The organism is Acinetobacter sp. SK-43 (assembly GCF_015351505.1).
GTDB lineage: Bacteria > Pseudomonadota > Gammaproteobacteria > Pseudomonadales > Moraxellaceae > Acinetobacter > Acinetobacter junii.
Genome location: NZ_JADKPY010000073.1, coordinates 1 through 54,365, shown reverse-complemented (window position 1 = coordinate 54,365; position 54,365 = coordinate 1). Strand labels below are relative to the sequence as shown.

Genomic DNA, 54,365 nt, shown 5'->3' with positions numbered 1-54,365 from the left:
TTTTAAAAGCCCACTTCCGCGGGCTTTAAAACATCTAAATTCTAACGACTATTACGACTACGTCCGCGTGGAGCTTTGGTATTTGGTTGTGTTGTACCATTGGTCTTGCGACGTGGTTTCTCACTTTCATCCATTTGCCAAATACGCTTAGTACCAGACTTTTTCTTATTTGGGTCTTTTTTATCGCCTTCTTTCTTTTTCTGATGCATTGGTTTTCCACCAGTGCCGCCTGGTTTTTTCACGTATGAGCGAGAACGATAAGGCTTATCTTCAGGAAGATCTTTAAAATCAGGATAAAGTAAAGGTTCGATCTCTTTTTGTTCACCAGGTTGTAAACCTAAACGTACAAGGTCGATGGCACCAATCTTGGTACGAATTAAACGTAATGTCGGAAAACCAACAGCAGCTGTCATACGACGAACTTGACGGTTACGACCTTCACAAATCTGAAGTTCAATCCAACTCGTTGGGATGTTGGCACGGAAGCGAACAGGTGGATCACGATCCCACAACCACTCAGGTTGATCAACCTTAATTGCTTTTGCAGGAAGTGTCATACCATCAGCAAGCTCAACACCTTTACGTAGCTGTTCTAGCGCTTCTTCTGTGACATCGCCATCAACTTGTGCGAGATAAGTTTTAAATTTTTTATTGGTTGGATTGGTGATGTACTGGTTTAAACCGCCGTGATCAGTCAGGAACATGAGGCCTTCAGAATCGAGGTCAAGGCGACCCGCAAGACGTAAATCAGGATCGTGGATAAAATGTGACAGCGTTAAATGCGCCTCATCCTCACGAAACTGTGACAACACGTCAAAAGGTTTATTAAATACAACTATTTTCATATGAATATACTACTTTGGCTTTAAGTGGCACCATGACATAAAGCTTTTTATTTAAGAGAGAAATGTTTGTATTTCTCCTATAAATCTCAAAAACCTTGCTTATGGATTAAACTGTTTCATGTAATAACAACGAAAGTATGCCATAGAAGGCATACATTTACTCGCAAGATACACATGAGGGAGAACCTGTAAAATGGGTTATCAGAAGATCGTGGTTCCTGCTGACGGTGACAAAATCACAGTAAACGCAGACCTGTCACTGAATGTTCCAAATCATCCAATCATTCCTTTTATAGAAGGTGATGGTATTGGTGTGGATATTACACCAGCTATGAAGGCAGTAGTAGATGCTGCTGTTCTAAAAGCGTATGGTGGTAAACGTTCAATTGAGTGGATGGAAGTATATTGCGGCGAAAAAGCAGATAAAATATATGGCACCTATATGCCAGAAGAGACTTTTGAAGCATTACGTGAATTTATTGTTTCAATCAAAGGTCCTTTAACCACTCCTGTTGGTGGCGGTATCCGTTCATTAAATGTTGCGCTCAGACAAGAGCTTGATTTGTATGTCTGTGTTCGACCAGTGCGTTGGTTTGAAGGCGTACCATCACCTGTGCAACATCCTGAATTAACAGACATGGTTATTTTCCGTGAGAACTCTGAAGATATTTATGCAGGGATTGAATGGAAAGCAGATTCGGATGAAGCTAAAAAAGTTATCAAATTTCTAAAAGAAGAAATGGGCGTAACAAAAATTCGTTTTGATGAAGGTTGTGGTATTGGGATTAAACCTGTTTCAAAAGAGGGTACTCAACGTCTTGTCCGTAAAGCCATTCAGTTTGCAATTGATAATGATAAACCTTCAGTGACGCTTGTCCATAAAGGCAATATCATGAAGTACACCGAAGGTGCCTTCAAAGAGTGGGGCTATGAGCTAGCAATGGAGCGTTTTAGTGGCGAACTATTAGATGGTGGTCCTTGGGTTAAAATTAAAAATCCAAAAACAGGCAAAGACATCATTATTAAAGATGTAATTGCAGATGCATTTTTACAGCAAATTCTTATGCGTCCAGCGGATTATTCAGTTATTGCCACGCTTAATTTAAATGGTGACTATATTTCTGATGCACTTGCAGCAGAAGTTGGTGGTATTGGTATTGCGCCAGGTGCAAATATTGGTGGTGCGATTGCGGTGTATGAAGCGACTCACGGTACAGCGCCGAAATATGCGGGACAAGATAAAGTAAATCCAGGCTCGATTATCCTTTCTGCTGAAATGATGCTGCGTGATATGGGATGGATTGAAGCTGCTGATCTGATTATTAAAGGTGTATCAGGTGCGATTGAAGCAAAAACAGTGACCTATGATTTCGAGCGTTTAATGCCTGGTGCAACCTTGGTACGTTGCTCTGAATTTGGTCAAGCCATTATTGAGCACATGGGTGATTAATCTATTTATGATTTTAAAAGAGCGGTTAAATCGCTCTTTTTTTATGTTCTAAATATTTAATATTAATTCTGTGTTGAGCTTTTTAGTTGTATCGTAAATTTTAAAAAAACTGTATCTAGTATTTTTAGATCATTTGTTCAAAATAGGCTGAAAATTATGAAGAGTTTGCTGTTATGAAAATGTATCAAGTGGATGCTTTTACTAAAGAATTATTCAAGGGCAATCCTGCAGCGGTTATAGTTTTGGATACTTGGTTAGATGAGCATTTAATGCAAAATATCGCATTAGAAAATAATCTTTCAGAAACAGCTTTTGTCCGAAAAATAGATGATGCTAATTACGAAATACGCTGGTTTTCACCGACAGATGAGGTTGCCTTTTGTGGACATGCAACTTTAGCTAGTGCTTATGTTTTATTTAAAGATTTTACAGAAGCGAAGACCATACAGTTTCATGTCCGTCAACTTGGAATTTTTGTAGTTACTCAAGACGTTGATGGGAAAATCAAAATGAATTTTCCAATTCGTAAAGCTGAACAGGTTTCTGATTATCCACAAGCTTTACGTGATGGCTTAACCAAGCCATTTAAGGCAGTTTATTTAAATGCTCAAGCTTATATTGTTGAATATGAGTCTGTCCAAGATGTATTGGATGAGCAACCGAACCTAGAGAAATTAAAACAATTAGGACAGGTACGTACAGCAATTACTGCATCTCAACCTGATATTGCAATAACTGCAAAGGGTGAGGATGGAAAGTTCGATTGCGTGTCACGTTATTTTGCTCCTGCGATTGGGATAGACGAAGATCCTGTAACAGGTTCGATTCATACGGCAATTGTTCCACTTTGGGCAGAAAAACTGAACAAACAACGATTAGTTGCATATCAAGCATCAGCACGTGGTGGCATTTTGGAATGCTTCATTGAGTCAGCAGAGCGTATTGAAATTTCAGGATATGCAAAGTTATATATGCAGGCTGAACTATCTATTTAGCTTGTAACAAAAAACGAATAAAAACAATGAAAAAAGCTGTTTAAGTGAACAGCTTTTTTCAAAATATAACTATTAAAAAACTATGCTGTTTACTAGTATGGACGCTTGTATTTATTTAAATCATCAAAAATATTCGGATAATCTATGTTAATGCGGTTTAAGCAACTTACACTCTCTCTTTGTTTACTTGGGGTGAGCGCAGCTTCATGGTCTCAGGCTGTACTCGTAAAAACTGAAAAAAATATCGAAGAATATAAATTAGACAACGGCTTTAGAGTTATTCTCGCCCCAAATGAAAAAGAAAATAAAGTCTTTGTAAATACAGTTTATATGACAGGTTCTTTGAATGATCCAAAGGGCAAAGGTGGTTTGGCTCACTTGCTTGAACATTTGGCTTTTAAAGGAACACAAAATGTAAAAGGTGAGGAATTTCAACGTCGCCTTGATCAATATACCTTAATGACAAATGCAAGCACGGATTATTACTCAACTAAATATTTGAATATTGTTCGTCCAGAGAAAAATGCGCTCAATGAGATTCTGTATTTAGAATCTGAACGTATGGATAAATTGGTGCTTCAGGAGAAATTTGTTCCATCAGAAATTGAAATTGTGAAACGCGAACGTGAAATCCGTATGGATCAGCCATTTGCGGTATTGATGGATCAAATGTGGAAAGCTGCCTACGGAAATCAATACTTAGGGCGTTTGCCGATTGGTGATTTACCTGAATTGAAATCGATCAAAATGAATGAGCTGAACCAGTTTTATAAAACTTGGTATGCACCTAATAATGCGGTCATGGTGATCTCTGGTAAATTCGATAAAACAGAAGTTTTACAGAAAATTGATCAATATTTTAGCCCTATTCCAGCACGTAAAATTCCAAGCCCAGTACAAGTCCCTGTTTTAGATTCAAGTAAAATTGAACAACGCCAGTTTACGGTACAAAAGGGAAGTGATCTTGCCAAGTTTAATATTTATATGAATGGCAAGAATGAAAAATTACAGCCAGCATTAGCGCTCGCTCCAGCATTATTTACGATGCAACCGAGTGGAACTTTATATAAAAGTATGGTTGAAACAGGTATTAGTACAGCAGTGCAATCAACCACTTGGTTAGACCAAGACTTTAATGTCGTATTCATGGGGGCGATTTACGCACCTAATCATGATGCGAAGAAAGTGGGTGATGCTCTAGTTGATGGGGTTGAAAATAGCAAAACTTTTACTGATGCAGAATTACAACGTATAAAAAATATTACTCAAAATACAGCCGATACGATTGCAAATGATGCAGTCGCTTTAGGCTCACGTTTGAGTGATTATGCTGTGTCTTCACACGGTCAGTGGGATGAATACTTTAGAGACTTAGAGGCGATTCAGAACTTAAAACTTGAAGATGCTAATCAAACTTTAAAACAATTTTTAGTCGCTTCACATCGAATTTCTGGGGATATTTTACCTACTCCAGAAGATCAGAAAAAAGCGATGACTTTAAAAGCTGAAGATAAACCAAAAACCTTAGATCAAAACACTGAGCAAGCTGAACCGCTGAAAGATCCAAGTGTTTATCAGCAAGAGGTGAAACAGTTCATCGAACAATCTGCCCAGCAGTTACAAAAGAATGAAAAGAAGATTCAACGAGGCGAATTAAAGAATGGCATTCGTTATGCTTTATTCCCAACCCCAACACGTGATGATAAAACCTATGCCACGATTAGTTTAGATTTTGGTAATGAGAAATCTTTATTCGGCAAAGGTGTTACTTTAGATCTAACCAGTTATTTGATGCTACGTGGTTCAGAAAAACATACTTTACAAGAAATTACCGATAAAGCAATTGCTGCAAGTGGGGGAGCATCGGTGAGTTCGAATGGTAATGGAATGACCATTGTGGTTCAGGCTAAAAAAGACAAATTTGAAGACTTTTTAAGTTTTATCATTGATGTCATTAAACAACCTAAGTTTTCTCAGTCTGAATTCGATTTGGCTAAAAATCAGAGTTTATCTGCTTTAGATCGTCCTTATACAGAACCAGCGATCGTATCATCAATGACTTTAGCAAGACTACTTGAAACCTATCAACCAGGTGACTTGCGTTATCATTTTGAACCTGAGTTGGCTAAACAACAGCTTAAAGATGCCACTCAGTCAGAGGTTAAGCAATTTTATGATCAATTCTTCATGACTAATCATGCGCAAATTGCAGTGACTGGTGATTTTGATGCTATAGAAATGCAGGAAACTTTAGAAAATGCATTTGGAAAATGGAAGACGAAACAGCCATATCAAAAGATAGTCACTCCATTTGTAGCATTTAAAGCTCAAAAAGTTCATGCCTTATCTGAGCAACGTGAGTTTGGAAGTTATCAAAGTGTGCTCACAATTCCAGTAGGTGCTTATCATCCAGATGCTGCTGCATTGATGATTTTAAGTCACATTATGGGGAACTCTCAGCTTTCGTCTCGTTTAGCACAAGAGCTAAGAGAGAAAAATGCATTGGTTTATGGATTTGGTAGTAGTGTAGATTTAGATTCAGATACAGAAAGTGGTTCACTGAGTATTTCAGCAAATTATACAGCTGGCCGCTCAGATCAAGTCTCACAGTCTGTGCATAAAGTGTTGAATGATTTACTTGATAAAGGTGTTACTCAGCAAGAAGTTGAAGCTGCAAAAGCTGACATTATGAAGAAACGCGTGACTTCATTAGAAGATGAACGTTCGATTCATGGCATGTTGACGGGTCAACTTGAGCGCAATAAAACACTGCTGGATCGAGCAAAACGTGATCAGGAAATTGCTAAACTAACGAAATCTGACATTGATACCGTGATTAAGAAATATATTAAGCTTGATCAGTTCGTTGAGGTTATGGCAGATCAGTATGGAAAAGCGCAACAATAATTGGCATCAATAGTTTCGGACTAAGCTAATTTTTAGTCATCAATAAAATAATACTTAAGTGCTTTATTTTCTTCGCATGAAATGAGATTTTATGATTCATAAATCTCATTTCAAACTAAAGTGCGGGGAATAATATGCTTTTAGCTTTAATAGCTGTTCTTGCTGGAATTGTTTTATTGGTATGGAGTGCTGATAAGTTTATTGATGGTGCTTCTGCAACTGCTCATCATCTAGGAATGCCTTCATTATTGGTTGGTATGATCGTGGTTGGATTTGGTACATCTGCTCCTGAACTTGTTGTCTCGGTCATGGCTGCACTAGATGGTAATCCTGGTATTGCGTTAGGTAATGCTTATGGTTCAAACATTGTTAATATTGCATTAATACTAGGGCTGACGGCTATCATTCACCCTATCGTGGTGCATTCAACAATAGTTCGTAAGGAGTTACCTCTTTTATTAGCCGTGACAGTGGTAGCGATCATTCAAATCATGGATGGCGAACTGAGTCGGAATGATGCATTGTTACTGTTCTTGCTTTTATTTGTTTATATGGGATGGACAATTTGGCAAGGTATGCGCAGTAAAAGTGATGTTTTAAGCCATGAATTTGATTTTGAATTACAAACACATCAAATGCCTCTTAAAAAGGCTATTCCACTACTAATATTTGGGTTAATTGTATTAGTTATAAGCTCACGTCTATTGGTGTGGGGAGCTGTAGAGATTGCTCAATCCTTTGGTGTAAGTGAATTAATTATTGGTTTAACTGTTGTAGCTATTGGAACTTCATTACCAGAGTTAGCCTCATCCATCGCTGCTGCTAGAAAGGGTGAACTTGATATCGCGATAGGAAATGTAATTGGTTCAAATATGTTCAATACTTTGGCAGTGGTTGGACTTGCTGGAATGATTCATCCTACTACAGTACCCCAAGAGGTTTTACAGCGTGATATGGTGGTAATGGGCGTACTCACCTTGAGTCTACTTTTTTTCACTATCAGCTTGAAAGGGCACGGACGTATCGGGCGTTTAAAAGGTGGAATTTGGTTATTCAGTTTTATCGCTTATACAGCTTATCTAATTAATACAGCTTTTTAATTTATTGAATCAGAACAAGGCATTAAACTAATGAATGCCTTGTTCTGATGAAGATAAATATTTAATCTCGAAAGACTAATTTACTCATCAATGATCATGTTTATGAGCATGAAAATCTTCATTTTTACGGAATCGTAAATAGTTTTCAAACTGCTCGCAATATTCGTCAAAATTATCTTCGAGCATCATTTGAAATTGTTGAAGCAAATAAGTCATCACTTGCTCTTTGGCATCACGCATTTCATTGCCATCTTTAAAGTTATTTGCAGCGACCCAAGTATTAAAACGAGCAGTCGCAAATAGCATAGCAGCGCTCACTTGTCCGCGTAATTCCTCTGGTTTTGCTGGTTGACCTTTCGGTGGGCGGCAATACTCATTGGCGAGTTTGATGAATTCATCTGCACGCTCAAAAAACACCGCATTTAACGCTTCTTCTTCCGTCACATCGGTGGCGTTGATTTTTTGAGACATGATCATTTTCCAACAAAAATAAGACGTCTTATTATAGTCAAAGCCTTGTCGAAACTAAACCTTTGCCTTAATCTAAAATAGCCTAAGCAAATCGAATTATCATCATGCAAGATGCTATCGCCATTCAAAGCTTAAAAACAGATATCGCTTTACTTCGTCAACATATTTATCCACCTCAATATTTGGAACATGTTGAAGGTTTACCGATTTATTATGGTCTAAAAGATCAGGTCGATGAGTATTATCGTCAATGGCAACCATTGATTGAAAGGGCGCAGGAACTTTGTCAGCCTTTTATGGAAGATGAGCCTGTGGATGCGATTCATTTACCCAGTCATCTGAATCTGCCATTGTTTTTCTTTTACGTCGATCGTATTCGAATCAATAAAACTCGCGCTAAAGAGTCTAAAACTTTTCGTGGTGTTGCGGCATTGGTCGAAAAGTGTGGGCAATTTGACACAGATCAGATTTTTGCGATGCAAGAATGGTTAGGGAGTGATGACACTGCTGCTTTGGTTGCTCATCGTGAGTTTATAGATTTGCGTACTTATGTGTTTCAGCATGGGCAAAGTGAATATACACGAACCCGTTTTTATATGAATGGTGTGATTTTAAGCGTCGAACCACATTTTAAATTGGTGGATGCACGGGATAAACCACGTAAGCAACGTAATGATAGTTATAGTGATCCGATTGCGGATAATGGCACGTGGAAGATTTTTGGGAAGTATCGGTAAATGATTTTAAGTGGAATAAATAGTTTAACACTCTAATTTTCATTAAAAAATAATAGCACACCCACAAGTGTTATATAAAGTTTGGATGTTCTCGCGTAGGCGATTTCCTACTTTGTTTTCGGACAAAGTAGGCAAAGCCATTGTCATCAGCAAAACCTGTTTATTTCTTGGATTTATTAAAATGTATCGCAGAAACATTACTTTGCTTATATCACGCAGGTTGCTGATGACGTTTCAGAGTATCCGCTTTTTTTGTTAAAATTTAGATTATTTGTGGCGGCATCCATGCCACCAGCACGATAACAGAGTGAGGTGATTTTCCCTTGCGGAGTAATCAATCCTCATCCCAAAAAATGTCTTTGATCGATAAATCCTCTAGTTTCTTTGCAGCCTTCTTAGCAACATGTGGTTGTTGTGCTTTTACCCAACCTAAAGCAAATAAAAATTGTGGGTGCTCTGTAGCTTGTTCCTCGAAAATATGTTCAGCGACAAACAAATCATTATAAAAACCTAAATATTCCTGAATTGGCTGTAATTTATCTAGGAATTGTTGAACATCTTTCTCAGGATAAAGATCAGAAATAAAGTCGATGCAATAACGCAATTGTTTTACTCGTTTGCGGGTTCGATGCTCTTCTTCTACAGCAAGTGATGAAAAATGTTCTGCATCCTTGAGGATTTTTTGATAGAGCTTGGTTAAACTTTTTGCAGCTTGTTTAGTGACTTTAGGCTTTGATTCAGATTCACGATAGCTAAAGTTGAGTAGTGATAAAAATAGCTCAGTAGTTTGAGTCCGACTGAAAATCTGAGCAATATTAGTTGCGTCAGAGGCTGTAAGCTTGAATTCAAAATCACACACTTTCTGAATTAAAGGAATGACCGAATCTTGGATTGCATCATTGTCACGCGAATCACCCAAAGCTCTAAAAATTTCAGCTAACTGACTTTCCCAAGACTCATCAACTTGAGTTGACCAGTTTGAGAAATGTTTTAAGGCAGATCGCAAACGTCGTATTCCCACCCGTGCTTGATGAATATGATCCGCTTCTGCAACACCATCAGCAATCGCTGCTGCGTTAGGTAAAATATGATTTAACGTATTTTCGACAATTTGTTTGATTGCTTGATCAGCACTAATATCAGATTCTAATTTGAGTGTTTTTGCTTTAGTAGCAGCAGAGACACGTTTAGCTACGGCAAGCAAATTACCACGTTCAGCCTTACTGCGAACATCTAGCCATAATTGATATTTCTTCACCCATGTATGTGCGAATGTAATTAGGTCTTGGGGTGAGCCTTGTTTCTGTTCAAATTCAACTTCACATATTTGGGCTTGATCGTTAGGTGTACGAATTTCACCATCATCTAAACAAACTTCAATTAGCGAATTTCCAAATTCAAAAACATGAAATGTACGTTGCACATCTGTTTGGAACTGAAGTAGTAGTTCAGTAGGCGAGTCACCAAATACATCACGTAGTACACTTTGAACGGTTTGATTATGTTTATAAAGTGTAAGATCCAATTCAGGTTCTTGTTCGCATTTACCTAAATAGATGTCTTCTTCAATACGTTGCAAATGATTTTTAGTCGCAGCTTTAAAGGTTTGTACCCAATGATCACCCTCTTGACGCAGACGAATAGCCACATAATTTTTTGCTAATAGACGATCAGCAGTATCATAGTATTTTGCTTGCAAACGAATTTTCTGAGCTGATTGTTTATTTAAAAATTGCAGGACACTTTTTTTCTTAGATTCAGGTAGCTGAAATTTAAGCTCTATTTCCATGATGTTATAACTCCTGACCATTTTTGATAAATATTCTAAAATTAGTATAACGTGTTGATCTCAAAAATTATTGTAAAGATCTTTTAAGTCTCGTTGAGGATGGCTCACAATGACTTTATTTTGAACAAAAAATACTTTAAGTTGTGGGGAGTTTAAAGATTAGGATGATCCACATGAATCCACCAGCGAAGATCGATAAGCCAGTAGAATTCACATTGCCAATTAAAGACTATAATGAATTTTACCGCTTTTATTTAACTGAACATCGTAGTATTGCGAGCCGACGTTTGCATGTAGCAGGCAGTACACTGGGTTTGTATTTTTGGAGTAAAGCAATTCGCCAGCGTAAAGCAAAGTATTTGGCTTATGGTTTATTGTCTGGTTATGCGTGTGCATGGGTTGGACACTTTTTCTTTGAACACAATAAGCCAGCGAGTTTTAAACAACCACTTTATAGTTTTATTTCAGATTGGCGTATGTTGTCTGATGTAGTTCGTGGTCGTCTAAGTTTAATTGACCGTCAGTTCGATAAAATTGAATCTTAAACAAGATATTAAAATTAGAAATGTCTAAAGCTGCGTCATAGCAGCTTTTTTGTTCTAAGATTTATTTTTAGTAATGTAAATGTGTACACTCTCTTTAATTTTTAAATAAGAAAATATACTCTGAAACCAACGTTTTTTTAGTGAAATTTTCATGCGCGGTTTATACCTCATCACCAATGATGATCCCATTCAACTTCTTTTAGAAAAGTTAGAGGCTGCACTAGCTACTGGTCATATAGCTATTTTGCAATATCGTCGAAAAAAAATAGAAAAAATAAATCAACCATCTGAAGTGGAGTTGATCAAAGTCCTTTGTGAAAAATATCAAGTCCCTTTTGTCATTAATGATGATTTGGCGTTAGCAGAACAATTTGGTTTAGGTGTGCATCTAGGGCAGTCCGATGGTGAAATTACTGATGCGATTAAGCGTTTACCCCAAGGAGTAATTATCGGACGTACTTGCTTAAACTCATTAGACTTGGCAGCAAAAGCAATTTCTGAAGGCGCGACTTATGTAGCATTTGGTGCTGTTTATGCGACATCAACTAAACCAGAAGCGGGCAATGTGGGAATCGAAGTTATCAAACAGGCTCAACAAAAATATGATGTGCCAATTTGTGCGATTGGAGGTTTAACTGTTGAAAATTCTCAAGTCGTGATAGAGGCTGGAGCAAGCCTTTGTGCAGTAATTAGTGATATATTAGGGCGATCAACAGCCGAAATTCCTGCTCGTGTCAGCGCATGGGCGAAATTATTTGCATAATTCTGTGTGTTCACAAGTTGGGACTTTAGTCACTCCCCATTATTTCGATTTAGGTTGAGCCTCATATGAGTTTATCTCCAAAGCAAGAACAGTTATTTAAACAGGCGAATAAACATATTCCAGGTGGCGTAAATTCACCTGTACGAGCATTTAACGGTGTAGGCGGTACGCCAGTTTTTATTGAGAAAGCGAAAGGTGCGTATCTGTGGGATGTTGATGGCAAACGATATATTGACTATGTAGGTTCATGGGGACCGATGATCTTAGGTCATGCACATCCTGATATTATTAAAGCGGTGCAAATCGCAGCTGAGGATGGTTTAAGTTTTGGTGCGCCAACCGTACATGAAACCACTTTGGCAGACACAATTTGTGAAATTATGCCTTCGATCGAAATGGTTCGTATGACCAGTTCAGGAACTGAAGCGACGATGACCGCAATTCGCTTGGCGCGTGGTTATACAGGTCGTGACAAGATTGTGAAATTCGAGGGCTGTTATCATGGTCACTCTGATTCATTATTAGTTAAAGCAGGTTCCGGTTTACTTACTTTGGGTGAGGGAGAGCCGACTTCTAAAGGTGTACCTGTTGATTTTGCAAAACATACTTTAACTTTGCCGTATAACAATATTGAAGCATTGAACGAGTGTTTTAGTAAGTTTGGTCATGAGATTGCAGGTGTAATCATTGAGCCTGTAGCAGGCAACATGAATTTAGTAACGCCGATTGAAGGATTCTTGCAAGCCATTCGTGATGTTTGTGATGAATATCAATCAGTCTTCATTATTGATGAAGTAATGACAGGTTTTCGTGTTGCTCTTGGTGGTGCGCAATCAGTCTATAAGGTAAAACCAGATTTAACGACTTTAGGTAAAATCATTGGTGCAGGATTACCAGTGGGTGCTTTTGGTGGTAAACGTGAAATCATGGAGTGTATCGCACCGCTAGGCGGCGTGTATCAAGCAGGGACATTGTCAGGAAATCCTTTGGCAATGCGTGCGGGTATTGCGATGTTTAAGCATCTACGTGAACCTGAATTCTATGACAAATTAGCTGCACAATTAGAAAAACTGCTTGCTGGTTTACAAGTTGCAGCAGATGAAGCTGGTATTCCATTCAAAACTCAGCAAATAGGTGGAATGTTTGGTTTGTATTTCACAGATCAAGATGACATCACAAGTTTTGATTCCATGTTAGCCTGTGATGTGGGTGCGTTTAAGAAATTCTTCCATGGTATGCTTAAACGCGGTGTTTACCTTGCACCTTCAGCATTTGAGGCTGGTTTTATTTCTTCAGTACACTCTGATCAAGATATTGCAGAAACGATTCAAGCTGCAAAAGAAACATTTGCTGAAATGAAAGCTTCTGCTTAATTTCAGATACCAGGAAACACCATGACTATTGTTGTGGTGTTTTTTTAGATATGGAATAAAAAATTAGAATTAAATCGATTTTTTCATTGTATTTCTAGTCTAAGCTTTTTATGATTGCCCGCTTGTTTTCATCGAGTCGTTGGAAGGCTACCTTGAGTGATTTTCTAAGTGAACATTTGATTCATCGTGATGAAGATTTTATGGTCATCCATAAACCCGCAGGGCTACTCACCGTACCTGGAAAAACACCTGATTTGCAAGATTGTTTAATCAATCGCTTATTAAAACTAGAGCCAAAAACTTTACTGATTCACCGTTTAGATCGGGACACTTCAGGAATACTCGTTTTTGGTTTATCTAAATTTGGGCAGAGTCATATTTCTCGCCAATTCCAAGATCGTCAAACCTCAAAAATTTACCAAGCTTTGGTTGCTGGACATCTCGAAGGTGAAGGTATCGTCGATATACCAGTGATTTATGATCCAAGTCGTCCGCCATTGCATATCGTTGATGCATCGCATCACAAACCAGCATTAACAGAATGGCAAGTCATCGAACATTTAGAAATTAAAGGACATCCTGTAACCCGAGTTCAACTCGTTCCGATTACAGGTCGTTCGCATCAGCTTCGTGTGCATATGCAGTATTTAGGTCACCCGATCTTAGGTGATACTTTGTACGCTACGCCAGAACAACAACAGCTTTATGATCGTTTGTGTTTACATGCGACAGAACTAAGCTTCACTCATCCTAAAACAGCTCAGCAGTTGACATTCAATTGTCCTGTACCGTTTTAGCCCAAAACTTTTTTATGAAACATGATGTGATGCGCGCTATTTGAACGCGCTTTGTGTCAAAATACATATCGTTGAAAACTACATAAAATGCATTAATTCTTCGTTGAATTAAGCACTACAATATGTAGGCTAACTTGAGATAAAGGTGGAAAAATTGCAGCAGTTTGCTATTGGTCAACGTTGGTTATCAGATACAGAAACTGAACTAGGTTTAGGCGTTCTTATTGATGTGGATGAACGTTCTATCAGCATTTTATTCCCCAAAAGTGATGAAACACGTGTGTATGCACGTAACAATGCACCTTTATCTCGTATCATTTTCAATGTAAACGATGAAGTGCAAGATCAAGAAGGCACCAAGTGGATTGTTGAAGCAATCGAAGATCGTCATGGAGTCCTGCGCTACGATGTTGTTCGTACTTTAGAAAATGGCGAGCAAGAACGTAAATCGTTGAATGAAACACGTATTGGTGCGCAAATTCAGCTTTCAAAACCTCTAGAGCGTTTGCTTGCTAGTCAAATTGATTACAAAGAATGGTATGACCTTCGGATCGAAGCCATGCTATTACAAGCACAAATGCATACTAGTCCTTTACGTGGTTTCCTTGGCGCTCGTGTTGGATTAATTCCACATCAACTTTATATCGCTCACGAAGTCGGTAAGCGTTTTGCACCACGTGTTTTGTTAGCAGATGAAGTGGGTCTAGGTAAAACCATTGAAGCTGGTTTAATCATCCATCAACAACTAAAAACGGGTCGCTCAGAACGTATTCTGATTTTGGTTCCTGATTCATTGCAGTATCAATGGATGATTGAAATGCGCCGTCGTTTCAATTTGCAATTTTCTCTTTTCGATTTAACACGTACTGCCTCGATCAAAGAACATGATCCTGATCTCAATCCATTTTTAACTGAGCAATGTATTATTGCCAGTGTTGATTTGATGGTTGACCATGAAGACTTACGTGAGCAAGCCGTAGAAGCTGGGTTTGACTTACTCGTCGTAGATGAAGCACATCACTTAATGTGGAGTGAAGAAGACGGTGGTAATGATCGTTATGATTTAGTAGAAGAACTCGCTGAACAAACAGCAGGTGTGCTTTTGCTTACTGCTACACCAGAGCAACTAGGTGTAGAAAGTCACTTTGCGCGACTTCGTTTGTTGGATCCACAACGCTTTAGCAGTTTAGATCGCTTCCTCGACGAAGAGGAACAATATCAGCATACTGCGAAAATAGCAGAAGTATTGATGTCTGATGAGGCATTGACTGAAGAGCATTTGGTCGCACTAGACGGCTTATTGGGTCATCGTATTGATGATCAGCCAGAACAGCGTATGCGAGCGATCCATGAGTTATTAGACCGTCATGGTACAGGTCGTATTTTATTCCGTAACACGCGTGAAGCGATTCAAGGTTTCCCAGGTCGTGACTGTCAACCTGCACCATTGCCTGCACCAGAAGACTGGTCTTTTGACGGCAAAATGCGAGAGCAAATGTGGCCTGAAGAGGGACAGCTCGATGGTTCTTGGATGGAAACCGATCCTCGTGTGCCGTGGTTGATGGAAGTACTGCGTAAAGATCTCAAGCACAAAAAAGTATTGTTGATCGCTCGTAGTGGACCTGTAGTTGAAGCTTTAGAGAACGCCCTACGTTTACATGCAGGTATTCGCACAGCAATGTTCCATGAGGGCATGAGCTTATTAGAGCGTGACCAAGCTGCCGCATATTTTGCTGAAGATAGTTATGGCGCTCAGATTTTACTGTGTTCTGAAATTGGTTCAGAAGGGCGTAACTTCCAGTTTGCTAGCGATTTAATTTTATTTGATTTGCCTGCAAACCCTGATGTGCTTGAACAGCGTATTGGTCGACTAGATCGTATTGGTCAAGAAAACCGTATCCAAATTCATGTGCCATATTTGGTAGGCACCGCTCAAGAGCGTATGTTCCGTTGGTACAACGAAGCACTTAATATTTTCAGCAATATCTCTCCAACTGCACAAACCTTGCAAGAGAACTTTATTGTTGAGTTAAAAGATTGTTTGCTTGCTGATCAAGGTCAGACTTTTGAAGATTTACTTGAAGAAGTGAATGTACAACGCCAAGCTTTGGAAGCTGAATTACAAGCTGGTCGTGACAGATTGCTAGAGTACAATTCATGTCGTCCAGTGGTTGCACAAGGTATTGTACAAGCACTCGAAGATTATGATGACAATACGACTTTGCCGATGTTTGTTAAACGTTTTATGTCATCTACCAATATCGATTTTGATGAGCAAAGCAACGGTACAGTGATCATCAAGCCTACTGATCAAATGCAAGTTCAAGGTTTGACCTTAGACGAAGAAGGTATGACAGCGACTTTCTACCGTGATCAGGCTCAGATTCGTGAAGATGCGCAGTATTTGACACTTGAGCATCCATTTATTGAAAGTGTGATGGAAATGATCCGCACACAATCATTTGGTAGCACCAATGTTGCGTTGTTGAAATCAAATGCATTAAAACAAGGTTCAGTTCTGTTGGAAGTTTGGTTCAAGGTTGATGTGGTTGCACCAAAAGCCCTGAACTTACCATCAAGCCTTCCAAAGCAGTTGATCCGTGTTTTATTGAGCGAAAATGGTCAAGATTTATCTGCCAAGATTGATCCAAGTATTTTACGTCCATACTTGCACCATTTAGATGGTAATAGCTGCCGTCAGGTGGTGAAAGCGCGCCGTGATGTGATTGAGACACGTTATGCTCAAGCTTTGGATATTGCTAAAACATCGTTACCTGAATTGATGCAGCAAGCGAAAGAGCACTACAGTAGTAAATGGCAATATGAAATTGACCGTTTAACTTATCTGAAGCAATTCAATCCAAGTATTCGCCAAGATGAAATTGAGCGTTTACAGAAATTCCAAAAAGAAGGTTTAGGACTACTTGATGGACTTTCTGTTACCCCAGAAGCGATTCAAGTACTGGTTGTGGTTAAACCATAATTAGCGCTGATAAAAAAGAGGACTGAATTGTCCTCTTTTTTGTCTTGAATAAACTAAACTTAGTTTTGGTCAATATTGGCTTCTAAGAACCATAAATACTGATCTAAGTCTTCTAAAGCTGCATGAATAATATCTTCAGAAATTGGGTCTTTAATATCTTCAATCGTATCACGTAGATGATTTGCGACTACACCATAACGATCTGCCAATTCTTTCAAATGGTCTTGTACAGCATGAATCGCGACAGGATACGGTTTAAGATGTGAACTTTCAGCAACTGTTTGGGTTGTACCCAATGCTGTTCCACCAATTTGCACAGCACGCTCAGCGACATTGTCTAGATGGGTAATGATTGAGGTGCGGAACATATCTAACATTTCATGGACTGCAATAAAATTACTACCACGCATATTCCAATGTGCTTGTTTAGTAAGTAGTGATAAATCAATCAGATTCGCAAGAATTTGATTTAGAATTTTGACCGTTGCTTCTTTAATCGAATCATCTAAATTATTACGTGTATATACTTTTAGAGCTGCTGAAGAATTCATAGTTACCTCATTCAATTATTGTATGTGAAATTTGATGAATTAAACGAATGATCTATTTCAAGTTTCAGCTTAACCCGCGCTCTGCAGAAGGAGTGTTTTAATTCTTAACCCTTTTGTAAATTATGGTGAGTTTAAATATTTTTTCTATTGTAATTACATGGTGTTAGAGTAAGGTTGAACTAAGCATGATTTAAATAATCAACCAAAAAGTAAATTAAGACTTTGCCTGAAACTTCTGTTTATGAGATGAGTATAAAAACAATGGAAAATGAAAAAGATAGACCTACAATCGTCATTAATGATCATCCTGAACAGGCCCATATAGAACGTTTAAAGGAAAAGCTTAGATATAAACAAGCCTTAAGAGAAAATTCTAGGAAAATTGATCATAAGCATGTACGACTAAATATTCAGGCAGATGCTTTGCCAACCAAAACGTATTTTATTATGAATGCCTTAGCAGCAGTGATTGCTGGTTATGGATTGTTGGCAGACTCAGCCGCAGTTGTAATAGGAGCAATGCTGGTTGCAATGATGTTGGGGCCCATTTCAGGAATTGCACTAGCATTTATTGATAATCGGTGGATTCTATTACAAACCGCTCTGAAAACCCTAGCACTGGGCGTGGTGATGATTTTTAGTATTGGTGTCGTATTGGGTTTGATTAACTTCAATATGCCTTTAACTAGTGAAATTTTATCTCGAACTCAGCCGACAGTAATTGATTTGATGATTGCCTTAGCAGGCGGTGCAGCAGGAGCGTTTGCTTCAATTTCACCAAGATTATCTGTAGCGGTGGTTGGTGTTGCTGTGGCGACTGCATTGGTTCCACCATTAGTGGCAAGTGGCATATTGTTAGCCCATGCGGAATTACGTCATTCAGCAAATGCATTTTTATTGGCTTTAACCAATATGGTTGCTATTCAGATTAGTTCTTCACTCGTGTTGTGGATTGCAGGTTTCAGACGTGGTTCAAATGAACAAGTACAAAGTAATGTTTTGGAATTTATCAAAAGAAATGCAATCAGCTTAATTTTCCTTTTGATACTCGCAATTTATTTATCTGCTAATTTCATACATATGTTGCAAAAACAAATGTATGAAACTAAATCTAAAACTGCGATTGAGCAATTACTAAATCAAAAAAATAATATTATCGACACTATTCAGTTCGAGCAGCAAAAGCAATACACCTTAATCCGAGTTGTCGTGCGAGGGGATACGGTACCTACGCTCAGTCAAATCAAGCAACTGAATCAGATGATGCCAGCAGATGATCGAAGTAATCCGACTGTCGTGCAGGTTCGATTTATTCCTGTACAAATTATTGAAGAGCAAATTCGCTTTAATACTGAGATTTCACCCGATGAGGCGAAGCGGCTTGTCGTGCAGTGATGAACAAGTATTATCGAATACTTGATTCATCTAAATGACGTGCACCTTCCAGGATCATACGAATCATAATCATGGTTTGTTCAGCAACTTCGGTGCGCTGTTCAGCAGGTATCTCAATAACTTTTGCACCCATATTAAATACGAGTTGTGTAATCGCTTTCGCGGCAATATCAGCATGACTAATTTTGCCATTATTCATTTGTTCTAAGCGGATTAAATCTTCTTGGAGTTCTTGTTGGAAGAAATTGAGTTGGCGATCAACAGCAGCTTTGTAGGAGGTTGAACCTGTATAGCCTTCACGCAACAATAAACTTAAGTTGCCTTCATCTGCATCCAATTGCTGGATAAAGACTTCAACAGAACTGCGAATAATACTTTGTTGTTTAGAGGCTTGCAGTCGAGCTTCACGAATGATACGGCGCAATACCAAACCAGAGCGGTCTATCAATGCAATCGCAAGTTCATCAATGTCTTTGAAATGACGATAAAAGCTATTTGGTGCAATCCTTGCTTCACGGGCTATCTCACGCAGACTAAGAGAGGCGATACTTTTTTGAGGACCGATCAAATTTAAGGTGGCTTGGAACAATTCCTCACGCGTAATCGTTGCTTTTCTACCAACCGAACGTACTTGAGATTTCATTTGGATGACATCTTGTTCATTTACTGTGTCATTGCCAAGCGGTAAAAAAGAAGAATGAACCATTGTTTTCAAAATATAAGTGAGCTAGTCAGGATTATAGCTGTTGTACAAAGACTTGTGAAATGTAAATTTTTATACGAGTGTATATACAAATATATATACATATGTATAATAATTAAAAAACGATCAGAGTTCCCGATCATGCAAGCACTCCAAAAGAGAACTTCATTATTTAATTCATTGGTTCAAAGCGTAATAGCACATCACGATGCTGATTTTTGGTTGCAAAAAGTTAACCCTTTATGGTCAATCAATCAGTCCCTAGCACGTGTCGTAAAAAAACAAGTTGTAGCAAAAGATACAGTTAGCCTTATTTTAGAATGTAATCGTCATGTAGCACGTGGACTCGCAGGGCAACACCATCCTGTAACGGTTGAAATTGCAGGTCGTCATTACGAACGGACATATAGTCTGATGCAGTTAGATGCTGATCATCTGTGCTTAACAGTCAAAAAAGTTGATCAAGGTTTGGTCAGTTCATGGTTGGTCGAAAAAAGCCAAGTTGGAGATATCCTTCGTTTGGGACAACCATATGGTGATATGCAACAGAGTATTCAGACACCAAAGTTACTTTTACTCGCTGCGGGCAGTGGTATTACACCGATGTTGAGTTTGATCGAAAGTTTGAGTCAGACCAAGCAATTGAACAAAACACCTGTACAACTTATGTACTGGGTCAAAACTCATCAGGACGCTGCATACACAGATTATTTAAAAGAGATCGCAGAAAACTTTCCAAATTTCAGTTATCAGATTTTCTATACCCAAGAACAAGATCAACGCCTAAACCAAAATCATGTCGAAACTTTAGGTGCGTTAAATGAAATTACCGTTTACGCATGTGGTCCCTCAGGATTTGCTTCAACAGCAGAATCTTTATTTGCTGAGGCTGCCGTCGTACAGACTGAGGCTTTTAGCTTAAGTCAATTTAGTGCTGAGCAAACAGATATTGGCTTCATTAATGTCACGTTGACTAAATCCAATAAAACAGTCGCCATTCCTAAAGGTCAGTCCATTTTATCGAGCTTAGAACAGCAAGGCATCAAGCCAAATCATGGTTGTCGTATGGGAATTTGCAACAAATGTGCCTGTACTAAAGCCCAAGGTGCGACAAAGAACTTGCTGAATGGTGCTGCAAATCAAGAACCGACTCAGTTATTAAAAATTTGTGTGAATTCAGCTCAATCAGATCTTGTGATTGATCTATAAGAGAGATAAAGATTATGAACATGCCTGTTAAAGTTCAATATTTTAAAAATCCAAAAAACCGAGATTTAACTGCTGCTGAGTTAGATGCTTTTGCCCGTGAATTAGATCAAATCAAACAAGAAGTACTAAATGATTTAGGCGAGAAAGACGCGAAGTATATTCGTCGAGTTTATGCGTCTATTCGATATAGTAGTTTCTTAGGTCGTGCATTACTTTTTGCAGGATGGTTTCCACCAGCTTGGTTATTAGGTACTGGCTTGTTAGGCTATGCCAAAATCATGGAAAATATGGAATTGGGTCATAATGTGATGCATGGGCAATATGACTGGATGAATGATCCAAAATTTAATGGTCAAACCTACGAGTGGGATACAGTTGGGACGTCGGATAACTGGCGTCAAACTCATAATTATAAGCATCATACTTATACCAATGTTAAGGGAATGGATGATGATGTGGGTTATGGGGTATTTCGTTTATTTCCAGAACAACGTTGGACTAAATTTACTTTAATTCAACCAATTTATATCGTGCCATTTAGCCTATTGTTCCAATGGGGTGTTGCGATTCAAAATCTTGAATTAGGTAAAGTTGTCTACAAGCGTAAGACCATGGACGAGTTTAAGCAGGAATGGAAACCTGTGCAAAAGAAAATCGCGAAGCAACTGTTTAAAGATTATGTGTTTTTTCCATTGATCGCGGGTCCATCGGCGATTCCTGTTTTCACGGGTAATCTTGTTGCCAATGGTCTTCGTAATATCTGGACATTTAGTATTATTTTCTGCGGACATTTTACTAAAGATGCTGAAGTTTTCCCTAAAGCAGTTCTACAAAATGAAAGCCGTGGTCATTGGTATATGCGACAAATTCGCGGTTCTTCGAATTTAACAGGATCTGAGGCTTTTCATATTCTGACGGGTCATTTGAGTCATCAAATTGAGCACCACTTATTTCCTGATATTCCAGCACGCCGTTACCGTGAAATCGCACCAAAAGTTGAAGCGGTTTGTAAAAAATATGGTTTGAATTACAACAACGCAAGCTTTGTAAAGCAATTTGGCGAAGTTGTGGGACGTATCTTCAAATATGCATTACCTTTTAAAAAGTAATCCCTGATTCAAAAAAAGCCCCGATATGTTTTTATATCGGGGCTTTTTTATTTCTTTTTAGAAATCCACATTGTAATTTTTGCGTGGAAAACTTTTTCATTTGCTTTGTCGAAAACATCGACATTGACAAGATATTCACCTGCTTTATCCCAATCATAATTTTGTTCAACAGGTGAGGCAATTGCGATCAAATCAGTTTCCGCTTTTTTCAAATATTCAACAGTCATTCCTTTAGGAATCCAACGATGTGTTGCAGGAACGGTAACTTCTGTCATTGTTCCTCCAGCAAGTTCAGCCATATTACACATCGCGATCGCGTGTACAGTCCCTATATGGTTGAGCACTGAACGTTTTTTCTTAATCGAAATTTTGCACGAATTCGGCTTTAGTTCTTCAAATAGTGGAGAAATACTACTGAAATATGGTGCTTTTAGGCAAAGCATGCGTGTAAATGTCCATTTGCCTGCGGGTAAAGCAGAAGCTTTGTTCCACAATTCTAGAGTTGAAGCCATGTTAAATTACCTTGATGAAAACAGAATTTAATTCTTTTACAGAATATAATTCTGTTTACAAGTTGTGGTCAAGTCATTCACAATAGTTCCGACAATCGGTGAACTCAAATTGAATATGCAAACGGCTCAACAATTATTAGAAAGGTTGTATCCTCAACGAAGATCTCTGTTAAAGCGTCAAATATTATTTGATGCGTTATCGTGTTTTTTAGAGTTTGGATTAGATGCCACTAGCATTGAGATGATTAGAGAACGTTCAGACAGCAGTGTAGGAGGGATCTATCATCATTTCAAAAATAAAGAGGGTGTGATTGCTGCTTTAGTGTTTGCAGCTTTAGATGATCAATCAAGATCAAGAGATCAATACTTAGAGCAGACGCAATCTTTAAAAGAACTGATCTATAGCTTGATTTATAGTTATGTTGATTGGGTTGCTGATCAGCCAGAGTTCGCTAAATTTTTATTACTTGCACATTACAGTGTGATGAAAGGTGAACACCGTTCGGTTCTAATTGAAAAGAATAAGCTCAGAAATAAAACGCTACGCAACTACATTTCACAGTATTCTGAAGCATCTTTATTGAAATCAGTTCCAGCAGAGTTAATGATGTCTTTAGTGATTGGTGCAACAGAAAACTATTGCCGTGCTTGGTTGTTTGAAAAGGTTGATACTAATCCGAAAATTTATCGAGAATTGTTGGCTAAAGCTGCATGGGATTCTTTACAAAATTTAGCTGAGATAGAGTGAAGAAAAGGCATATTACATGCCTTTTGTTGTATTTATGCCCATTCAAATTATTTGAATTGAATCGAACCATTAGCATTTACGATAATTTTTGACTCACCCGCCGCCATATCTTGAGCAGGAGCAGCTTCTGCCATTGCAAATTTTGCAACGCCACCACGCATCATGGGTTGAGGGAAGTAATTGCTCGTATTTAAATTTAAACTGACAAGATTATATTGTGCTTTGTTCCACGCTTGCGTGATTGACTGAGCACGCTGTTGAAAGTTTTTAGAAGCCTCGATCATTAACTCATTTTCAACTTTCTTTCGTTGCTCATCAGATACGGTAAAGTTAATAGATTGAGTTTGAAAATTTTGTTGCAGTTCACTGATTAACTGACTTGCCGCTTTGAAGTCCTTACTTTCTAACTGGATTTCTGCACGGGCACGCCATTCTTTTAATTTATTGTTGTCATTGTCATAAACAGGATAAGTGCTTTGAGCACCCGTTTCGACTTTGACTTGAGGATATTTCCGAGAAAGAGCTTGAGCTTGATTCATCAGTTGATTGATTTGATTGGAGAGTTCGGCAGGTTGCTTATGACTCTTTTCGATGTACAGAACTGCCTGCATTTGATCATTGGCAACTTGGCGTGATGCATCAGCTTGGATATTGACGATATTATAGTTTAATTGGTTGGAATCTTGGGCAAATGCGCTTGAACTGAGAGCTGCACCTAACATCATCGAAGCGAGTGCTAAAGTACGCATAAATTTTTCCTTAAAGTGACGATTAACAAATTATTTTTACAACTTTCATATTAAAAAGAACTGATGTTGAACTTCTGCAGATTTTGTGGTGTCTTTGTAATAAATTTGAGATGTTTTGCAATAAGAAAATAAAATAAAAGTATTTAAATAATAAATAGTTATGATGGTGATTTTGACCATTTATCTAAAAATTAATATGTAGATAAAAAAAGCATACTTTCTTTCGCTTGTCACATAGTATGATGATAATTCATCATAGTTAATTGAAAGAAACATTTTTTCAATAATATTAGATGAATGTCAGGCATAAAAAGAGTTTATTTTATTTCAAAATTAGGTATCATCTCGCACCTAGTTGAAAGATATAAAACATTTTGTCTGCACTAGATTCTAAAAAGCACCGAGTCAAACGACCGCAAGTCACCAGACTTATTTCTTTTACCCATATCAGAGATGGTAATTCGATATGAGCGTTACTTCCGTAAACCCTGCCGCTAATGCATCCAACGAATATTATTTGACTCGCCAAAGTCAGATGGAATCAAATGTTCGTAGTTATCCACGTAAATTACCGTTAGCGATAGCGAAAGCACAGGGCTGCTGGGTTACAGATGTTGAGGGTACTCAATACCTCGACTGTTTAGCTGGGGCAGGAACATTGGCTTTAGGTCATAATCATCCTGCGGTGATTCAAAGTATTCAAGATACATTGGCAAGTGGCTTGCCTTTGCATACTTTAGACTTAACGACTCCTTTAAAAGATGCTTTTACTGAAGCACTTTTGGCTTACTTGCCAGGCGGTAAAGAAGAATATTGCTTACAGTTCTGTGGACCATCTGGTGCAGATGCTACAGAAGCGGCGATTAAACTTGCTAAAACATATACTGGTCGTAGTTCTGTGATCAGTTTTTCAGGTGGATACCACGGTATGACTCATGGTTCACTGTCTATGACAGGTAACTTGAGTGCTAAAAATGCAGTGAATGGTCTTATGCCTGGCGTTCAGTTTATGCCATATCCACATGAATATCGTTGCCCACTTGGTTTAGGTGGTGAAGCGGGTGTTGATGCATTGACTTACTTCTTTGAAAATTTCATCGAAGATGTTGAAAGTGGTGTAACGAAACCTGCTGCTGTGATTCTTGAAGCAATTCAAGGTGAAGGCGGTGTCGTAACTGCACCTGTTAAGTGGTTACAAAAAATTCGTGAAGTGACTGAAAAGCACAACATCGTTTTAATTTTGGACGAAGTTCAAGCTGGTTTTGCACGTTCAGGTAAAATGTTTGCCTTTGAACATGCAGGTATCGAGCCTGATGTTGTGGTGATGTCAAAAGCTGTAGGTGGTGGTTTACCATTAGCCGTGCTTGGTATTAAGCGTAAGTTTGATGCTTGGCAGCCAGCAGGTCACACGGGTACTTTCCGTGGCAACCAGTTGGCAATGGGTACAGGTTTAATGGTTCTAAAAACTATTTCTGAACAAAACTTAGCTCAAAACGCGCAAGAGCGTGGTGATTTCTTACAAGCTGAATTCAAAAAGTTAGCTCAAGAATTCCCATGTATCGGTAATGTCCGTGGTCGTGGTTTGATGATCGGCGTTGAAATCGTTGATGAGCGTAAACCAGCTGACCATATGGGTTCACTTCCTGCTGATGCACAATTAGCTGCGGCAATTCAAACCGCTTGTTTCAACAATAAACTTTTACTAGAGAAAGGTGGTCGTAACGGTACTGTAATTCGTTTACTTTGCCCACTTATCATCAATCAAGACGAATGTGTTGAAGTAGTTGCACGCTTCAAAAAAGCGATTGCAGAAGCTTTAAAAGCAGTACGAGGCTAATTCATGGTTGATTTTGCAGAACATCGTAAAGCGTTACTCTGCAATGATGCACAATCCATTGCTGACTATCAGTCAGCAATGGGTGAAGCGGTTAAAGCCGTTTCAGCATGGTTGCAAAATGATAAAATGTACACAGGTGGAAGCATTAAAGATTTGCGAGCAGCAATTTCTTTTAATCCATCAAAAGAAGGTTTAGGTGTACAACAATCATTACAACGTATGGTTGAGCTTTTCCTCAACAAAAGTTTAAAAGTACATCATCCACACTCACTTGCACATTTGCATTGCCCAACGATGGTGATGAGCCAAATTGCGGAAGTGTTAATCAATGCAACGAACCAATCTATGGATTCATGGGATCAAAGCCCAGCGGGTTCATTGATGGAAGTTCAGCTTATTGATTGGTTACGCCAAAAAGTGGGCTATGGGGCAGGTCAAGCAGGTGTATTCACTTCGGGTGGAACACAGTCTAACTTGATGGGTGTATTGCTTGCACGTGACTGGTGTATCTCAAAAAACTGGAAAGATGAAAATGGTAATCCATGGTCTGTTCAGCGTGATGGTATTCCTGCAGAAGCAATGAAAAACGTCAAAGTCATTTGTTCTGAAAATGCACACTTCTCTGTGCAAAAGAACATGGCAATGATGGGGATGGGCTTCCAGTCAGTCGTGACGGTTCCTGTCAATGAAAATGCGCAAATGGATGTCGATGCACTCGAAAAAACTATGGCACATCTTCAGTCTGAAGGCAAAATCGTTGCTTGTGTTGTTGCTACAGCGGGGACGACAGATGCTGGTGCAATCGATCCACTCAAGAAAATCCGTGAAATTACCAATAAATTTGGTTCTTGGATGCATATTGATGCTGCTTGGGGTGGTGCGCTGATTCTTTCTAATGATCATCGTGCAATGCTTGATGGAATTGAATTGTCAGACTCAATCACACTTGATTTCCATAAGCATTATTTCCAAAGCATTAGTTGTGGCGCTTTCTTGTTGAAAGACGAGGCTAATTATCGCTTTATGCATTATGAAGCTGAGTATTTAAACTCTGCTTATGATGAAGAGCATGGTGTACCTAACCTTGTGTCTAAATCATTGCAAACGACTCGTCGTTTTGATGCATTGAAATTGTGGATGACGGTTGAAGCATTAGGTGAAGAGCTTTATGGTTCAATGATCGACCATGGTGTGAAATTAACACGTGAAGTTGCAGACTACATCAAAGCAACAGCAGGTCTAGAATTGTTGGTTGAACCACAATTTGCTTCTGTTCTGTTCCGTGTTGTTCCAGAAGGTTATCCAACTGAGTTTATCGATAGTTTGAACCAAAACGTTGCAGATGAATTATTTGCACGTGGTGAGGCGAATATTGGTGTGACTAAAGTTGGTCAGGTTCAATCATTGAAAATGACAACTTTAAGTCCCGTTGCAACGCTTGAAAACGTTCAAAATCTTCTTGCGCTTGTGCTTGCAGAAGCTGATCGTATTAAAGATGCAATCGTTGCTGGTACTTATGTTCCTGCGATCGATTAATTGCAATTTAATTTGATATGCCAATAAAAAAGAGGTCTTTGAAAGGCCTCTTTTTTATTTATAAATTTATATAAAGTAATATTAAGCTGCAAAAATTGGACTGAATCCCATTTTTCGCAATAGTTTTCGATACATGCTTGAACTGCGATCGGCTGGAAAATGAGCTTCCATAGAGAGATCTAATGGAAGATATTCAGGTTTTTGCGTCTCGACAATTAGTCTGTCTTCTTCAAATATCGCTAAGTTAAATTTATAAGCATCTTCAACAGGGAGATCTTTATCATAATTCCGACAGATTGGAGCAAATAAGCGCGTTTGACGAGCAGATACAGGACTCGCTGCATTCATAATTACTTGCTTACTATTGTGAGGAAAATGGATTGTTAGAGTTGCAGTGAAAGGAAGACTGATTTCGAAATGTCTTAGCCATTGAAAACCTTCTTTGCCACGTTGGTCAATCCCAATTGGATAACGACCAACACTGCTGAGATAGTCTGCATCAAAACCATAATTGGTCTCGGTTGTTATGTAATCAGGAACTTCAACATTGTCAGGATCACCAAAAGTATCAGGATGTACCCAAGCAAAATGAGCCACATCAATGAAGCCTTCTAACTGACGACCAGCAAAACAATTTAAATCTACAAATGGACAAACCAGTTGTTGGAAATTTGAATCATCCCAATAGGGCATATGTAGAATATTGGGTTTTTCATTTAACGGAGCGGTTAAGCAACACCAGATCAAACCATATTTTTCAGCAGCGGCATATGTTTTTAAATTGAAGCGATCCGATATTTTATGCTGTGGGTGCGCAGGAATTCGATTGCATTTTCCATCTTCGCCAAAATGTAAACCATGATAGCGACAAGCTACTCCAAGACCATCGTTGCGCCCTAGACTTAGAGGAACACCATGGTGAGGACAAGCATCCTTTGCAACAATAACTTGATCGGCTATTTTATAAATTACTAATGGCATATCCAATAGCATTGTAGCAGTTGGCTGTTCTGTAATATCACGTGCTAAGGCAATCGGATACCAATGTTGGGAAAGCAAGTGCCAGTCATGCTCAGGAAAGGTCATATGCATCGGTAAATCTGGGTTAAATGTCGCAATGGTTTTGGTATTCATGATCTCAGCTTTCTATTCATTTTAAATGAATATAGATCAATACACCGTTCTAAGAAATTTCAATAAACTGAATAGATTGTTGATTTTTTTAGAACACAGTCTTTATTTAAATGTACTATTTTTTGATCATTTGATGAGTTTAAAGAAATCTAAAAACCTACTTTTAAATTAAAAAACGGTGGAATTATTTGGTTTTTTAGACCGTATTTGAATTAATGAAATTGTCATACTATTTTGCTGTGGGAAAAAATGCTTTAAATCTTAGTCGCAATATTTTTTCAATTAATGGATGCGTATTTCCTTTAAAAATCGAGCAGAGGATGTAATAATTCAATGAAATATTGCAGTTCTGCTGAAAATATCAATTTTTTAACGATAAAATTATTTGCATATATAATTGATATTTAAAAATATTTAATTAATTTTCACACATCACATCAATTATCATCAAAGCGTCACAAAGTTGTAACCTATTTGTCATATTATCTGATCAAAATGCAGTTAACCAAAGTACAACACTTGAAGTTAAAAGAGTTGTAAATCAAATTGTATAAATGAGAGAAGACAGAATGCGCTTAAATCCACGTTATATCGCACTTGCATTAGCTGTATCTGGGGCAACTGTAGCAGGAACTGCTAACGCAGCTCGTGATACGATTCAAATTGCTGGTTCATCAACTGTATTACCTTATGCAAGTATTGTTGCAGAAGAATTTGGTAATACTTTCCCACAATTCAAAGCACCAGTTGTTGGTTCAGGCGGTTCTTCAGGTGGTTTGAAACAATTCTGTCAAGGTGTTGGCGACAACACAATTGATATCGCGAATTCTTCACGTGCTATCAAAGATACCGAAATCGCAGCATGTAAAAAAGCTGGCGTAAACCAAATCCAAGAAATCAAAATTGGTTATGACGGTATCGTATTTGCATCAAATGTAAAAAAAGCTGCGTATAAATTAAAACCTTATCACGTATTCACAGCATTATCTGCTCAATTACCTTCAAATGGTAAATTAGTTCCAAACCCATATACAACTTGGAACCAAATTGATAAATCTTTACCAAATGAGCCGATTACTTTAGTTATTCCTGCATCTAACCACGGTACTCGTGAAGTATTCCAAGAGAAAATGGTTGAAGCAGGTTGTGAAGCTTATGATTACTTCAAAAACTTAGACAAAGAAGCTCAGAAAAAAGCGTGCTCTACATTCCGTAAAGATGGTCGCGTAATCGAAATCGCTGGTGACTATACAGAAACTCTTGCTCGCTTAAAGACTTCACCAAGCGCTGTAGGTGTATTTGGTCTTGGCTTCTATGACTTGAACCGTGACAAGTTACGTGTTGCAACTGTAAACAACGTTGTTCCTTCTGAGAAGACAATTTTAAGTGGTCAGTACCCAGTTTCTCGCCCATTGTTCTTCTATGTGAAAGGCGAACACTTGAAGTCAATCAAAGGTTTACCACAATACGTAGAATACTTCTTAAACAAGAAAGTATCTGGTAAAGGCTCTAAGTTAGAAAAAGCTGGTTTGATCGCTTTGAGTGACAAAGAACGTGCAAAAATCCTTGCTGATTTTAAAGCTGGTAAAACAGTTAAATAAGTTTACTTAATAACGGAGGCTGGTGAGACTTAGGTTCATCGGCCTTTTTGTCTAGCTAAGTTTTTTCAAATGATGAAAATTGAGAAAACAGTGGAGATTACATGAATCTGCTACTTATCGGTGTGTTATTAGCCCTTGTGGCAATCGCATATCAAATCGGGCTGAGCAAAAGCCGTAACCTAGCAGGTAAGGGGAATAACTCAGTAGCACTACATTCTCGTCCTGTGTATTACGGGGCTTTGGTTGCCTTGTGGTGTGGTATTCCTGCTTTTTTAATTTTGATAATTTGGAACTTGGTTGAACCGAGTGTTTTACAACATATTATTTTTAATAATATCCCAGCATCCGTCATTGCAACTTTAGATGCAGCAGGGCGTGATGTATTAATTGATCGTGTTCAAGCGATTGCTTCAGGTTTTGGTGTCACGGATCAAGCTGCGGCTTATGAAGTTGCTGCTGCACAACAATTAGCAAAATTTCAAACGATAGGGACTTTTGCTAAGTTAGCAGTAGTTATCAGTGTGGCGTTAGCAGGTTTAGTTTGGGCAAAGCGTAAAGTTAGTGAGCAATATCGTGCACGAAATCAGGTTGAAAAAACAATTAACGTTGCCTTGATTCTATGTTCTGGTGTTGCGATTTTAACAACTATTGGTATCGTTCTTTCGATGCTTACAGAAGCATTACATTTCTTTAAATTTGTCAGTCCTACTGATTTCTTCTTCGGTACAGAATGGAACCCAGGTTTCAGCACAACAGGAAATGCTGAAGGCAGTTATGGAATTTTGCCATTACTTTGGGGGACATTAATGGTCAGTGGTATCGCATTACTTGTTGCGGTTCCGATTGGCTTAATGATTGCAATTTACTTGGCAGAATATGCATCTCCAAAGCTACGTGCTTGGGCAAAACCAATTATTGAAGTATTAGCTGGTATTCCTACTATTGTTTACGGTGTATTTGCACTTATGGTCATCGGACCATTCTTCAAAATGGTAGGTGAAAGTGTTGGTATTAATATCAATGCGACAAGTGCTTTGACTGCTGGCTTTGTTATGGGAATTATGATTATCCCATTCGTATCATCATTATCAGATGACATCATTACTCAAGTTCCACGTTCACTCCGTGATGGTTCTTTAGGTTTGGGTGCAACAAAATCTGAAACGATTAGACAAGTTGTTTTACCTGCCGCACTTCCTGGTATTACAGGCGCATTTTTACTTGCTGTTTCTCGTGCTGTTGGTGAGACCATGATTGTGGTACTCGCAGCAGGGAATAGCCCATTACTGCATGCAAACCCATTAGAAGCTGTTTCAACAGTGACGGTAACGATTGTAAAACAGTTAACTGGCGATACAGATTTCGCAAGCCCACAAGCATTGGTTGCATTTGCCCTAGGTTTAACGTTGTTTGTGATTACTTTGGGTCTAAACATTATTGCACTGTATATCGTGCGCAAATATCGTGAGCAATACGAATGAGTTCATCAAAGACATCTCCTTTGGATCCAAATGCGTTTGATCCTCAAGTGGCTGCTGAACAACGTGAACAGCGCAAAAAAGTTATCCAAAGCTCGTTGGCAAAACGTCATCGCAAAGAAAAAATGTTCCGTCTGGGAGGTTTTTCTGCAGTTGTGATTGGTTTGGCATTTGTTGCTTTACTATTCGGAAGTATTTTAGCGAGAGGCTTACCAGCTTTCTGGCAGAGTAGTATGACAGTTCCTGTTTATTTTGACCCTACGATCATTAATGCAGGACCGAAACCAAAACCAACTGCGGGTGAGTCGCCAGCTCATTTTGAAGAGCGCTTTGTTGCTTGGCAAACTGAAATGGGTATGGTGGATTGGGATGCATTGATCGTAAATGGTATTGTTGCTAAAGACCCAGCACTTGAGTCGCAACGTGATTATTTGACTGGTATGTATACTAGCTCTGAAGCATACCGTTTACGTGATATGGTTCTTGCAAATCCAGCATTGATTGGCACTAAGCAAGAACTTAAATTCTTGGCAGATGCCAATGTCGATGTATGGTTATCTGGAAATATTGATCGTTCATTGCCTGATGATCAGCAACAACTTGATCCAGAAGTACGTCAACTCGCTGATCAATTAGAAGCAAAAGGGATCATTGAAAGTACGTTTAATACCAACTTATTTGTTAGCCCTGACTCTCGTAGTTCTCCTGCAATCAGTGGTTTGGCTGGTGCATTCATGGGTTCATTGTTCATGATGCTCATCGTGATCGTGATCTCTATTCCAATTGGGGTTGCAAGTGCCATTTACTTGGAAGAATTTGCGCCGAAGAATATGATGACAGACATCATCGAAGTGAATATTAATAACTTGGCTGCTGTTCCTTCGATTGTGTTTGGTTTGTTAGGTGCCGCTATCTTTATCGGATGGATGCAACTGCCACTTTCAGCTCCGTTAGTGGGTGGTTTGGTTTTAAGTCTAATGACATTACCAACTGTAATCATTACTACACGTGCATCATTGAAGGCAGTACCACCATCTATCCGTCAAGCTGCATTAGGTTTAGGCGCATCGAAAGTACAAACGGTCTTCCATCATGTATTGCCACTCGCGCTTCCTGGCATTATGACGGGTTCGATTATTGGTGTAGCACATGCTTTAGGTGAAACAGCGCCATTACTTTTAATTGGTATGAGTGCCTTTGTAGCGAGTGTTCCGACAACGCCTCTTGATCAAGCAACAGCATTGCCTGTACAAGTATATTTGTGGCAAGGTAATGAACTACGTAACTTCTTTGAAGGACGTACAGCAGCAGCGATTATTGTGCTTCTAGCATTGATGATTGGTTTAAACAGCCTTGCTATTTGGCTACGTAAGAAATTTGAAGTGCGTTGGTAATTGAGGAGAGTACAATGAATACGATTGAAATTATGAACGCATTAGAAAAGGATAAGTCAGTGAATCCACAGCAAACAGAATCGAATTCATCTGAAGCACAAGTTCAGCAATCTAATACTGCTTTTGTTTCTCAGTTTGAAACGGCTTCATCAAACAAAAAGCCTAAAACCAATGAAGTAAAAATCACGACCAAAGATGTTCATGTTTACTATGGTGAAACTGAAGCGATTAAAGGTATTGATCTTGATATCTATCAAAATGAAGTGATTGCTTTTATTGGTCCATCAGGATGTGGTAAATCGACTTTCTTGCGTACTTTGAATCGCATGAATGATACGATTGATACTTGTCGCGTAACAGGTAAAGTTACTCTAGATAATCAAGATATTTATGATCCAAATCTTGATGTGGTTCTACTACGTGCGCAAGTTGGTATGGTATTCCAAAAACCGAATCCATTTCCTAAATCAATTTTCGATAACGTAGCTTATGGTCCTAAGCTACATGGCTTAGCTCGTGATAAATACGATTTGGAAGAAATCGTTGAAAACAGTTTACGTAAAGCTGGTCTGTGGGAAGAAGTTAAAGATCGTTTGAGTCAGCCAGGAACAGGTTTGTCAGGTGGTCAGCAACAACGTTTATGTATTGCACGTACAATCGCAGTAAGCCCTGAAGTGATCTTAATGGATGAGCCGTGTTCAGCACTTGATCCAATTGCAACAGCGAAGATTGAAGAATTAATTTCTGAACTTTCTGAACAATATACGATTGCCATTGTAACGCACTCAATGCAACAAGCAGCTCGTGTATCTGATCGTACTGCTTACTTCCATTTAGGTGATTTGATCGAAGTGAACTCAACTGAGAAAGTATTTACTCAGCCAGATCATCAATTAACTGAAGCATATATTACAGGTCGTTTCGGTTGATATTTTTACAGTAAAAAGAAGAGCCTTCGGGCTCTTCTTTTTGTATAGGCAGATGAAAAAGAATCTATTTTTCAAAATCACTATTGAATTTTAACTCAACTGACCACATCTTAGACGGATAAAAGCCGAACTTAAGAGCACTTATTTTATGTTATTCCATTTACCTAAATTTCCTGCTGAGATTCGTATAAGTCATTTAAATGCGCGCGTGAATGAGCAAAGAAAAAGAATTGCGCAAACAACAGCATCTCGTTTGGAACTTTTACAACTGGTGCAACAGCTTGCAAAAGAAGCGAAAATTCGTAAAAAAAATGATCAGAAAATTTATGTGCTCGATTTCAAAGGTGATGTGCAAGCCTCTGCTGTAGATACGATTCGTGAGGAAATTACCCTTATTTTAGCAACCGCTAAAGCAGGGCACGATCGCGTTGTAGTTCGTTTAGAAAGTCCTGGTGGAATGGTACACGGTTATGGTTTGGCTGCTGCTCAGTTAGTTCGTTTACGTGATGCGGGCTTTAATGTGACGATCTGTGTAGACAAAGTAGCTGCAAGCGGTGGCTATATGATGGCTTGTATTGCCAATGAAATCATTACAGCACCATTTGCTGTGGTCGGTTCAATTGGTGTGGTTGCACAGGTTCCAAACTTCAACCGTCTTTTAAAACAACATAACGTTGATTTTGAATTGTATACTGCTGGTGAGTACAAGCGTACTGTGACAATGTTCGGAGAAAACACACCTGAAGGCAAGGCAAAGTTCGAAGAAGAGTTGCAGCAAACGCATTCTTTGTTCAAGCACTTTGTTGAAAAATATCGTCCTCAATTAGATATTTCAAAAGTGGCAACAGGTGAGCATTGGTATGGTGAAGATGCTCTCGCATTAAATTTGGTGGATAAGTTACAGACTTCGGATGAGTATTTACTTAGCTTGTTACCAAAACATGATGTATACGTGATCAATACTCGCAAACGTCCGACATTTGGTGAGAAACTTGGATTACAAGCAGCACAAATGGCAGAAAGTTTAATTCCAGCAGTACTTGGGAAAATGACTGATACTTTAGTAAAAGCAAACAATACGCTCGTTCAAATGCGCGATCCTAAATTCTAAGTTAACAAAGAAATCTTTAAACCAGCTTCGGCTGGTTTTTTGTTTTATGACATCTGATTTTAATTGATGGTCAATTAAATAAAATGACAAAACTCAGCTTTGAATAGATTGTTCTAAATGATTGCATTTGATATTTTAACGAACAGATTAAGTACTTAATTATTCATTAATCTAAAGTTTTTAAAATAAAATTGATCAGTGGGTATAATAATGACAAGAGTTATCGTTTCTTCAAAGACGAGCCTAAACATTTTACAAGATGGAAAAATCAAGGATGTCATATTAAGTCAGCCATCTATTATTCAATTAGGTATAGACCAAGAGAGTATAAAATCCATCATCAAGCAAGGCGATGATTTAGTCATTACTTTAAAAAATGGCGAGAAAATAATCATTCGTGACTTTTACAATGAAATGAATGCCAGTGAGCATACATTGGCGCTGAGCAATGATGATGGTAGCTACTCGATTGCCGAGTTCGAAGATTCGGGCAAATTTGTTCGTTACACATCATCAAGTCAAGCTATACCTCAAGTTTCGACAGAGTTACCTACACAAGTCTCTTCAGTATCAGAACCCGCAGATGATCTTGGGATCACTAAATCGCAATTGATTAAAGGTGGACTGATTGCTCTGGCTGCTGAAGGTCTTTATTTGTTGGCAGTGAATGATGATGACGACAATAATAATGATAAAAACGATTCGACGGATATGGTTGCTCCGATAACACCAACGGCTTTACTCAGTTCGGATACACAAACGATTACAGGTAAAACTGAAGCCAAAGCAAAAATTGAGATTAAAGACTCAACAGGAAAAGTCATTGCCACTGTTCAAGCTGATCAGGATGGGAACTATACTGTAAAACTAAACGAACCTTTAGTGAATGGAAGCAAAGTGGCTGTCTCTGCAATTGATAGTGCTGGTAATGTTTCGAAATCAACAGTTGTGACTGGAACTAAAGATACAATTGCACCTGATTCACCTTTGGCACAGCTTAATCAAGATGGCACTATTGTGACAGGCAAAGCTGAAGCAAACGCAAAAATTTCAGTTTTTGATGCAGATGGCAAACTGTTGGGCTCTGTAACTGCAAATAAGGAAGGGTTATATTCTATTAAGCTTAGTTCAGCTTTAATTAGTGACAAAGGCGGTACTGTTGTCGCGGAGGATGCTGCAGGGAATAAGTCTGCGCCATCGAAAGTGATTGCTGGTAAAGATACTTTAGCTCCAGATCAACCTTTGATTGAAGTAAATGCCGAAGGAACACGTATAGAAGGGCGTGCAGAAGCAAATACTAAAGTACAAGTTAAAGATAGTGATGGAAAAATAATTGGTACTGGGACAACAGATGCTCAAGGTAAATTTGTAGTACAAATTTCACCTGCTTTGACGACAGGTAAAAAAGGGACAATTGTTTTAGAAGACAGTGCAGGAAACACATCTAAGCCTTTAGAAATAATAGCAGGCAAAGATACCATTGCTCCATCAAAAGCCACAGCGGAATTAAATCCAGAAGGAACCTTATTAATAGGGACTGCTGAAGCAAATGCAAAAATAGAAGTTAAAAGTGCAGATGGTCAAACAACTATTGGCTCTGGAACAGTTGGTGCGGATGGTAAGTTTAGCCTGAGTTTGTCACCTGCTTTAACAGATAAAAATATTGCCAAAATTTATATTATCGATTCTTCAGGAAATCGTTCTGAACCTACAGATATATTTGGTGCTAAAGATACTATTGCACCGACTAAGCCTCTGCTACAAACGGTAATGGATGATATTGGCGCAGTTAAAGGTGCTGTTAGTTCAGGTGGAAGTACCGATGATACCAAGCCAACATTATCAGGAATTGGTGAAGCAAAAGCAGTACTCACAATATTTGATAATGGCTATCCGATTGGGACTGTTACAGTTGGAGATAATGGTAAATGGAGTTACACCGTAACGAATGATTTAGTTTTAGGCTTACACAAAATTACTTTAACTCAAACAGATGTAGCTAGTAATACTAGTGAACTCAGTGATGCCTTTAATTTCACAATTGTAGCTCCAGCTCAATCTAGTGCGCTGATGTTGAGTGATTCCTTAATCATTGAAGAGGTTCAAACTTCTCTTGTGGATTCTGTTAATTTAGATAGTCTTTTAACAGTTCCAAACATGTCAGATAGCTTTGTAGATGAGGAACAATTATCAATTCCGTTAGAGCATTTATTAATTGCAGAAGAGTTGGAAACAGATGTGATAGATCAATTATTAAATGAGTTTGATCAGAATCTTGTGAGTCAAAACTCGCTAGTAGGCACTGTGGAGACGATTTCTGTGCAAACTGACTTAGCTGAGACATCTTTCAAAGAATTATTCAATGATTTAGATGTCTCTTCAAATTGGATGTTCTAAACATGGGGAAAACTCTTATTTGTTCTGAATAAGAGTTTTTTCTTTATATAGATGTAGTAAACCAATCAAAATCGAACCAAGAGTTGCTAGAAACATATCTTTGTGTGCATCCCAAATGTCTCCTTGTTGACCATTGTAATTTTCGGCATCTTCTGGCGATAAACCGATTGCGATCCACCATTCAATCAACTCATAGACTAAACTCGATGCCATGACAAATTGGACAACTAATAAAAATATTGCAACGGGTTTAGATCTGGGAAAGAAGAACTCAAAACAACGGTAGAAGAATGGGGAGAGTAGTAGCCCATAAGCGAAATGTACAAAACGATCATACATGTTTCTCGACCATCCCATTGTTTGATTCAAATCAATATGGAATAGCATTTGAAACCACTCATTGTAAGGTACGTATGAATATAAATAGTGTGCACCAACAATATGAATGAATAAAAAAGCAAGGTATAAGCAAAAACTATAGAAATCGATACCAATTTTCTTAATTACAATAATTAATGCAATCAACATCAGTAACGTGCCAGCTTGATGCAACAGATACGATTCAAACTCAAGTGGGTGAATACTAGCGATGATGACTGCGAGGCATATAAAACCGAAGGCAATATAATGTTTTAAAGTTATTTGTTGTTCTATCATGCGAAGCGATCCAATTTGCTATCAAGCCCCGCTAGTATCCTCATGATTATTGGTTACTATAACAGGCTCAGTTCTAGGTGCAACACCACCAAGTGCTTGACATGCTTGTTTATAAAGTTGATATTTTTGTTGTACTACTTCATCGAGTGGTATGTCAAAGAGATCTTCGCCATTTTTGTATTGCTCAACATATGTTGATGCTTTTGACTTGTTTGCAGCCAAAGTTTGCTGATGAAAATTGGTAATTGATGAGGTTGCAATTTGGTTGGTTTCAATATTATTACATTCAAAACTCTGCAAAACTTTTTCTGCACGTTTCACTTCATTGGATTGACCAAAGATACAACCTGTTAAATTCAAGATTATCGTTAACAAGATAAAACGTTTCATAATTTTTTGGAGTTGAATTAGATGATGAGATTGGGGTTATTGTATATAGAATTCAATCTATAAATTAATAGTTTATGTCAGACACAAATGAAATTAAATAATCTTTTTAGACATCATTAGTAATTTCTACATTCCGAAATTCACTTAGACATATACTTGATTCTATAAAATTGGGTTTGAGGACTTGTTTAATTGTTATTTGCCAAATCCGTTGATTACTATCACATACTTTTAAACTCTATGTTGCTTATGCTCAAGAAACTTTTATTGAATGCTATGTTAGCTAGACGTCTATGTTTACTTACTTGTCTTTTGATGCCTTTACAATTTTTAGCAGCACAGCAATACGACTTTTTTGCTGGATTTGAGGATCAACATACTGAAGAGATGTTTGAATCTGCTTATCCAGAAATTAAAACGGACTATTCAATTTTACACAATCAATTTTATCATGATGAACGTCTAAGAATTTATAACTATACGGCTTATCAAACAGACCAGCTAAACCAAAAAGTGTTGACGGGAGACACGATGAGTTTTGGTCTCAATGATTTATCCATTTCACTGGGTTATGGCATCGTTTATCAGATTAACCAAGACAATCGAATAGGATATGAATATTTGTCGAGTTTTCCGTTTGATCGAGGACAAATGGTTCCATTGTTTTGGTTAAGAGTCCTTTAAGGCATTTTCTGATATAAACCTGCTTTTACTATTCCTGCTTTGGTTTCTTTAATCTTTTTCCAAGAAGCAGGCAGTTTTAGTTCAGATAACTCACGATCAGCTTCTACATAAATAAAACCATTCGCTACGATCTTTGTATCCACAGACTCAGCTAACTCTTGCCATAAATTCAAGCCATAGGGCGGATCAAGAAAAACAAGATCAAATTGTTGGTTAATTTTCTGTAAAGCTTTCTGTGCTGTGGTCACGTAGAGCTGACATTTATTGGTTTTTAATAGCTGAATATTTTGTTTTAGAAATCCAGATTGAGTGACATCGGGTTCAATCATGATAACTTCAGCTGCACCACGAGAAAGCGCTTCAAAAGCTAAAGCTCCTGAACCACTACATAAATCTAATACCTTACTATTTTGGATATCCCACATTAACCAATTGAATAATGTTTCACGTACACGATCAGGTGTTGGTCTTAATCCTTCAATAGATGCGAACGGTAATGTTCGACGTTTCCATTCTCCTCCGATAATGCGTAACTGATTTTTCATTATTCAGATACTCCATCGGCATGTGCTGTTGAGCTTACAGCAGGAGTTGAAGCAGGAGCATTTGTTGAACTAAATGTACCACTACCACTTGGAAGTTCTGCAGGTTTGATGCCAGCTGTCATTAACCCACCACTGACTTGATGGTTTAAAGGACGAATTGGATTTTTCTTACGATTAACCAACCAATAATCAAATACTGGTCGCGCAAGTTGAGCGGCGGAACCACCATGCTTACCATTTTCCCAAACTACGGCGATCGCAATTTCTGGATTTTCGGCAGGTGCAAATCCAACAAATAAACCATGATCCCACTGTCTAGAGGACAATGCTGCTTCGTTATATCTTTTGCCCTGAGCAATACTTTTTACTTGTGCTGTACCTGTTTTACCTGCAATAGAATAACGCAGACCACCTTTGATTCCACGACCTGTACCAGATTGAATGACATCAATCATTGCAGCGTGCATATTGACCCAATCTTCATCTGTCCCATTAAACTGAATTTTTCCATCAGGAGCATTGTGAACAGGAAGCTTCTTAGCACCTTTATGATCTCTCAAAACATGTGGTGTGACATGTGAGCCTTTGTTGGCTGTAATCGCCGTTGCCATTGCGAGTTGTAATGGTGTCGCTGTAAATGCACCTTGACCGATACTCACTGAAATGGTTTCACCTTTTAACCATTTTGTATTTCGAGTTCGCATTTTCCATTCTGGACTTGGATATAAGCCTGAGCTTTCACTCGGTAAGTCAACACCAGTTTTCTCACCGAAACCGAATTGGCGCATCCAAGTATTCATTTTGTCGATTCCCATACGATACGACAAAATATAAAAGTAGGTATCACAAGAAACCACTTGGGCTTTATGTAAATTTACTGCACCATGCCCACTTTTTTTATGGTCACGGAAGCGATGGCTATCACCTGGTAAAGAGAAGTAACCTGGGTCTGAGATTGCGGTACTCCAATCGACTAATCCGTAATGAATACCACCTAGACCAAACATTGGCTTGATCGTTGATCCTGGAGGATAAGCACCTTGAACAGCACGATTGTAAAGAGGTTGATCAGGATTATCCCGTAAATCACTATAGTCTTTAGTACTAATCCCTGTAACGAATAAGTTTGGATTAAAACTTGGACTTGAAACTAAAGCTAGAATTTCCCCTGTACGAGGGTCCATTGCAACGATTGCACCACGGCGATCAACTAACTGTTGCGCTGCAATGGTCTGTAAACCATAATCAATAGACAAATAAAGGTCATTTCCACGTACAGGATCTTGTCGACCAAGATGTCTAAGAACGTTCCCGTGTGCATCAGCTTCTACAGATTCATAACCTGGAGTGCCATGTAATAATTCTTCGTAGCTTTTCTCCGCGCCAATTTTCCCGATCAGGTTGGTTCCAGCATATAAATCTTTATCAATCGATTTGAGTTCTTTGTCATTGATTCGTCCAACGTATCCAATCACATGAGCAAACAACTCGCCATGTGGATAGTAGCGAGTCATTTGAGTCTCAATTTTTACACCTGGAAATGCGTATTTAACCTCACTAAATTTGGCAATATCTGCTTCTGTGAGATTTAACTTAATCGCGATTCGTTCTGTTTTTCGAGCAGTTTTGACCCGGCTTTTAAAACGCTCAATATCTTCTTCAGTGAGACTCAAAATTGGAATAAGACGTGCTAGGGTTCCGTCTATGTCGCTAACATCAGTTTTACTTAATGTGGCACTGAATACTGGATAATTGTCTGCGAGCAATACACCATTACGATCGTAGATATAACCACGTGCTGGAGGGAGGGGCTGCAAGCGAATACGGTTTTTGTCAGAAGCCGTTGTAAAGTCATCGTAATGAATAATCTGTAAATATGCATAACGACAAATCAATAAAAGTAGGAAAACAACGACGACTGAAATCGCAAAAAAAATTCGACCCTTATAAATGCGCTTCTCTTGTTGCATATTTTTTAAAGGAAAGTGCTGTTTCATAGGGTATCGACTTAAATTGCAGGATGGCAGAGAGCGAAAGTGGACTATTTTAACGTAAGTTGAACGATCTTACTGTAGATTTTTCAACTGATCATATAAATGATGGTGCGACAGTTTTTGACTTTGCAGACATGAAAATTGTAGGGTCTTGTATATTAGAAGCAAAATAATTCTGTTAAAGTCTGAAACTGTTTGAAATAGGAATGTCTAAGACACACTCTTAGGGAAAATGGAGAAAATAATGAAAAAACTTTATCTTTTATTAGCGGTTATGTCGTTGAACACTGTTGCTTACGCAGACGAAAATCCTTATTTGCCTGAGCCAAAATTAAAAGACGCTAAAGTTTCAACATGGAATGTTGGTGCAGGTTTCACTAAAAAGTTATTACATGGCAATGTTGAATGGGTTAATCCATATGGGATTGCTTATGCCAAAGCAGGTGTGTTTTTGAATGATGACAATCCTGCAGGTGCTCAGGTTGGGTTTCGTTATCCATATCATTTAACTGGTACAGACAAAAACGGATATTACATTGGTGCTTATGCGGGGCACATTGAAAGTAAACAAATTAATGGAAAAGAAAAAGCACGTCTCGGTGCAGGCGTAGATTTAGCCTATGTTTGGCTAAACCCTGAACGCATCAGCACATTTAGTGTAGGAATTGGTGCTGGTGAGAGAATGAAAAATGGTCGTGGAGAAGTAATTGAAAAAACTGAACCAACGATTCAATTCTCTTATACATTAAGTTTTGGTTTGTAAGTGCTGTACTGATTGTTTAGCCCACAAGCCATAATCTACTAATAATTTTGAGAGTCATGCATGTTTGATTACGTCAATGAATTGTGGCAGATTTTCCTCGCTCGCCCAGATTTTTGGGCAGTTCTGAGTATTATTCCAGTAACCGCTTTTGTGACATGGGCGCATGTGTGGATGGCTTTAAAAATGGTATTTTACCCAATTACTTTTTGGGGATTCCATTTAGGTCCATTACCCGTAGGCTGGCAAGGAATTGTACCTCGTAAAGCAGGGCGTATTTCAGGCATCATTACTGACAATACATTATCTAAGTTAGGCTCATTGCGAGAGTTTTTAGAGGCAATGGACCCCGAAGACATGGCGATGATCATTGGTGAGCAAGTCGGTTTCGAGCTTGAACACCTCATTGACGAAGTCATGATTGATCGTAATGCGGTTTTATGGGAAAACCTACCTTATTCGATTAAACGTCGTATTTATGCTCAAGCACATAAACAATTACCAAATACCTTAAAAGAACTTGTGACTGAGCTGACCATGAACGTCGAGTCACTTGTTGATATGCGAGAAATGGTTGTTCGCCAAATGGAAGGTGATCGCCGTTTGATGGTACGAATGTTCTTAAAGGTTGGTCAAAAAGAAATCAATTTTATTTGGCATATCAGCGCATTGATTGGTATGTTCTTTGGTATTTTCCAAATGATCGTTTGGTTTGTGGTGCCATGGCATTGGACTGTACCTTTTTGGGCTGCGATTTGGGGTTTCTTAACCAACTGGATTGCAATTTGGATGGTATTCAATCCTATTGAACCTCACTATATTCGATATCCTCAGATATTCCGTCTGACTAAAGATCGTAAATTCCCTTGGATTGTCCCAGTCTTGAAGATCGGTACATATAACGTTCAAGGTGCATTTATGAAACGTCAAGAAGAAGTTTCTGATGTGTTTGCTAGTGTGGTGACGGAAGACCTTATTACGCTTAAATCGATCATGACAGAAATGATGTATGGGACGAAGAAAGATAAAACTCGTCGAATTGTCAAGCGTCATATCAATGAAATCATGGAAACCCCATTAGTCAGAACATCATTACAGTTATCATTAGGTCCAAGAGAATATGCTAGACTCAAGACCGACTTGATTGATCGCTCAATTGAAATTACCATGGGGCCTGTATGTGATCCTGCATTAAATGCAAGCCGTGCACAGAAAATCTTTCAAATGTTTAGAGATCGTATTCGTGAGCTAACACCGAAAGAGTTCCAAAACTTATTGCGTCCTGCGTTTCAGGAAGATGAGTGGATTTTAATTGTGTTGGGTGGTGTGACTGGTTTTTTAGCAGGTTTAATCCATTTATTTGTTGCTTTCTTATAATTAATTTGATGTTGGTTGAGCAATAAGTCTGTATGATATTGCTCAATTTAAGATTTATTGTTTTTAAATGAGGATGTTCTTTATGCGCATTATTTTACTCGGACCACCTGGGGCAGGAAAAGGTACTCAAGCTCAGTTGATCTGTAAGCGCTACAATATCCCACAAATTTCAACCGGTGATATGCTCCGTGCTGCAATTCGTGAAGGTACTGAACTTGGCTTAAAAGCGAAAAGCGTTATGGAGTCAGGTGGTTTAGTATCCGATGAATTGATCATTGGTCTGGTGAAAGAGCGTATTGCTCAACCTGATTGCGCTAACGGTTGTATTTTTGACGGTTTTCCACGTACGATTCCACAAGCTGAGGCATTAGAAACAGCAGGAATCTCTATTGATCACGTGATTGAAATTGATGTTCCTGATGAGGAAATTGTTCAACGACTTTCTGGTCGTCGTCAGCACCCAGCATCTGGCCGCGTATATCACTTAGTTTACAATCCACCTAAAGTGGAAGGTAAGGATGATGAAACTGGCGAAGACCTAGTACAACGTCCTGATGATCAAGAAGAAACAATCCGTAAGCGTTTAGCTTCTTACCATAGTGAAACTGAGCAATTGGTTGGCTTCTATCAAGGTCGTGCTGCTTCAGGCGAAAATGCACCGACTTACGATAAGTTGAATGGCTTGCGTGCGATTGATGAAGTTCAAAAAGATCTTTTTGCTATTTTAGATAAATAATCTAAACAGCAAATTTAAAAGAGCTCTTTAAATAGGGCTCTTTTTATTTTGGAGAGGTAAATGTTGAAGTTTGTTCTTATCCTTGTCGTTATTTTAAGTGTTTTACTGTTACTTTTTCTATTATACCAAAGTCAAAAAATGCTACGTCATGTGCAGAAACAGCAGGCGATTGAAAATAAAAAATATGGCAAGCCACGTCAGTTACACCCAAAATTACAGCAGACTAAAAAAGATCAGGATTAATGTATTTCTTTGAGTTTGATGGGCTTTGTCGCTCCAAACTCAAAACGATCTTTCCAATTACAGACATCGGCTACGATACATTCACCACATTTCGGTTTACGTGCGATGCAACAGTAACGACCATGTAAAATAAGCCAATGATGTGCATCAACAATGAATTCTTTTGGAATAACTTTGATGAGTCGATGTTCTACTTCTAGAACATTTTTTCCTATCGCAAGTCCAGTGCGATTACCGACACGAAAGATATGCGTATCGACCGCCATAGTTGGATGACCGAAAGCTGTATTCAAAACAACATTCGCTGTTTTTCGACCAACACCAGGAAGTGCTTCGAGTTCTTTACGTGTTTCTGGAATATTTCCTTGATATTGATCAACTAAAATTTGACAGGTTTTAATGACGTTTTCAGCTTTAGAGTTATACAGTCCGATGGTTTTAATATAACTCTTTAATCCTTCAACACCGAGATTTAGAATGGATTGTGCTGTATTGGCAATAGGATAAAGTTTATCAGTTGCTTTATTGACACTCACATCAGTGGCTTGGGCTGAAAGCATAACTGCAATCAATAACTCAAAAGGAGATGAGTAATTGAGTTCAGTTTGTGGAGTCGGTCTTTGTTCTCGTAAGCGCTCGAAGAAAGTCTGAACTTGCTTCTTAGTCATATTTTTACTCGACATTTAGACCTCCTGTAATTCTTTTAATTGTGTTTGTAGGGCATCAAGTTGTGCTTGCTTTTGCGGATCAAGTCGAACACTTAATTGTTTCTCCAGTTTTTTGATTTGAGTTCGTATTTTGGCGAGCTCAATAGTAGTTTTAGCATCTTGTGCGCTATGGTCTTTTGCTTTTTCAGCTAATGTTATAGTCGGAACATTTTTCAAAGCCTGTGAAAATTGTGCGAAAAATTCAGTGTCAATTTCGGCTCTAACTACAGGACCTTTGCGGTCGATACGACGTTTTTCTTCACGTTGAATATGTGCGTAGTAACGCTGACGAAGATTATCCTGCTCGTTAATACGTTGATCCTCAGTGGGAATGGGATTGTTATCAGGGACTAGGTCAATACAATCAACAGGACAAGGAGGGATGCAGAGCTCACAACCTGTACACAAATCTGTCAGAATCGTGTGCATAAGCTTACCACTTCCGATAATTGCATCAACAGGACAAGCACTGATGCACTTGGTACAACCAATGCATTCATCTTCGCGAATAATGGCTTTCATTTGCTGAGGACGACCATCATCTTGGATATCCCAAACACTCGATTCAGCTATTAAACGTGGTCGCTCAAGTAACAGAGCGAGTGCATCCGCTACAGGTTGCCCGCCGGGTACACATTTGTTTGCTGCTTCACCCTCGCTAATCGACTTTGCATATGGCAAACACCCATCACGGTGTCCACATAAACCACATTGTGTTTGAGGCAGTAATTGGTCTATTTGAACGATAAGAGAGACTTGCTGATCAGAAAGTAACATAGAAGCAGTGAGGTGAAAGTAAGAGCAGAAATGAATTATAACAAATAATCCTTTATTTAGAGACTGTGGATTTATTTAAACACCGAGCAGCAGTTTTTTGATGTTTTAAGATAGTGCTAAATATGTATTATTTTGGTGCTTTATTAAATTTTTTGATTTTAATTTTGTTTATTTAGTTGATTGTTCATATATTTATGTGCGTATTTATAAAATAAATAATGAGTATTTAATATTGTAAGTTTATGAAATAAATAATTTTATATTTTTGTGGATAGAAAACTAACGTCTCTTGGATAGTAATTTATGGTTGTTTTATGAGATATTCTATTTTAGTGCAAAATTAGCACTAATTTGAATCATTGACTCGGGGGTGAGTGTTGAAATACGGTAGCTTAAATGAATTCTTGGATTACGTGAAACGCAGAGATCCTCATCAACCAGAATTTCTACAAGCTGTAGAAGAAGTTATGATGAGCCTGTGGCCATTTATCCAGAAAAACCCTAAGTATGCACAATACGGTTTACTTGAACGACTGATTGAACCTGAACGCGTGATTCAATTTCGTGTTTCTTGGATGGATGACCAAGGTCAAACTCATGTAAATCGTGCTTTTCGAGTTCAATATAATTCAGCGATTGGTCCTTTTAAAGGTGGGATGAGATTTCATCCTTCAGTTAATTTATCGATTTTAAAGTTTTTGGGATTTGAGCAAACTTTCAAAAATGCACTTACAACTTTACCGATGGGTGGTGGTAAAGGTGGTTCAGATTTTGATCCAAAAGGAAAATCTGAAGCCGAGGTGATGCGCTTTTGCCAAGCCTTGATGATTGAGTTATATCGACATTTAGGTGCAAATACAGATGTTCCTGCGGGGGATATCGGTGTAGGCGGGCGAGAGGTCGGTTACATGGCTGGCATGATGAAAAAGTTGAGTAACGATACTGCATGTGTTTTTACTGGGAAGGGAATTTCCTTTGGCGGTAGTCTTATGCGCCCAGAAGCAACAGGCTATGGAACAGTTTACTTTGCTGCAGAAATGTTGAAAACACGTGGTGAAAGTTTTGATGGCAAAACAGTATCAATTTCAGGTTCTGGTAACGTAGCTCAATATGCTGCTGAAAAAGCCATGTTCCTCGGTGCAAAAGTCGTAACTTTATCGGATTCAAATGGAACGGTTTATGTTAAGAACGGTTTTACAGATGAATTACTTGCAGAAGTAATGGAACTTAAAAATGTTCAGCGTGGGCGCATTTCTGAGTTTGCTTCAAAGCATGGTTTTGAGTATTTTGAAGGTCAGACGCCTTGGCATATTGCTGTCGATATTGCTCTACCATGCGCTACACAAAATGAATTAACGGGTGCTGATGCTGATAATTTATTAGCGAATGGCGTCATCTGTGTAGCTGAAGGTGCAAACATGCCTTCTACCTTAGAAGCCGTCGAAAAATTTATTGCAGCGAAGATTCTTTATGCTCCTGGTAAAGCCTCAAATGCTGGTGGAGTTGCAACGTCAGGTCTTGAGATGTCACAAAATGCTCTTCGTTTTGGTTGGACACATGGTGAGGTTGATGAAAGGCTTCATGCGATTATGAAAGACATTCACGCAAACTGCTTACGATATGGTACTCAAGAAGATGGTACTGTGAACTATGTCGATGGTGCAAATATCGCTGGTTTTGTGAAAGTAGCAGATGCAATTCTGGCTCAAGGGATTTATTAATCTTTGAACAAAAAAATCCGATGCATCTGCATCGGATTTTTTGACTGAAATTATGATTATTTAACGATTTCTTGTTCAACAACCATATCTAATACATCAGCAAGACTTGACTGATCCGCTGCCGGATTTTTTATTTCAAAACGTTTTACACGTACGATCACGCGTTGCTTAGGATTGTGTTCAAACCCTTCGATTTGACCATAGTATAAAGACCAGCTTTTATCAGTATATGTTTTGATACCTTTTTCGTCGTATTTTACTTCACGTACTTGCATACAAGTTTGTGGTGCAACGCCTGTACATGATTTAGTTTCAGGTGAGATTTCTAAAAATACGGTTTTAGGCTCTGATTGATATTTAGTTTCAGGTGTCATTTTACCGATGAAATTATATTTTTGACCTTTAGCATCTGTAAGCGTCAAAGTCGGTTCGTGTAAGTTTGTAGTATTCACTTCAAAAGAGATTTGACGTTTTTGTAATAATTCACCTGCAAACTTCTCTTGCTGCATCAGTGCTGGTTCACATGCCATCATCGTTGATGCGCCATCACCTGTCACGATCAAACCATTCTCGACTTTCCAAGATGTATTTAAGCGGTTACAGCCTGTATCTACTGATAAGCGATCATTATTTAAGAATGTTAGAACGATAGGTTTTTGTGTATTTGTCGGCTGGTACGACCATGTGTAATTGCTTAATACATTTGCATTCACAATTTTAGTTCCTGTAAATACATGTTTTTGCCCTTTGCTGTCTGTTACAGTCAGGATTGCTTGATCATTGCTTGTACTAAGTGAAAAAGGTACTTTCTTTTCGCTAAAAATATCAGATGACAAACGCTCTTGTTGCATTAAATCATCAGCACACGCCATCATGGTTGAAACAAGAGGTGAGGTGACAATTTTGTTGCCTTCAACTTTCCAAGTTCCACCTTGATTATTACAACCTGTTTGAATCGTTACTCTTTGATCAGCGTTAAATGAAAGCACTAATGGTTTTGAAGCTGTAGAACCTTGATAAGTCCAATTATATTCAGTTAGATTTTTTTCAGCATTTGAATTGATTTGAGAAACTACACCGTCAGTTACATTTTGTACTGTTTGACAAGCCATCAAAGAAAGAGGAAGTAGAGCAAAAACTAAATATTTAATTTTCATCGTTAAAACAACAGTTAATAAATCACAGCCTTAAGCTTAAAGTATTCTTAAAAAAGAAAATGTAATCCAGTTAGCGGTTAAGTTTGTTAAATGTATCTGATTGTAATTTTTAGAAAAGCATAATAGATACTGAGGTTTAAACGAAATTGTTAAACCTCGATTTAAATATTTGGTAAATAATCAGCCTCAGTCGAAACGATAAATATCCATGCCAAGTGAGCCCATCGAGAAACTACTGTGCACGATATTAAATCGATGACCTGTGCCCATAGCGAAAAAAAGTGGGGCGAAATGCTCAAGCGTAGGGTGGTTACGTTCTACAAATGGCAATGTAGGCCAATCAAGGACAGCATCAAAATTTTGATGTTGGAGTCGATTGACGACAGTATTTCTAAAAGTACTAGCCCAAGTGGGAACTTGTGCATCTGTATGCCATGACAACTCAGCCAAATTGTGCGTTATGCTTCCTGATCCGATTAATAAAATCTGTTGTTCACGCAGGGGAGATAAAGCTTGTCCAATCTTGTAAATTTCTTCTGCATTCATTTTTGTTGGCAGTGAAATTTCTATCACTGGAATATCTGCATCTGGATACATATGTAATAAAGGCATCCATACACCGTGATCACGAGGACGTGTGCTATTGGCATGTGCCTGAATACCAGCTTCTGCAAACATGGATAATATTTTTTCAGCAATTGTTGGTGATCCTGGTGCTGGATAGCGAATTTCATAAAGCTCTTTAGGAAAACCTCTAAAGTCATGCCAAGTATCTGGTCGAGTGGCAATATTGACTTCAAGAACTTGACTTTCCCAGTGTGCAGACATGACAACAATCGCTTGTGGCTCAGGTAAGTTGATACTCAAGCGATGTAGTGCAGGACCAACCTGCTCTGGATCTAGTGCAAGCATAGGCGAACCGTGGGAGATAAATAAGCCTGGTAAAGTTTGCACATTCATAATGGGGCACCTGATCGAAATTACCTATTTATCCTGACAAAAACATCAAGACAATGATAGCGGATTAAACTCAACAGATTGTTCTATAATCAGAACAACCACATTCAACGTTAAGCACGATGGTAGGGATGATTATGGTTAATGCTCATGGCTCTATACAATTGTTCAATTAACAAGATTCGAACCATTGGGTGAGGCATCGTTAATTTAGATAAAGACCAATGCCATGCTGCTGCTTTGCGTACTGCATCAGAATGTCCGTCAGGCCCTCCAATTGCGAGTGCAATATCGTTACCATCAAGCATCCATTGTTTCATGGTATCGGCAAGCTTTTCTGTACTAAGTTCTCTGCCACCGACTTCCAGTGCAATTAGGGTTTCATTAGGTTTGAGCGCATTTAAGATACTCTCACCTTCGATTTGACAATATTTTAAAATATCTGCTTCTGAATCATTTTTACCACGTTTAGCCATAGGTAATTCAATGACTTGGGTTTGAACGAAAGGCTGAATTCGTTTGAAATAATCCTCAAACCCAGTGAGAACCCATGCAGGCATTTTTTGCCCAATAGTCAGAATACGAATCTTCATAAAATTTAAAGGTAAAAATAATTTATGCGGATTATAAACTGAGTCGAAGTTGCTAGGTAATTTAGATCTAAGTAATAGCTGTAATAAAAACTAAAAAAAGAAAATTTATACTCGCCATAAAAAACGCAGCTCAAAATGTGTATGAGCTGCGATCAAAGTGCCTTCCGTCTGGAGTTCAGAGGGCACTAAAAATTAGTTTTAGAGTCAATGTTAGCCTTTATTTTTATCGACTCTATTTTATTATGCAATAAATTGGTTGTTTTTCAATCAAATTATGTAACAAAAAAAGAGAGCCGAAGCTCTCTCTTTAATCATGATCTTTACATCAATGACGTGCAGCTTTTGCATCTTCAACTGGTTTAACAATTGGTGTCTTAGGCAATGGCTTTGGTGTATCTGTCAACGCCAAAGGTAAGATTTCATCAATGCTTTTCACAGCTTTGATTTCTAAACCTTCTTTTACGTTATCAGGTATTTCAGCCAAGTCACGGACATTGTCTTGTGGAATAAATACAAGTTTGATTCCACCACGGTGAGCTGCTAAAAGTTTTTCTTTTAAGCCGCCAATACGTAATGCGCGACCGCCTAAGCTAGTTTCACCTGTCATCGCAATATCAGGGCGAATTGCGATACCAGTAAACGCTGACACTAGCGCTGTAGTCAAAGCTAAACCTGCCGATGGACCATCTTTTGGTGTCGCGCCTTCTGGTAAGTGGACATGGACATCAGTTTCATCGAAACGTGATGCTTCAATACCCAACTCATCAGCACGAGTACGAACAACTGTCATCGCAGTGGTAATTGACTCTTTCATTACATCACCGAGCGAACCCGTAGTAATGAATTTCCCTTTACCTTTTACAGCTGCGACTTCAATAGTCAATAACTCACCACCAACAGATGTCCAAGCCAAGCCATTTACACGACCTACTTGGGCTTCATCTTCTGCGATACCAAAGTCAAACTTATGTGGACCTAAGTATTCAGGAAGATTTGCCGATGTCACATCAAGCTGTAAGTTTTTAGATTTTTTGCTGACTGCTTCTTTAACAACTTTACGTGCAATTTTAGACACTTCACGCTCTAAACTACGTACACCAGCTTCACGTGTATAACGTTGCACGATGTCACGAATCGCTTCTTCATGAATTGTTAATTCTTTTGCACGTAAACCATTGTTCTTGATTGCTTTCGGAACAAGGTAGCGTTCAGCAATATTTACTTTTTCATCTTCGGTATAACCCGGTAAACGAATGACTTCCATACGATCCAGCAAAGCTTCAGGAATATTCATGCTGTTAGCTGTACAGATGAACATTACTTCTGAAAGATCAAGATCAAGATCTAAATAATGATCGTTGAACTTGCTATTTTGTGATGGATCTAATACTTCAAGTAATGCAGAAGCAGGATCGCCACGATAGTCTTGTGCCATCTTGTCAATTTCATCGAGCAAGAATAATGGATTCTTCACACCGACTTTTGTTAAAGACTGGACAATTTTACCTGGCATCGCACCGATGTAAGTACGACGATGACCACGAATCTCAGCTTCATCACGCACGCCACCTAGCGCCATACGTACAAACTCACGACCTGTTGCTTTAGCGACCGATTCACCTAGTGAGGTTTTACCTACACCTGGAGGACCAACTAGACAAAGAATAGGACCACGGAGTTTTTTCACACGTGATTGAACAGCAAGGTATTCAACAATGCGATCTTTAACGTCATCAAGACCGTAATGATCTGCATCCAGAATTTCTTGTGCTTTTGCCAAGTTAATGCTGACTTTGCTTGCCTTGTTCCAAGGTGTATCTAGAATCACTTCTAAATAGTTGCGAACAACTGCCGCTTCACTTGAAGCAGGTTGCATTGCTTTGAGTTTACGAAACTCAGCTTCAGCTTTTTTACGTACATGTTCAGGTAAGTCAGCTTCAACAAGACGCTTCTCAATCTCAGCAACATCATCCTCAGCACCGCCGTTCATATCAGACAGTTCACGTTGAATGACTTTCATTTTTTCATTTAGAAAGTATTCACGTTGGTTTTTTTCCATCTGACGTTTTACGCTGTCGTGTAGGGTTTGTTCAATTTGCTGTTCAGCAGATTGATTCATCAAATAACCCATCAACTCTTGTAAATGTGCCTCGAACTCATCGTGCTCTAAAAATTTCTGTTTAACTTCGATATTTAAAGGCACACGAGTTGCAACGAAGAACATCAATTGCAGAAGATCTTCGATCTTGTTTGCTGCCGCAACAAGTTCTCGTGCATTACGAAGTTTAGCTTCAGCATATTGAGCAAAGAGTGTGCGTAATTCATTTAAGCGAGTTTCTTTACTTTCTTGATCCAATTCCACTGTCATTGGGCTTAAATGATGTTCAGCAGTCAGATACTCTTCACCATCAATGATACGCTCTAGCTTCGAACGATGTAGTCCTTCAATCAATACTTTAATGCAGTTTTCATCATTCTCATGATTGACCACTTGAACGATTTTAGCCACAGTTCCGTACTGATACAGATTATCGTGATCAATTTCTTCTGTAAGCGAATCTTTTTGCGCAACTACAAATACTAAATTGTCACCGTTACGAGCCACATCCACTGCATTGATCGATTTTTCACGACCCACGAATAGCGCAATTTGCATGTGTGGATAGACCACAACATCACGCAATGCTAATAGTGGTAATACACTTGGAACCTGTGGCTCTAAGCTTGTTTCATTATTTAAAATATATTCAGACATGGGCACTCCTAATGAGTGACAACGGTGTTGCCATGTTTTTATAGTGATGTGCATTTCAAAAATTACAAGGGTTTTAGAGTAGAAAATATAAAAAAAGACAAAATTAGTTGGTTTTAATATTCAAATAACCCTAAAAATAATGTTTGTGAGATGGTGTGATGAGTGCATCAAGTGGTTGGTCCCAGATGTTGCGGTGTAAAGTTTCTTCAATATATTGAAAATCATGTGCTATCCCTAAACGAAAGGGAAAATGGCGGGCTGATGCAAGAGTACGGTCATAGAATCCGCCACCCATACCAATTCGAGTACCATGATGATCACAAGCGAGTAGGGGCATGATCAAAAGATCCAACTTTGAAACATGATGTCCACGACTAGCCATTGGTTCTTTCATACCCAAAGGATGATGGGAAAAGCGTTTGTTTTTATATTGTTGGAGATTGATTTTTACCCAGACTAAATTCTGATTCATGTTGCAAATCATGGGTAAATAAACATCTTTGTGATGTTGGAAACAAAGTTGAATAATTTTTTGAGTACGTATTTCCCCAAATGCATCTAGGTACAGACCAATTTTTTGAGACGTTTTAAATTGTGGGGTGTTTTTAAGACTGTTTAAGACCTGATGTTCGTTTTTTTTATGTTGTGAAATACTGACATTTTTACGTTTTCGACGAATGTCACTGCGCAGAGATTTCAGATGATCTTTCATAGATGCCACAACAATTTTAATTACTGTAAATCTTACTTGATTTGATCCCTATATTTAATCAGATTGCTCATCTAAATATTTTTTATGTCTGGAAAAGCTTCCACGCATTTTTTTTAAAGTGCTCCTCAAGATGCCTTAAGTCACTCTATGAATTTTTTTGGTAAAAATCTTATTTAGAGTTTACTGAATAGTCTAAATTAAGCTAATGCATAAATTCTTATTTCTTTATGAAAATATTGAATAAGAACAATGCTTTTTTGAACATGTGAACCGTACCGGGTTTGTCGGAGACTTTTTATTTAAGTTAGGCCACCTGACCTAACTGATTAATTTTATCATAGTAGATTGCTTCAAACTCAAAAGGCGACACATAACCCAGTGCACTGTGTACACGCTTTTTATTGAACCAATCTACCCAGTTTAGTGTCGCAAGTTGTACATCTGCTAAACCT

The 54,365-nt window shown here is 38.4% G+C and carries 48 protein-coding genes; 28 read left to right on the top strand and 20 right to left on the bottom strand.

Annotated elements, in window-relative coordinates:
- Positions 1 to 41: 41 nt before the first annotated feature.
- Complete coding sequence (locus tag IRT38_RS13845) at positions 42 to 845, bottom strand: rRNA large subunit pseudouridine synthase E (RefSeq protein WP_194598018.1); 804 nt, start codon at positions 843 to 845, stop codon at positions 42 to 44.
- Between the two features lie 193 nt (positions 846 to 1,038).
- Here IRT38_RS13845 and icd point away from each other — a divergent pair, with 193 nt between their 5' ends.
- From icd to IRT38_RS13825, 4 genes are all read left to right on the top strand, one after another.
- The gene (icd, locus tag IRT38_RS13840; protein ID WP_194598017.1) at positions 1,039 to 2,295 is read left to right on the top strand and encodes an NADP-dependent isocitrate dehydrogenase; all 1,257 of its coding nucleotides are present in this window, start codon (positions 1,039 to 1,041) and stop codon (positions 2,293 to 2,295) included.
- 173 nt (positions 2,296 to 2,468) lie between these two features.
- The gene (locus tag IRT38_RS13835) at positions 2,469 to 3,290 is read left to right on the top strand and encodes a PhzF family phenazine biosynthesis protein (protein WP_194598016.1); all 822 of its coding nucleotides are present in this window, start codon (positions 2,469 to 2,471) and stop codon (positions 3,288 to 3,290) included.
- 144 nt (positions 3,291 to 3,434) lie between these two features.
- Positions 3,435 to 6,197 carry a M16 family metallopeptidase gene (locus IRT38_RS13830; RefSeq protein ID WP_194598015.1) on the top strand — a complete coding sequence of 921 codons (2,763 nt, stop codon included), beginning with the start codon at positions 3,435 to 3,437 and terminating at the stop codon, positions 6,195 to 6,197.
- Between the two features lie 134 nt (positions 6,198 to 6,331).
- Positions 6,332 to 7,297, top strand: a complete 966-nt coding sequence (locus IRT38_RS13825) for a calcium/sodium antiporter (protein ID WP_151826239.1) — start codon at positions 6,332 to 6,334, stop codon at positions 7,295 to 7,297.
- 87 nt (positions 7,298 to 7,384) lie between these two features.
- Here the strand turns inward: IRT38_RS13825 and IRT38_RS13820 are convergent, their stop codons facing one another.
- Positions 7,385 to 7,768, bottom strand: a complete 384-nt coding sequence (locus IRT38_RS13820; protein WP_004912579.1) for a DUF3144 domain-containing protein — start codon at positions 7,766 to 7,768, stop codon at positions 7,385 to 7,387.
- Positions 7,769 to 7,872: 104 nt separating this feature from the next.
- Here IRT38_RS13820 and IRT38_RS13815 point away from each other — a divergent pair, with 104 nt between their 5' ends.
- The gene (locus IRT38_RS13815) at positions 7,873 to 8,505 is read left to right on the top strand and encodes a hypothetical protein (RefSeq protein ID WP_194598014.1); all 633 of its coding nucleotides are present in this window, start codon (positions 7,873 to 7,875) and stop codon (positions 8,503 to 8,505) included.
- A gap of 334 nt (positions 8,506 to 8,839) precedes the next feature.
- Here the strand turns inward: IRT38_RS13815 and IRT38_RS13810 are convergent, their stop codons facing one another.
- Positions 8,840 to 10,294, bottom strand: coding sequence for a CYTH and CHAD domain-containing protein (locus tag IRT38_RS13810; RefSeq protein ID WP_194598013.1), 1,455 nt, complete (start codon positions 10,292 to 10,294; stop codon positions 8,840 to 8,842).
- A gap of 173 nt (positions 10,295 to 10,467) precedes the next feature.
- On the opposite strand from IRT38_RS13810, the gene IRT38_RS13805 reads away from it, so the two are divergent.
- The 5 genes from IRT38_RS13805 to rapA all read left to right on the top strand — a co-directional run bounded on the left by IRT38_RS13805 (position 10,468) and on the right by rapA (position 16,755).
- On the top strand, positions 10,468 to 10,839 hold the full coding sequence (locus IRT38_RS13805; protein ID WP_194598012.1) for a DUF962 domain-containing protein: 372 nt from the start codon (positions 10,468 to 10,470) through the stop codon (positions 10,837 to 10,839).
- A 151-nt stretch (positions 10,840 to 10,990) separates the two neighbouring features.
- On the top strand, positions 10,991 to 11,602 hold the full coding sequence (thiE, locus tag IRT38_RS13800; RefSeq protein ID WP_004956252.1) for a thiamine phosphate synthase: 612 nt from the start codon (positions 10,991 to 10,993) through the stop codon (positions 11,600 to 11,602).
- 65 nt (positions 11,603 to 11,667) lie between these two features.
- A complete protein-coding gene (gene hemL, locus IRT38_RS13795; protein WP_194598011.1) occupies positions 11,668 to 12,975 on the top strand; it encodes a glutamate-1-semialdehyde 2,1-aminomutase in 1,308 nt (435 codons plus the stop codon).
- A gap of 152 nt (positions 12,976 to 13,127) precedes the next feature.
- Positions 13,128 to 13,772, top strand: coding sequence for an RluA family pseudouridine synthase (locus IRT38_RS13790; protein WP_171261421.1), 645 nt, complete (start codon positions 13,128 to 13,130; stop codon positions 13,770 to 13,772).
- A gap of 145 nt (positions 13,773 to 13,917) precedes the next feature.
- Positions 13,918 to 16,755 carry an RNA polymerase-associated protein RapA gene (gene rapA / locus IRT38_RS13785; RefSeq protein ID WP_042891128.1) on the top strand — a complete coding sequence of 946 codons (2,838 nt, stop codon included), beginning with the start codon at positions 13,918 to 13,920 and terminating at the stop codon, positions 16,753 to 16,755.
- A 59-nt stretch (positions 16,756 to 16,814) separates the two neighbouring features.
- On the opposite strand, the gene dps is transcribed toward rapA, so the two are convergent.
- The gene (gene dps, locus IRT38_RS13780) at positions 16,815 to 17,306 is read right to left on the bottom strand and encodes a DNA starvation/stationary phase protection protein Dps (RefSeq protein WP_004912565.1); all 492 of its coding nucleotides are present in this window, start codon (positions 17,304 to 17,306) and stop codon (positions 16,815 to 16,817) included.
- Positions 17,307 to 17,567: 261 nt separating this feature from the next.
- Between dps and IRT38_RS13775 the strand changes: the two genes are divergently transcribed.
- Entirely contained in the window at positions 17,568 to 18,701 is a 1,134-nt protein-coding gene (locus IRT38_RS13775; protein WP_004956260.1) for a TIGR00341 family protein, read from the top strand.
- A 10-nt stretch (positions 18,702 to 18,711) separates the two neighbouring features.
- Here the strand turns inward: IRT38_RS13775 and fabR are convergent, their stop codons facing one another.
- Positions 18,712 to 19,407, bottom strand: a complete 696-nt coding sequence (gene fabR, locus IRT38_RS13770) for an HTH-type transcriptional repressor FabR (RefSeq protein WP_194598010.1) — start codon at positions 19,405 to 19,407, stop codon at positions 18,712 to 18,714.
- A gap of 138 nt (positions 19,408 to 19,545) precedes the next feature.
- On the opposite strand from fabR, the gene IRT38_RS13765 reads away from it, so the two are divergent.
- Together IRT38_RS13765 and IRT38_RS13760 are read left to right on the top strand one after the other, a co-directional pair.
- Positions 19,546 to 20,613 (top strand): ferredoxin reductase, encoded by a 1,068-nt coding sequence (locus tag IRT38_RS13765; RefSeq protein ID WP_125272599.1) that lies wholly within the window; start codon positions 19,546 to 19,548, stop codon positions 20,611 to 20,613.
- 14 nt (positions 20,614 to 20,627) lie between these two features.
- Entirely contained in the window at positions 20,628 to 21,722 is a 1,095-nt protein-coding gene (locus IRT38_RS13760; RefSeq protein ID WP_004956266.1) for a fatty acid desaturase family protein, read from the top strand.
- Positions 21,723 to 21,769: 47 nt separating this feature from the next.
- Here IRT38_RS13760 and IRT38_RS13755 read toward each other — a convergent pair whose 3' ends face one another.
- Positions 21,770 to 22,234 carry a hotdog fold domain-containing protein gene (locus tag IRT38_RS13755; protein WP_004912553.1) on the bottom strand — a complete coding sequence of 155 codons (465 nt, stop codon included), beginning with the start codon at positions 22,232 to 22,234 and terminating at the stop codon, positions 21,770 to 21,772.
- 115 nt (positions 22,235 to 22,349) lie between these two features.
- Here IRT38_RS13755 and IRT38_RS13750 point away from each other — a divergent pair, with 115 nt between their 5' ends.
- The gene (locus IRT38_RS13750) at positions 22,350 to 22,982 is read left to right on the top strand and encodes a TetR/AcrR family transcriptional regulator (RefSeq protein WP_194598020.1); all 633 of its coding nucleotides are present in this window, start codon (positions 22,350 to 22,352) and stop codon (positions 22,980 to 22,982) included.
- Between the two features lie 47 nt (positions 22,983 to 23,029).
- On the opposite strand, the gene IRT38_RS13745 is transcribed toward IRT38_RS13750, so the two are convergent.
- Positions 23,030 to 23,731: an SIMPL domain-containing protein gene (locus IRT38_RS13745; RefSeq protein WP_004956273.1), complete on the bottom strand. Its 702-nt coding sequence runs from the start codon at positions 23,729 to 23,731 to the stop codon at positions 23,030 to 23,032.
- A gap of 466 nt (positions 23,732 to 24,197) precedes the next feature.
- Between IRT38_RS13745 and IRT38_RS13740 the strand changes: the two genes are divergently transcribed.
- Positions 24,198 to 25,568, top strand: coding sequence for a diaminobutyrate--2-oxoglutarate transaminase (locus tag IRT38_RS13740; protein ID WP_004755817.1), 1,371 nt, complete (start codon positions 24,198 to 24,200; stop codon positions 25,566 to 25,568).
- A 3-nt stretch (positions 25,569 to 25,571) separates the two neighbouring features.
- Positions 25,572 to 27,104 carry a pyridoxal phosphate-dependent decarboxylase family protein gene (locus tag IRT38_RS13735; protein ID WP_005402276.1) on the top strand — a complete coding sequence of 511 codons (1,533 nt, stop codon included), beginning with the start codon at positions 25,572 to 25,574 and terminating at the stop codon, positions 27,102 to 27,104.
- Between the two features lie 81 nt (positions 27,105 to 27,185).
- On the opposite strand, the gene IRT38_RS13730 is transcribed toward IRT38_RS13735, so the two are convergent.
- Entirely contained in the window at positions 27,186 to 28,238 is a 1,053-nt protein-coding gene (locus tag IRT38_RS13730) for an aromatic ring-hydroxylating oxygenase subunit alpha (protein WP_194598009.1), read from the bottom strand.
- Positions 28,239 to 28,807: 569 nt separating this feature from the next.
- On the opposite strand from IRT38_RS13730, the gene IRT38_RS13725 reads away from it, so the two are divergent.
- The 6 genes from IRT38_RS13725 to blp2 all read left to right on the top strand — a co-directional run bounded on the left by IRT38_RS13725 (position 28,808) and on the right by blp2 (position 37,148).
- Positions 28,808 to 29,839: a substrate-binding domain-containing protein gene (locus IRT38_RS13725; protein ID WP_004963196.1), complete on the top strand. Its 1,032-nt coding sequence runs from the start codon at positions 28,808 to 28,810 to the stop codon at positions 29,837 to 29,839.
- Positions 29,840 to 29,940: 101 nt separating this feature from the next.
- Positions 29,941 to 31,320 carry a phosphate ABC transporter permease subunit PstC gene (pstC, locus tag IRT38_RS13720; RefSeq protein ID WP_194598008.1) on the top strand — a complete coding sequence of 460 codons (1,380 nt, stop codon included), beginning with the start codon at positions 29,941 to 29,943 and terminating at the stop codon, positions 31,318 to 31,320.
- Positions 31,317 to 32,711, top strand: coding sequence for a phosphate ABC transporter permease PstA (gene pstA / locus IRT38_RS13715; RefSeq protein WP_112987191.1), 1,395 nt, complete (start codon positions 31,317 to 31,319; stop codon positions 32,709 to 32,711). Before pstC ends, pstA begins: the two co-directional genes overlap by 4 nt.
- Positions 32,712 to 32,725: 14 nt before the next feature.
- Positions 32,726 to 33,640: a phosphate ABC transporter ATP-binding protein PstB gene (gene pstB / locus IRT38_RS13710; protein WP_004956284.1), complete on the top strand. Its 915-nt coding sequence runs from the start codon at positions 32,726 to 32,728 to the stop codon at positions 33,638 to 33,640.
- A 148-nt stretch (positions 33,641 to 33,788) separates the two neighbouring features.
- Positions 33,789 to 34,751 (top strand): protease SohB, encoded by a 963-nt coding sequence (gene sohB / locus IRT38_RS13705; RefSeq protein ID WP_004912525.1) that lies wholly within the window; start codon positions 33,789 to 33,791, stop codon positions 34,749 to 34,751.
- 210 nt (positions 34,752 to 34,961) lie between these two features.
- A complete protein-coding gene (gene blp2 / locus IRT38_RS13700; protein WP_194598007.1) occupies positions 34,962 to 37,148 on the top strand; it encodes an Ig-like repeat protein Blp2 in 2,187 nt (728 codons plus the stop codon).
- Between the two features lie 15 nt (positions 37,149 to 37,163).
- Here blp2 and IRT38_RS13695 read toward each other — a convergent pair whose 3' ends face one another.
- Together IRT38_RS13695 and IRT38_RS13690 are read right to left on the bottom strand one after the other, a co-directional pair.
- The gene (locus tag IRT38_RS13695; protein WP_194598006.1) at positions 37,164 to 37,805 is read right to left on the bottom strand and encodes a DUF2238 domain-containing protein; all 642 of its coding nucleotides are present in this window, start codon (positions 37,803 to 37,805) and stop codon (positions 37,164 to 37,166) included.
- Between the two features lie 21 nt (positions 37,806 to 37,826).
- Complete coding sequence (locus IRT38_RS13690) at positions 37,827 to 38,195, bottom strand: hypothetical protein (RefSeq protein WP_004963179.1); 369 nt, start codon at positions 38,193 to 38,195, stop codon at positions 37,827 to 37,829.
- Between the two features lie 315 nt (positions 38,196 to 38,510).
- Here IRT38_RS13690 and IRT38_RS13685 point away from each other — a divergent pair, with 315 nt between their 5' ends.
- On the top strand, positions 38,511 to 38,879 hold the full coding sequence (locus IRT38_RS13685; protein ID WP_227592171.1) for a hypothetical protein: 369 nt from the start codon (positions 38,511 to 38,513) through the stop codon (positions 38,877 to 38,879).
- Here IRT38_RS13685 and rsmD read toward each other — a convergent pair.
- Both rsmD and mrdA read right to left on the bottom strand, forming a co-directional pair.
- The gene (gene rsmD, locus IRT38_RS13680) at positions 38,876 to 39,424 is read right to left on the bottom strand and encodes a 16S rRNA (guanine(966)-N(2))-methyltransferase RsmD (protein WP_004912511.1); all 549 of its coding nucleotides are present in this window, start codon (positions 39,422 to 39,424) and stop codon (positions 38,876 to 38,878) included. The two genes, IRT38_RS13685 and rsmD, sit on opposite strands and share 4 nt — an antisense overlap.
- Positions 39,424 to 41,421, bottom strand: a complete 1,998-nt coding sequence (gene mrdA / locus IRT38_RS13675) for a penicillin-binding protein 2 (protein ID WP_194598005.1) — start codon at positions 41,419 to 41,421, stop codon at positions 39,424 to 39,426. The genes rsmD and mrdA overlap by 1 nt, the downstream gene beginning before the upstream one ends.
- Before the next feature lie 241 nt (positions 41,422 to 41,662).
- Here mrdA and IRT38_RS13670 point away from each other — a divergent pair, with 241 nt between their 5' ends.
- From IRT38_RS13670 to IRT38_RS13655, 4 genes are all read left to right on the top strand, one after another.
- The gene (locus IRT38_RS13670) at positions 41,663 to 42,181 is read left to right on the top strand and encodes a hypothetical protein (protein ID WP_194598004.1); all 519 of its coding nucleotides are present in this window, start codon (positions 41,663 to 41,665) and stop codon (positions 42,179 to 42,181) included.
- A 60-nt stretch (positions 42,182 to 42,241) separates the two neighbouring features.
- Positions 42,242 to 43,555: a hypothetical protein gene (locus IRT38_RS13665; protein ID WP_004912505.1), complete on the top strand. Its 1,314-nt coding sequence runs from the start codon at positions 42,242 to 42,244 to the stop codon at positions 43,553 to 43,555.
- Positions 43,556 to 43,637: 82 nt separating this feature from the next.
- Entirely contained in the window at positions 43,638 to 44,291 is a 654-nt protein-coding gene (adk, locus tag IRT38_RS13660) for an adenylate kinase (protein ID WP_004912504.1), read from the top strand.
- Between the two features lie 60 nt (positions 44,292 to 44,351).
- On the top strand, positions 44,352 to 44,534 hold the full coding sequence (locus IRT38_RS13655; protein ID WP_004956301.1) for a hypothetical protein: 183 nt from the start codon (positions 44,352 to 44,354) through the stop codon (positions 44,532 to 44,534).
- Here the strand turns inward: IRT38_RS13655 and nth are convergent.
- Complete coding sequence (nth, locus tag IRT38_RS13650) at positions 44,531 to 45,217, bottom strand: endonuclease III (RefSeq protein ID WP_004956303.1); 687 nt, start codon at positions 45,215 to 45,217, stop codon at positions 44,531 to 44,533. The genes IRT38_RS13655 and nth overlap by 4 nt on opposite strands.
- On the bottom strand, positions 45,218 to 46,018 hold the full coding sequence (locus IRT38_RS13645) for an RnfABCDGE type electron transport complex subunit B (protein WP_194598003.1): 801 nt from the start codon (positions 46,016 to 46,018) through the stop codon (positions 45,218 to 45,220).
- A 374-nt stretch (positions 46,019 to 46,392) separates the two neighbouring features.
- On the opposite strand from IRT38_RS13645, the gene gdhA reads away from it, so the two are divergent.
- Positions 46,393 to 47,739: an NADP-specific glutamate dehydrogenase gene (gdhA, locus tag IRT38_RS13640; protein WP_227592170.1), complete on the top strand. Its 1,347-nt coding sequence runs from the start codon at positions 46,393 to 46,395 to the stop codon at positions 47,737 to 47,739.
- Between the two features lie 56 nt (positions 47,740 to 47,795).
- Here gdhA and IRT38_RS13635 read toward each other — a convergent pair whose 3' ends face one another.
- From IRT38_RS13635 to IRT38_RS13610, 6 genes are all read right to left on the bottom strand, one after another.
- On the bottom strand, positions 47,796 to 48,896 hold the full coding sequence (locus IRT38_RS13635; RefSeq protein WP_194598001.1) for an META and DUF4377 domain-containing protein: 1,101 nt from the start codon (positions 48,894 to 48,896) through the stop codon (positions 47,796 to 47,798).
- Between the two features lie 186 nt (positions 48,897 to 49,082).
- Positions 49,083 to 49,856 (bottom strand): DODA-type extradiol aromatic ring-opening family dioxygenase, encoded by a 774-nt coding sequence (locus IRT38_RS13630; RefSeq protein ID WP_126132574.1) that lies wholly within the window; start codon positions 49,854 to 49,856, stop codon positions 49,083 to 49,085.
- A gap of 110 nt (positions 49,857 to 49,966) precedes the next feature.
- The gene (gene rlmH / locus IRT38_RS13625; RefSeq protein WP_004912481.1) at positions 49,967 to 50,446 is read right to left on the bottom strand and encodes a 23S rRNA (pseudouridine(1915)-N(3))-methyltransferase RlmH; all 480 of its coding nucleotides are present in this window, start codon (positions 50,444 to 50,446) and stop codon (positions 49,967 to 49,969) included.
- A gap of 325 nt (positions 50,447 to 50,771) precedes the next feature.
- Positions 50,772 to 53,201: an endopeptidase La gene (lon, locus tag IRT38_RS13620; RefSeq protein ID WP_194598000.1), complete on the bottom strand. Its 2,430-nt coding sequence runs from the start codon at positions 53,199 to 53,201 to the stop codon at positions 50,772 to 50,774.
- A gap of 130 nt (positions 53,202 to 53,331) precedes the next feature.
- Complete coding sequence (locus IRT38_RS13615; RefSeq protein ID WP_194597999.1) at positions 53,332 to 53,913, bottom strand: 5-formyltetrahydrofolate cyclo-ligase; 582 nt, start codon at positions 53,911 to 53,913, stop codon at positions 53,332 to 53,334.
- A gap of 304 nt (positions 53,914 to 54,217) precedes the next feature.
- Positions 54,218 to 54,365 (bottom strand): integrase core domain-containing protein (locus IRT38_RS13610; RefSeq protein WP_194597998.1); only part of this gene is annotated, 148 nt, incomplete at its 5' end.

Excerpts from the sequence above, each read along its gene's own strand:
- IRT38_RS13760 (WP_004956266.1), top strand. The coding sequence starts at position 20,628 with ATGAACATGCCTGTTAAAGTTCAATATTTTAAAAATCCAAAAAACCGA.
- dps (WP_004912565.1), bottom strand. The coding sequence starts at position 17,306 with ATGAATTCTTCAGCAGCTCTAAAAGTATATACACGTAATAATTTAGAT.
- IRT38_RS13630 (WP_126132574.1), bottom strand. The coding sequence starts at position 49,856 with ATGAATGTGCAAACTTTACCAGGCTTATTTATCTCCCACGGTTCGCCT.
- IRT38_RS13655 (WP_004956301.1), top strand. The coding sequence starts at position 44,352 with ATGTTGAAGTTTGTTCTTATCCTTGTCGTTATTTTAAGTGTTTTACTG.
- IRT38_RS13825 (WP_151826239.1), top strand. The coding sequence starts at position 6,332 with ATGCTTTTAGCTTTAATAGCTGTTCTTGCTGGAATTGTTTTATTGGTA.
- IRT38_RS13695 (WP_194598006.1), bottom strand. The coding sequence starts at position 37,805 with ATGATAGAACAACAAATAACTTTAAAACATTATATTGCCTTCGGTTTT.
- IRT38_RS13725 (WP_004963196.1), top strand. The coding sequence starts at position 28,808 with ATGCGCTTAAATCCACGTTATATCGCACTTGCATTAGCTGTATCTGGG.
- IRT38_RS13615 (WP_194597999.1), bottom strand. The coding sequence starts at position 53,913 with ATGAAAGATCATCTGAAATCTCTGCGCAGTGACATTCGTCGAAAACGT.
- IRT38_RS13645 (WP_194598003.1), bottom strand. The coding sequence starts at position 46,018 with ATGTTACTTTCTGATCAGCAAGTCTCTCTTATCGTTCAAATAGACCAA.
- pstA (WP_112987191.1), top strand. The coding sequence starts at position 31,317 with ATGAGTTCATCAAAGACATCTCCTTTGGATCCAAATGCGTTTGATCCT.
- IRT38_RS13730 (WP_194598009.1), bottom strand. The coding sequence starts at position 28,238 with ATGAATACCAAAACCATTGCGACATTTAACCCAGATTTACCGATGCAT.
- IRT38_RS13745 (WP_004956273.1), bottom strand. The coding sequence starts at position 23,731 with ATGCGTACTTTAGCACTCGCTTCGATGATGTTAGGTGCAGCTCTCAGT.
- IRT38_RS13805 (WP_194598012.1), top strand. The coding sequence starts at position 10,468 with ATGAATCCACCAGCGAAGATCGATAAGCCAGTAGAATTCACATTGCCA.
- adk (WP_004912504.1), top strand. The coding sequence starts at position 43,638 with ATGCGCATTATTTTACTCGGACCACCTGGGGCAGGAAAAGGTACTCAA.
- fabR (WP_194598010.1), bottom strand. The coding sequence starts at position 19,407 with ATGGTTCATTCTTCTTTTTTACCGCTTGGCAATGACACAGTAAATGAA.
- IRT38_RS13845 (WP_194598018.1), bottom strand. The coding sequence starts at position 845 with ATGAAAATAGTTGTATTTAATAAACCTTTTGACGTGTTGTCACAGTTT.
- IRT38_RS13670 (WP_194598004.1), top strand. The coding sequence starts at position 41,663 with ATGAAAAAACTTTATCTTTTATTAGCGGTTATGTCGTTGAACACTGTT.
- IRT38_RS13765 (WP_125272599.1), top strand. The coding sequence starts at position 19,546 with ATGCAAGCACTCCAAAAGAGAACTTCATTATTTAATTCATTGGTTCAA.
- IRT38_RS13735 (WP_005402276.1), top strand. The coding sequence starts at position 25,572 with ATGGTTGATTTTGCAGAACATCGTAAAGCGTTACTCTGCAATGATGCA.
- hemL (WP_194598011.1), top strand. The coding sequence starts at position 11,668 with ATGAGTTTATCTCCAAAGCAAGAACAGTTATTTAAACAGGCGAATAAA.
- lon (WP_194598000.1), bottom strand. The coding sequence starts at position 53,201 with ATGTCTGAATATATTTTAAATAATGAAACAAGCTTAGAGCCACAGGTT.
- IRT38_RS13810 (WP_194598013.1), bottom strand. The coding sequence starts at position 10,294 with ATGGAAATAGAGCTTAAATTTCAGCTACCTGAATCTAAGAAAAAAAGT.
- IRT38_RS13820 (WP_004912579.1), bottom strand. The coding sequence starts at position 7,768 with ATGTCTCAAAAAATCAACGCCACCGATGTGACGGAAGAAGAAGCGTTA.
- pstC (WP_194598008.1), top strand. The coding sequence starts at position 29,941 with ATGAATCTGCTACTTATCGGTGTGTTATTAGCCCTTGTGGCAATCGCA.
- nth (WP_004956303.1), bottom strand. The coding sequence starts at position 45,217 with ATGTCGAGTAAAAATATGACTAAGAAGCAAGTTCAGACTTTCTTCGAG.
- IRT38_RS13755 (WP_004912553.1), bottom strand. The coding sequence starts at position 22,234 with ATGGCTTCAACTCTAGAATTGTGGAACAAAGCTTCTGCTTTACCCGCA.
- blp2 (WP_194598007.1), top strand. The coding sequence starts at position 34,962 with ATGACAAGAGTTATCGTTTCTTCAAAGACGAGCCTAAACATTTTACAA.
- rsmD (WP_004912511.1), bottom strand. The coding sequence starts at position 39,424 with ATGAAAAATCAGTTACGCATTATCGGAGGAGAATGGAAACGTCGAACA.
- sohB (WP_004912525.1), top strand. The coding sequence starts at position 33,789 with ATGTTATTCCATTTACCTAAATTTCCTGCTGAGATTCGTATAAGTCAT.
- thiE (WP_004956252.1), top strand. The coding sequence starts at position 10,991 with ATGCGCGGTTTATACCTCATCACCAATGATGATCCCATTCAACTTCTT.
- mrdA (WP_194598005.1), bottom strand. The coding sequence starts at position 41,421 with ATGAAACAGCACTTTCCTTTAAAAAATATGCAACAAGAGAAGCGCATT.
- icd (WP_194598017.1), top strand. The coding sequence starts at position 1,039 with ATGGGTTATCAGAAGATCGTGGTTCCTGCTGACGGTGACAAAATCACA.
- IRT38_RS13690 (WP_004963179.1), bottom strand. The coding sequence starts at position 38,195 with ATGAAACGTTTTATCTTGTTAACGATAATCTTGAATTTAACAGGTTGT.
- IRT38_RS13830 (WP_194598015.1), top strand. The coding sequence starts at position 3,435 with ATGTTAATGCGGTTTAAGCAACTTACACTCTCTCTTTGTTTACTTGGG.
- pstB (WP_004956284.1), top strand. The coding sequence starts at position 32,726 with ATGAATACGATTGAAATTATGAACGCATTAGAAAAGGATAAGTCAGTG.
- IRT38_RS13740 (WP_004755817.1), top strand. The coding sequence starts at position 24,198 with ATGAGCGTTACTTCCGTAAACCCTGCCGCTAATGCATCCAACGAATAT.
- IRT38_RS13835 (WP_194598016.1), top strand. The coding sequence starts at position 2,469 with ATGAAAATGTATCAAGTGGATGCTTTTACTAAAGAATTATTCAAGGGC.
- rlmH (WP_004912481.1), bottom strand. The coding sequence starts at position 50,446 with ATGAAGATTCGTATTCTGACTATTGGGCAAAAAATGCCTGCATGGGTT.
- IRT38_RS13775 (WP_004956260.1), top strand. The coding sequence starts at position 17,568 with ATGGAAAATGAAAAAGATAGACCTACAATCGTCATTAATGATCATCCT.
- IRT38_RS13750 (WP_194598020.1), top strand. The coding sequence starts at position 22,350 with ATGCAAACGGCTCAACAATTATTAGAAAGGTTGTATCCTCAACGAAGA.
- IRT38_RS13665 (WP_004912505.1), top strand. The coding sequence starts at position 42,242 with ATGTTTGATTACGTCAATGAATTGTGGCAGATTTTCCTCGCTCGCCCA.
- IRT38_RS13815 (WP_194598014.1), top strand. The coding sequence starts at position 7,873 with ATGCAAGATGCTATCGCCATTCAAAGCTTAAAAACAGATATCGCTTTA.
- IRT38_RS13685 (WP_227592171.1), top strand. The coding sequence starts at position 38,511 with ATGCCTTTACAATTTTTAGCAGCACAGCAATACGACTTTTTTGCTGGA.
- IRT38_RS13635 (WP_194598001.1), bottom strand. The coding sequence starts at position 48,896 with ATGAAAATTAAATATTTAGTTTTTGCTCTACTTCCTCTTTCTTTGATG.